Raw genomic sequence first — 55,262 nt, forward strand, 5'->3', positions numbered from 1 at the left:
GCTGGAAAGATCCGTTGGATCAGTCGCGCAGCAGATCGTTCAGGCTGGTCTTGGCGCGGGTTTGCGCGTCCACCTTCTTCACGATCACGGCGCAGTACAGGCTGTACTTGCCATCCTTGGACGGCAGGTTGCCGGCCACCACGACCGAACCGGCCGGCACGCGGCCGTAGTGGATCTCGCCCGTTTCACGGTCGTAGATCTTGGTCGACTGGCCCAGGTACACGCCCATCGAGATCACCGAGTTTTCTTCGACGATCACGCCTTCCACGACTTCCGAACGGGCGCCGATGAAGCAGTTGTCTTCGATGATCACCGGGTTGGCCTGCAGCGGCTCCAGCACGCCGCCGATGCCCACGCCACCCGACAGGTGAACGTTCTTGCCGATCTGTGCGCACGAACCGACGGTGGCCCAGGTATCGACCATCGTGCCTTCGTCCACATAGGCGCCGATATTCACGTACGACGGCATCAGCACGGCGTTCTTGGCGATGAACGAACCACGGCGGGCCACGGCCGGCGGCACCACGCGGAAGCCGGCCTTGGCGAAGTCGTCCTGGCTCCAGTTGGCGAACTTGGTCGGCACCTTGTCGTAGAACTGGGCAAAGCCGCCGGCGCTCATCGGCGTGTTGTCTTCCAGGCGGAACGACAGCAGCACGGCCTTCTTGACCCACTGGTTGACGATCCAGTCCTGGCCTTGCTTCTCGGCCACGCGCAGCGTGCCGGCGTCCAGTTGCGAGATCACATTGGCCACGGCTTCGCGGATATCGTTCGGCGCGGACTTCGGCGACAGGCTGGTGCGGTCTTCCCAGGCCTGGTCGATCAGGGCTTGCAGAGCTTGCGTCATGATGGTGTTCTCAGTGGTGATTTGTGTGAGAGAGGCGGCGCCGGTGGCAGGGGCCCCGGCGCCAGGGCATTCGATCGGTGAAGCAGGGTGAAGCGTCAGCGCCGGGTCTGTCAGCCCAGCGACTTGCAGAATTCGACAATCCGGCGCGCACCTTCCAGGCACTCGTCGGGCGTGGCTACCAGCGCCATGCGCACGCGGTTGGTGCCCGGATTCGCCCCGTGGGCATCGCGCGCCAGGTAGCTGCCCGGCAGCACGGCCACGTTCTGCTCGGCCAGCAGGCGCACGGCGAACTCGGTGTCGCTCAGACCCGTGCGCGACACATCGGCCCACAGGTAGAACGCCGCGTCGGGCAGCGCCACGTCCAGCACTTCGGCCAGCAGCGGCGTGACTTCGGCAAACTTGCGCACATAGGCCGCGCGGTTGTCGCGCACGTGCGCCTCGTCGCCCCATGCGGCCACGCTGGCCGCCTGCACGGCCGGGTTCAGCGCGGCGCCGTGGTAGGTGCGGTACAGCAGGAATTTCTTCAGGATTGCGGCGTCACCGGCCACGAAGCCGGAGCGCAGGCCCGGAACGTTCGAGCGCTTGGACAGGCTCGAGAACATCACCAGGCGCTCGAAGCCGCGGCCCAGCTTGTGGGCAGCCTCCAGCGCGCCCAGCGGCGGCGTGGCCTCGTCGAAATAGATCTCGGAATAGCACTCGTCCGAGGCGATCACGAATCCGTAGCGATCCGACAGCGCGAACAGCTGCTTCCAGTCGTTCAGCGACAGCACGGCGCCCGTGGGGTTGCCCGGAGAGCAGACATAGAGCAGCTGGACGTTCGGCCAGACATCGGCATCGATCTGGTCGAAGGCCGGGGCGAAGTTGCGCGCCGGGTCGCTGTTGGCGAAGACCGGGCGGGCACCGGCCAGCAGGGCCGCGCCTTCATAGATCTGGTAGAACGGGTTCGGGCACAGCACCAGCGGATTGGGCCGGCTGGCGTCGATCACGGTCTGGGCGAACGCAAACAGCGCCTCGCGCGACCCGCTGACCGGCAGCACCTCGGTTGCGGCATCGACCTTCGGCAGCTGGTAGCGGCGCTCCAGCCAGCCGGCAATGGTCTGGCGCAGCGCGTCGGTGCCGGCCGTGGCCGGATAAACGGCCAGTCCGGACAGCGATGCGGTCATCGCGTCCTTGATGAACTGCGGCGTCGGATGCTTGGGTTCGCCAATGCCAAAACTGATGGCCGGCTTGTCGGCCGGTTTCACATCGGCCACCAGCACGCGCAGTTTCTCGAAAGGGTAGGTCTGGAGCAGGTCGAGGCGCGGATTCACGGTGGCAGGCGGCGGGGCGGTTGAAACGCAGCAGTATATCGCGCCGGGCACATGACCGGAAAGCGAGGGGCGGGAACAGTTCCCCCCTCGATGGGCCAGGCAACCGTCACGCGGGGCAATTGCCCTCCGAATTCCGTGCTGTTTCAGACACGTCTCATTTCCATCGCTCGCCCGAGCAGCCAGACTGGGTGCTCCATCAATACTCTGGGCAATGTGGAAATGACGCCATGGAAGGGTGACTGGAGGCTGCAGGATCACGCGATGCGGATTTTCTGCGCGGTGTCGTGCAGCCTGTTGATTATCGTGGCCTATTCGGGTTACGAACGTGTCCTGGCCCTGCGGAGAAATTTCGATATTTTCTTGTATGCGGGCACGGTGGCAACGCTGGTGGGCTTGATTATCGCGGTCTGCGAAGTGCTCAACGGGCTCAGGGTTTCGAAGTCGATTCAGCATGAGGCCCGATCGGTGTTGTCGCAGGCAAATCGTGTAGACACCGCGGCAGGCATCGGTCACTGTGTTTCGGCGCTGAATGAAGTCATATCGTACGTCAACCAGAATGATTATCGATTTGCGTGGCGCTGTTTCGTCTTTTTCAGGAAGACGTACGTCAGGATATTTTCGAAGGCGGCTGGCGATGGAAATCCGGACGGACTGAACATACTGGGACAGATCGAGGAAGTATTTGCCTATGCGTTGAACCGCGGGGTGCCTGGTCACCTGTCGAGGGTGCAGAAGAATGAACTGCTCAAGAAATTACTGCAAGTAAAGCAGGAAGTCGAGGCGAGCAATCCGGGTGGAGGGAAAATCGATGTTGCCCTGTAGTGTTTCGAATATGCTGATTCGTTTGCGCGAGAAAACCGAAAGCGGTGATATGACTTGGGATTTCGATGAAATGGAATCTGCAGTGCAGGCGGAACTGCCGAAATTCGAAATCCAGTTGCGGTACAACTACAGCCTGACAGAGCACGTTCCCGAATTCAGGGTCGTATTCACCAGGAAGTTGACGGGCAAGGATTATTATTTCTGGACCGACGAGCGATGCGGGGATTACCAGGTGGTGCGCCGCCTTTATGATTGCGCATTGGCGTCGGAGCTGGAAGCCGATTTCGACGTGGATTGATCCAGTCGCATCCCGGCTGGCTGGCCGGGAGAGCCGACCCGGCCCGCCCGCACCGCCTGTCCGTTCAATACAGCATCACCCGCGACACCATGGCGACGATGGGCCGGCGCACCAGGTCTTCGAGCCGTGCGTGCAGGTGCAGGGGGCGCAGCAGCATCTTGACCGTCATCTCGATCGGCAGGTGGCGCCGGACCACGGCGCTGCAGCGCGAATTTAGGGCGCGGACGTCGCGATCCGGCACGTCTTCGCGGTTCTGCTCGATGCGCAGCACGTTCCGCAGGGCGATTTCGGCGTCCTCGTTCTTGATTTCCAGCAACCGGCGCGCAAGGGCGGCCAGCACCTTGACCCGGCCAAGACGCTCGCGGCCGCTCAAGTCGTTGAAGTAACGGAAAAAGTGCTTGTAGTGGCGGACTTCGTCATTGGCGATGCGGCGCGTCAGGTTGCGCAGCACGGGCTCGTCGCTGGCCTGTTCCAGTGCCCGGTAGTAGGTGGCGGTGCCGGTTTCCACCACGCAGCGCGCGGCCATTTCCAGGGCCTGGGTGCGCTCGAAATTGTCGACCGAGCAGGTCTTGCTGTATTCGTCGAAGAACCGCTGGTAGCCACGCTCCCAGTCGAATTCGGGCCAGACATGCTCGACATAGCGGCGTAGCGCCAGTCCGTGCTGCAGTTCCTCGGATTCCCAGTGCTGCGACAGCCATTCGGCCGCGTCGGGCACGTCGGCATAGTACTGGGCCAGGTTGCCGGCGTAGGTGTCGGACCCGCTCTCGATAAACGAGGCGCCGGTCAGCAGATAAAAGAGTGTGCGGTCGTCGCGTACCCGTGCGACGTCGATGGCGTCGTAGTCGATGTCGGACACGGACCACGGCAGGTCACCCGGCATCTCGGCCGGTGGTGTAGGGGTCATGCTCAGTCCTCCAAACTGCTGCGCTGCAGGCAATCAAGCTTCAGACTGGCCGCGGGCGCCATGCGATAACACCTGGGCACGGCGGAGCGGCGGGCGCGGCGCATTGGGGAGGGGCCCCGGGATCACGCCGGCATCTCCAGAGACTAGCACTAACCCTGAGAAGTTTCCGGCGGATTTGCCGGCGTGACGTTTTCATGAAACAACGCCAAGGCCTAGAAAGTGCTTGCAGCAACGCCTGCAAGCCACGGAAATAAAAAGCTTTTTCAGGTCGGGTCGTGACCGCTTCGTGATGGGTGCAACGGTGGCGAAATCGGCCGGTCAATGGATTGGCGATGGTATGATTAGCGCCAATCTATCGGGCACCGGGGGCAGTTTGCGGCGCAGGCGTCACGCCTTGCCGTGTGCTCCGGCGTGGGCCCGGCGTTTCCAATTTCGTATCGCCCAAACCACACGACAACCGTGCGACTGTCCTCGATCAAACTGGCGGGCTTCAAGTCCTTCGTCGATCCCACCAATTTTCAAGTGCCGGGCCAGCTGGTCGGCATCGTAGGTCCCAACGGCTGCGGTAAGTCCAACATCATCGACGCGGTGCGCTGGGTGCTTGGTGAATCACGCGCGTCGGAACTGCGTGGCGAATCCATGCAGGATGTGATCTTCAACGGCTCCACCGCGCGCAAGCAGGCGGGCCGGGCCAGCGTGGAACTGGTGTTCGACAATGCCGAGGGCCGCGCCGCCGGCCAGTGGAGCCAGTACGCCGAAGTGGCGGTCAAGCGCGTGCTGACCCGCGACGGCACGTCTTCCTACTACATCAACAACCAGCCGGTGCGCCGCAAGGACATCCAGGACATCTTCCTGGGCACCGGCCTGGGGCCGCGTGCCTACGCCATCATCGGGCAGGGCATGATCTCGCGGATCATCGAGGCCAAGCCCGACGACATGCGGATTTTCCTGGAGGAAGCCGCAGGCGTATCGAAGTACAAGGAACGCCGCCGCGAGACCGAGAACCGGCTGGGCGACACGCGCGAAAACCTGACCCGCGTGGAAGATATCCTGCGCGAACTGGGCAACAACCTCGAAAAGCTGGAAGGCCAGGCCGAGGTGGCGCAACGCTTCCGCCAACTGCAGTCCGAAGGCGAGGAAAAGCAGCACCTGTTGTGGCTGCTGCGCAAGCGCGAAGCCCTGGCCGAGCAGGAACGCCATGCGCGCGCCATCGACCAGGCACAGATCGACCTCGAAGCCCAGACCGCGCAATTGCGCCATGTCGAGGCGGAGCTCGAAACGATGCGCGCCGCGCACTATGCCGCGTCCGATGGCATGCACGTCGCGCAGGGCGCGCTGTACGAGGCCAATGCCGAAGTCAGCAAGCTCGAAGCCGAGATCCGCTATGTGGTGGAGTCGCGCAACCGCCTGCAGGCGCAGATCGCGGCGCTGACCGCCCAGCGCGAGCAGTGGCAGGGCAAGGCCGACCAGGCCAATGACGATATCGCGCAGGCCGAGGAAGACCTGGCGTTGTCCGAAGCCCGCACGATCGAGGCCCAGGACGCCGTGGCGCAGAAGAGCGATGAACTGCCGACCCTGGAAGCCCAGTGGCGCGACGCCCAGCAGAAACTCAACGACCAGCGCAGCGGCATCATGCAGGCCGAACAGGCGCTGAAGCTCGAAGCCGCCCACCAGCGCAATGCCAACCAGATGCTGCAGCAGCTGGAGCAGCGCAAGGAACGCCTGAAGGGCGAGGAGCAAGGGCTCGATCGTCCCGACGAAGTGCGGCTCGAAGCGCTGCGCATGGACCTGGCCGAGCAGGAAGCGACGCTCGAGGAGGCCCAGGCGTCGCTGATGGATGCCGAGGAATCGGTGCCGCGCCTGGACACCGAGCGCCGTGCGGCGCAGGAGCGCGTGCAGAGCGAGACGGCCGCGATTGCATCGCTGGACGCCCGCCTGACGGCGCTGCGCCAGCTGCAGGAAAGCGTGCAGACCGACGGCAAGGTCCAGCCGTGGCTGGAACGTCATGGCCTGGCTGAACTGCCGCGCCTGTGGAAGAAGGTCCATATCGAGCCGGGCTGGGAAAACGCGCTCGAATCGGTGCTGCGCGAGAAGCTCGCCGCACTGGAAGTGTCGAACCTGGACTGGGTGAAGGGTTTCCTGTCCGACGCCCCGCCGTCCAAGCTTGCCTTCTATGCGCCGCCGCCGGCCGCGCGCCCGGTGGAAGCCCCGGCGGGCCTGCGTCCGCTGATGGCCCTGGTGCAGATCACCGAGCCCGGCATTCGTGCCGTGATGCAGGACTGGCTGGCCGACATCTACACGGCCACCGACATGTCGCAGGCGTTGTCGGCACGCAGCACGCTGCCCGAAGGCGCCCAGTTCGTGGTGGCCGAAGGGCATCTGGTGGGCCGCAACGCGATCCAGATCTACGCCGCCGATTCCGAGCAGGCCGGCATGCTGGCCCGCGAGCAGGAGATCGAGAACCTGCAGAAGCAGTCGCGCGCGCAGATGCTGCTGTCCGACGAGGCCAGGTCCAATGCCGTGCGCGCCGAGACGGCATACACGCATGCCAGCACGACGCTTATCGAGGCGCGTGCGCGCGCCGAACAGGCCACGCGCCGCGTGCATGCGCTGCAAATGGACGTGCTGAAGCTGTCGCAGGCCATGGAGCGCTTTTCGGCGCGTAGCAACCAGATCCGCGAGGAACTGGGCGAAATCGACGCGCAGATCGACGAGCAGCGCGCCATCCGCGCCGAATCCGAGGCCAGCTTCGAGCAGCATGACACCAGCCTGGCGGAACTGCAGGCATCGCACGAAGACCAGCAGATGGCTTTCGATGCGCTGGATACCCGGCTGACCAACGCGCGCCAGCAGCTGCGCGACATGGAGCGTGGCGCCCAGGAAGCGGTGTTTGCCGAACGCAACCTGGCTGGGCGCATCGACGAACTGCGCCGCAATATCCAGATGGCCGCCGACCAGAGCGAACGCGTGGCGGAATCGCTGGAAAACGCCCGCGCCGAACTGGAAACGATCAACGAGCAGACTGCCAACACCGGCCTGCAGGAAGCGCTGGAAGTGCGCGCCGAAAAGGAGCAGAAGCTGTCCGCCGCGCGCATCGAGCTGGACGCGCTGTCGGCCCAGCTGCGCCAGTTCGACGAGCAGCGCCTGGCCGCCGAGCGCAGCCTGCAGCCGCTGCGCGACCGCATCACCGAATGCCAGCTCAAGGAACAGGCCGCCCGCCTGAACCAGGAGCAGTTCTCCGAGCAGCTGACCACGGCCGAGGTTGACGAAGCCGCGCTGGCCGAGAAGCTGACCGGCGACATGAAGCCGTCGTACCTGCAGGGCGAAGTCACGCGCCTGAACAATTCCATCAACGCGCTGGGCCCCGTCAACATGGCCGCGCTGGACGAACTGGCCGCCGCGCGCGAACGCAAGACGTTCCTCGATGCGCAGTCGGCCGACCTGACCGATGCCATCAATACGCTCGAAGACGCGATCAACAAGATCGACCAGGAGACCCGGGCGCTGCTGCAAGGCACGTTCGACCAGGTCAACCATCACTTCGGCGAGCTGTTCCCGGCGCTGTTCGGCGGTGGGCAGGCCAGGCTGATCATGACCGGCGAGGAAATCCTCGATGCCGGCGTGCAGGTGATGGCGCAGCCGCCAGGCAAGAAGAACTCGACGATTCACCTGCTGTCCGGTGGCGAAAAGGCGCTGACGGCCATTGCGCTGGTGTTCGCGATGTTCCAGCTGAACCCGGCACCGTTCTGCCTGCTGGACGAGGTGGACGCGCCGCTGGACGATGCCAACACCGAGCGCTACGCCAACATGGTGGCGCGTATGTCTGACAAGACGCAGTTCGTATTTATTTCTCACAACAAGATTGCGATGGAGATGGCCCACCAACTGATTGGCGTGACGATGCAGGAGCAGGGTGTCTCGCGGATCGTGGCGGTGGACATGGATGCAGCCGTATCGATGGCGGAGGCCGCTTAAGATGGAACTGCAGAACGCACTGATCATCGCGGGTGTTGTATTGCTGTTGCTGCTGGTGGCCTATAACCGCTGGCAGATCCACAAGGCGCGCCGCGTGCGGCCGCTGATGCCCGAGGACGACCTGCCGCCGATGCGCGAGCCGGTGGTGGGCAAGACCACGCAGCCCGAAACCCAGGCCAGGCTCAAGGAAACGCCGCCCGAGCACGTAAGCCGGCGCGAGCCGACGCTGGGCGAGGCAGGCAAGGGCGTGAAGCCCGATGCCCACGCGGATGCCGCGAGCGACGTTGCCACGGCCACGGCCGCTGCGCACGCGGCCGCCAGTTCGGCCGACGCCGACGAGATCGTGGCCGACGAGGTGGCCGTGGCGGCCGCACCGGCGGCCGGGCATGCCGAAGCACGCGCCACCGCCGATGCCCATGCCGATGTGCTGGCTGACGCCGAGGTGGATGCCGATGACGCGGTCGCCGAACCGGTCGCCGAACCGGTCGCCAAGGCTGCCCCGGCCGCCCCGGTGGCCCCGGTGGCCGAACCGGTGCCGGACGGCCAGCCTGCCGCCGCCGTGATCGATCCGCTGATCGACTGCATCGTGCCGATGCACCTGGAGCGCAAGGCCTCCGGCGACCGCATCCTGCCGCTGACCGGCCGTCTGCGCCGCGCGGGCACGAAGCAGGTGCATATCGAAGGGCTGCGCGTCGAAGCCAATGCCTGGGAGCCGGTGACCGCCGGCCACCAGTACGAAGACCTGCAGGTGGCCGTGCAACTGGCGAATCGCAGCGGCCCGCTCAATGCGCTGGAGTTCTCCGAGTTCGTCAATGCCGTGGAGGCGCTGGCCGAGGCCCTGGATGCATCGGCCGACCTGCCCGACATGACGGAGACGGTTGCCAACGCCCGCGAACTGGACGGTTTCGCGGCTGGTGCCGATGTACAACTGGGCGTCAACGTGATTTCCGACGGCGCGCCGTGGTCGGCCGCCTATGTGCAGACCGTGGCGACGCAGGACGGCCTGGTGCTGTCGCGCGACGGCACGCGGTTTATCCGCTACGAACCGGGCGCCGATGGCGTGCAGAAGCCGCTGTTCACATTGCAGTTCGGCGACACGAACTTCCTGCGCGATGACCTGACGCTGAACGCGGGCCGCCAGATCACGCTGCTGCTGGATGTGCCGCAGGGGGCGCAGACGATCAAGCCGTTCAAGACGGTCTGCGAGTACGGCTACAGCCTGGCGCAGCGCATGGGCGCCCAGCTGGTGGACGACAATATGCGTCCGCTGACCGAAGCTTCGTTCGTGGCAATTTTCAACCAGCTCGAAAAGCTCTACGAAAAGCTGGAAGCGCGTGGCATGCCGGCCGGATCGCCGGTGGCGCAGCGCCTGTTCAGCGTATAACGACGGAGCCTCCATGACCGCCAAGCATTCAGGCGCGCGGGCTCCGGCCCCCGCGCCCGCCGGCCCTTTGCCGGCCAGTGCAACTCCCGCCGAACGCGTGCAGTGGCTGCGCGCCGAACTGGAACGCCACAGCTACCAGTATTACGTGCTCGATGCGCCGACCATTCCCGATGCGGAATATGACGCGCTGTTCAGCGAACTCCAGGCGCTGGAGACCGAACATCCCGATCTGCTGACCGACGATTCGCCGACGCAACGCGTGGGCGGGGCGCCGCTGGCCGCGTTCGATACGGTGCGCCACCGCGTGCCGATGCTGTCGCTTAACAACGGGTTCGAAGACGAGGATGTGGTCAATTTCGACCGTCGCTGCGCGCAGGGGCTGGGCAAGGCCGCGGTTGCGGCGCCCGCCGACGACCTGTTCAGCGCTGCCGAGGCGGCCGACAGCGCCGTCGAATACTCGTGCGAACTGAAGTTCGACGGTCTTGCCATGTCACTGCGCTACGAAAACGGCAAGCTGGTGCAGGCCGCCACGCGCGGCGATGGCGAGACCGGCGAAGACGTGACCGTCAACGTGCGCACGATCAAGGCCATTCCGCTGAAGCTGCGCGGCGCGGCCCCGGCCGTGCTGGAAGTGCGCGGCGAGGTGTTCATGTATCGCGCGGACTTCGACAAGCTCAACGAGCGCCAGGCCGAGGCCGGCGAGAAGACCTTCGTCAACCCGCGCAATGCCGCGGCCGGCAGCCTGCGTCAGCTTGATCCGCGGATCACGGCCAAGCGGCCGCTGTCGTTCTTTGCCTATGGCCTGGGCGAATTGCAGGGTGCCGACCGTCCGGCCACGCACAGCGTGATGCTGGACGGGTTTGCCACGCTGGGTCTGCCGGTCTGCGACGAGCGCCGCGTGGTCAAGGGCGCGCAGGGGCTGCTGTCGTTCTATCGCGATATCGGCGAGCGCCGCGACCAGTTGCCGTATGACATCGACGGCGTGGTCTACAAGGTCAACGCCATCCCCGAGCAGGAACAGCTGGGCTTTGTCTCGCGCGCCCCCCGCTTTGCGCTGGCGCACAAGTTCCCGGCCCAGGAGATGACCACCACGGTGGAGGACATCGAGGTGCAGGTGGGCCGTACCGGCGCCATCACGCCCGTGGCGCGGCTGGCGCCGGTGTTCGTTGGCGGCGTGACCGTGACCAACGCCACACTGCACAACGAGGATGAGATCCGCCGCAAGGATGTGCATATTGGCGATACGGTGATTGTTCGCCGTGCGGGCGACGTGATTCCCGAGGTGGTGGCCGTGGTGCTGGAGCGCCGGCCCGCAGACGCTCGCGCCTTTGTCATGCCGACTGCCTGCCCGGTGTGCGGATCGCATGTGGAGAAGCTCGAAGGCGAAGCCGTGGCTCGCTGCACGGGCGGCCTGATCTGCGCGGCACAGCGCAAGCAGGCGCTGATCCATTTTGCGCAACGCCGTGCGATGGATGTCGACGGCCTGGGCGACAAGATCGTCGAACAGCTAGTAGACATGGGCATCGTCCGCACGCCGGCCGATCTCTACAAGCTTGGCGTTGCCAAGCTGGCCGCGCTGGACCGCATGGCCGACAAGTCCGCCACGAACCTGGTGGCGTCGATCGACAAGTCGCGCGAGACCACGCTGAACCGGTTCATCTTTGCGCTGGGCATCCGCCATGTGGGCGAGGCCACGGCCAAGGACCTCGCCAAGCATTTTGGCAAGCTCGACAATCTGCTGGCGGCCGACGAGGCAGCGTTGCTGGAAGTCAACGACGTGGGCCCCGTGGTGGCGCAATCGATCGCCAATTTCCTGGCCGAGGCGCACAACGTCGAGGTGATCGAGCAGTTGCGTGCCGCAGGCGTACACTGGGTCGAATCGGAGCCGACGGCGCGGGCACCGCTGCCGCTGGCCGGCAAGACCATCGTGCTGACCGGCACCCTGCCGACGCTGTCGCGCGAGGACGCCAAGGAAAAGCTGGAAGCCGCGGGCGCCAAGGTGGCCGGCTCGGTATCGAAGAAGACCGACTACGTGGTGGCCGGCGCCGAAGCTGGCAGCAAGCTGGAAAAGGCGCAGGCGCTTGGCGTGCCGGTGCTGGACGAGGACGGCATGCTCAGGCTGCTGGCCGACGCCGGCGCCGAAGCCCCCGACAACGGAGAACCGCAATGATCCGCGACATTCTGAAGATGGGCGATGCCCGCTTGCTGCAGCAGGCGCGGCCGGTGATGGAATTCAACACGCCGGAACTGAGGCTGCTGGTCGACGACATGTTCGACACCATGGAGCATGCCAATGGCGCCGGCCTGGCCGCGCCGCAGATCGGCGTGGACCTGCAGGTGGTGATCTTCGGCTTCGATCGCAATCCGCGCTATCCCGATGCGCCGACGGTGCCCAAGACCGTGCTGATCAACCCGGTGCTGGAGCCACTGTCCGACGAGATGGAAGACGGGTGGGAAGGCTGCCTGTCGGTGCCCGGCCTGCGCGGCGTGGTGCCGCGCCACACCCGTCTGAAATACTCGGGCTTTGACATGCTCGGCAACCCGATCGAGCGCGTGGCCGACGGCTTCCACGCGCGGGTGGTGCAGCACGAGTGCGATCACCTGATCGGCGTGCTGTATCCAATGCGGATCAAGGACTTCACGCGCTTCGGCTTCACGGAAATCCTGTTCCCCGAACTGCCAGCCAACTACGACGACTGAGCGGGTGCCGGGCCGGACACGGCCCGGGCGCCTGGCTGGCGGCGTGTTATGCCGCGCCAGTCGCCAGCACCGGCTGGCCGTGGCGCGCGTGATAGATGGCTGCGGCCGCCACCAGCATCGTCATCAGGATCAACTCGGCCGCCAGGCTCGTCAGCGTGGCATCGAGGTAGTTGCCGCCGTGGTGAATCCGCTGGGCGAATACCGTGCCCAGCAGTGCCGATCCCAGCCCCAGCGAAGCCTGCTGGACGGTAGCCAGCGCCGCGCTGCCCGCCCCGGCGTGATCGGGCGGAATATCGGCCAGCCCGATACGGTAGAAACAGCCCACCACCAGGGCATTGCCAATGCCGATCAGCATGGTCGGCGCCGCCAGCGTGACAAGATCGGGATGCGGCCAGACATGGCGCAGCGTCCAGGCCAGCGCCGCCATGCCTGCCATCTGGATCAGGCAGCCCCCCAGCAGCACGCGCGTGCGGCCCCATAGACCCACCACACGCGGGCTCAGCAGCGATGCCACCGAGAACGCGACGCCCAGCGGAATGAAGGCATTGCCGGCCATTGTCGGCGTCATGCCGCCGCCGCCCTGCAGGGCCAGCGCCAGCACGAACATGAAGCCGCTCCAGCACGCGTAGAACAGGATTGCCACCACAAAGCCGAAGCGCACGCTTGGCAGCCGCACCAGCGAGGGCGGCAGCAGCGGATGCACGCCGCGCTGCTCCTGGCGCTTTTCAACCTGCCACAGCCACAGGGTCAGCGGGGCGGCAGCCGCCAGCGTCGCCAGCACGGGCCACGACCAGTGGAACATCGGACCCATCGCCACGGGCAGCAGGACGGAGAGGATCACCATCGCCAGCAGCGCCGTGCCGGGAATATCCACGCCTGCGGGGTTGTCGCGGCGCGTTTCCGGGATGACGCGCGGCGACAGCCACAGGATGACGGCGCACACCGGCAGATTGATCAGGAACGCATTGCGCCAGCCCAGGCCACCGATATCGGCATCCACCAGGAACCCACCCAGCACCTGCCCGATGATGAAGGCCACGCCGCCGACCGACGCGAAGAGCGCCAGCGCGCGGGAGTGCGCATGGCCGCGCAGCCCCACGTGGATGGTGGCAAGGATCTGCGGCACCAGCATTGCGGCTGCCGCGCCTTGCAGTAGCCGGGCACCGAGCAGCACCAGCATCGATCCGGCCACGCCGCACAGCAGCGACGCGATGCCGAACAACAGCACACCGGCATTGAAGACACGGCGGCGGCCGAAATTGTCGCCCAGCCGGCCGCCCATTGCCAGGCAGACGGCAAACGCCACGCCATAGACGGCCACCATCAGTTCCAGTTCGGCTGGCGTGGCGCCCAGCGAATGCTCGATGGGGTGCAGTGCCACGTTGACGATGGAGAAATCGATCTGCGGCAGCAACTGGCCGGCCAGCAGCACGTACAGGCCGGTGCGGCCCAGTGAGGGGGCGGAATTTGTGGTTGGGGTTGGGGAAGGAGATGCGGGGGCTTTCATGGGATGCTGACCTCGACAAGGCTTGAGGCTGGGAGTATGGTCACGCAATCAGACTGGTACAAGAGTCCAGTTAGACTGGTATAAACAGTGTCAGGCTACGCAGGAGTGATGCATCATGAACGCCCGTCAGGAACCGCGTGCGCTTTCGCGCCCGGGAACAAGTCTGGAACCGGACACCGACCCGCTGGAAGCTGGCAGCCACGCCAGTACCGGCCGGGAAACCGAACTGGGCGCCTTTCTGCGCGCCCGCCGCGAAAATCTGGACCCGGCGCGCATCGGGTTGTCGCGCGTGGGACGGCGTCGCACCCCGGGACTGCGGCGCGAAGAAGTAGCCGCCATGGCCGATATCGGCATTACCTGGTACACCAAGCTGGAGCAGGGCAGGCCGATCCGCGTCTCGCCGAAGGTGCTCAATGCGGTGGCTGCCGCGCTGCAGTGCTCGCCGACCGAGACCGAGCACCTGTTCACGCTGGCGGGCCTGCAGCGGCCGGCGGCCTTGGCTGGCACGTCGGTTTGCGAAACGGTGTCCGTGACCACCCAGCGCCTGCTTGACCAGCTCGACCCGATTCCGGCACTGGTACAGAACGCCCGCTTCGACATCGTGGCGCACAACGACGCATATTGCCGGCTGCTTGGCATGAATGTTCCGAGCCTGCCACCCGAAGACCGCAACTGCATCTACCTGGCGCTGACCCACCCCGGCTGGCGCAAGGCCGTGCCCGACTGGGAAGGCATGGTCTGCAACATGGTGGCGATGTATCGCGCGGCGATGGCCGAGCACGTCGACGATCCGCTGTGGGAGGCACAACTGGCGCGCTATATGGCAGTGTCCGACAAATTCCGGCAACTCTGGCAGCGATACCAGGTGCGCGGCATCCAGAATCACGCCAAACGATTCACGAATCCGGAAACGGGAGAATTTCAGCTGACGCAGACCAATTTCTGGACCGCGCCGCGCAATGGCGTGCGGCTGCTGGTGTATGTGCCGGCCGACGAGCAGGCCGAGGCGGCGTTGCGAATGCTGCCGCCGGTGCAGATGTGATGCGGTTTTCCCCTCTCCCGCCAGGCGGGAGAGGGCGCTGACTTCAATCCGACAACCGCCTCAGAACTTCTCGAACTGTCCCAGGAAGCGCCACTGGCCCGGTGGCAGGTCGCCCAGGGCGATGCGGCCCATGCGTACGCGCTTCAGGCCCACCACCTTCAGTCCCACCTGTTCGCACATCCGGCGGATCTGGCGCTTGCGGCCTTCGCGCAGCACAAAGCGCAGTTGCTCCTCGTTCTGCCAGCTCACCTTGGCGGGCTTCAGCGCCACGCCATCCAGCGACAGGCCAAAGCGCAGGCGCTCAAGCTGGTCTTCGGGGAAGACGGCGCTGATATTGCGGTCGACCACGCCTTGCGGCGATTCCCACTCCACGCGCACCAGGTATTCCTTTTCGACGGTCGAATCGTCGCCGATCAGCGCGCGGGCGATGCGGCCGTCCTGCGTCAGCACCAGCAGGCCCGTGGAGTCGATATCGAGCCGGCCCGCGGGGGCCAGGTTCTTGTGTTGCCACGGCGCGAAACGCTTGCGCGTGGGGTCTTCTTCCCACTGGTTCTCGGCCGTGAACAGCACGGCGGCGGGCTCGTAGCCATCTTCGGCCTGGCCCGAGACATAGCCAACCGGCTTGTTCAGCAGCACCGTCACGCGTTCGCCTTGCTCCGAGCGCGCTTCCTGGCGGATTTCGATTTCGGCGTCGGGGCGGATACGGGTGCCCAGCTCGGTCACGGGCTCGCCGTCGACCAGCACCCAGCCGCGCGGGATCCATTCATCGGCTTCGCGACGCGAGCACAGGCCCAGCTCGGACATGCGCTTGGACAGACGGACCAGGCCGTCTTCGCGCGGCTCGGCCGGAGCCTGCGGGGCAGGGCGCTCGGCACGTTCGATGCGTTCACCACGCTCGGCGCGCACCGGACGCGCGCGGTCGGACGTATCGCTGAAGCGGCGTGCCGGCGCATTGCCACGGCGCGGCGCGCTGTCATCGCGGCGCGGACGATCCGTGCGCTCGCCTTCGAAACGACGCGGACGCTCCGAGCGCTCGTCGTCGCCAAAGCGCCGCGGACGCTCGGCGCCTTCACCTTCAAAGCGACGCGGACGTTCGCTGCGTTCGCCTTCGAAACGGCGCGGGCGGTCAGCACCCTGACCTTCGAATCGGCGCGGACGATCGCCGCCCTGGCCTTCGAAGCGACGCGGACGATCCGAACCTTCGCCTTCGAAACGGCGCGGGCGATCAGAGCCCTGACCTTCGAATCGGCGGGGACGGTCGCCGCCCTGGCCTTCGAAGCGACGCGGGCGATCCGAGCCTTCGCCTTCGAAGCGACGCGGGCGATCAGTACCTTGGCCTTCGAAGCGACGCGGGCGATCAGTGCCTTGGCCTTCAAAACGGCGGGGGCGATCAGTGCCTTGGCCTTCGAAGCGACGCGGACGATCCGAGCCTTCGCCTTCGAAGCGTCGCGGGCGATCAGTACCTTGGCCTTCGAAGCGACGCGGACGATCCGAACCTTCGCCTTCAAAACGGCGCGGGCGATCAGTACCTTGGCTTTCGAAGCGGCGCGGACGGTCGCCGCCCTGGCCTTCGAAGCGACGCGGACGATCCGAGCCTTCGCCTTCGAAGCGTCGCGGGCGATCAGTACCTTGGCTTTCGAAGCGGCGCGGACGGTCGCCGCCCTGGCCTTCGAAGCGACGCGGGCGGTCCGAGCCTTCGCCTTCGAAGCGGCGAGGGCGATCAGTACCCTGGCCTTCGAAGCGGCGGGGACGGTCGCCGCCCTGGCCTTCGAAGCGACGCGGGCGTTCGCCGCGCTCGCCTTCGAAGCGACGCGGCCGGTCGGTGCCCTGGCCTTCGAAGCGGCGCGGACGCTCGCTGCGCTCGCCTTCGGCCGGTGCGGCCTTGCGCTTGTCCTTCTCGGCCGCGCGGTCCTTGGCCTGCTTGATGCCGGTGACGACGTCCTGCACGCGCTTGCGGTTCAGGTCCGACACGCGCACCGGGCGGCTTGCCTTGCGCGGTGCGCCCGTCGTGGAGCTCTTGATGCCCAGCGTCTTGCGACCGGGTGTGTTGCTGTCTGTCATATCTTTCCAAGCGCTCGCGCGCCGGCCATCGGGGGATCAGATGGCCAGCGCGTCGAGCAAATCCTGTTCCACTTGAATCTGCAATCGGTTGTCGGCGGCCAGCGGCGAGCCGTCGACCAGGAACACGTCTTCCACGCGTTCGCCGAGCGTGTTGATGCGCGCCGAATGGACGGACACGCGATATTTGGCCAGTACGCGGGCCAGCGCGTAAAGCAGCCCGGTGCGGTCGTTGGCCGACACCGACAGCAGGTAGTACTGGCCGCGTTCGTCGGGACGCAAGTCCACGCGCGGCTTGATCGGGAAGCTGCGCGACTGGCGCGACAGCCGGCCCTGGGACGGTTCGGGCAGCGGGCATTCCAGCCGCACGCGTTCGGTCAGTTCATGCTCCACCAGCGCGAGGATGTCGCGGTAGTCACCATCCAGGCCGGGATCGGTAATCTGGAAGGTGTCCAGCGCATAGCCGTCGCGCGTGGTCTCGATCTTGGCGTCCTGGATCGAGAACGCCTTGCGCTCGAAGTAGCCGCAAATGCGCGCGAAGAGGTCGGGCTGGTCCTTCACGTACACCACCACCTGCAGCCCCTCGCCGGCGGGCGACACGCGCGCCTTGACCACGGGGTCGACGCTGTTCACCTTGTTGAACAGGTGTCGCGTCACCCAGGCGATGTCGCGCGCATCGTGCCGCATGAAGAACGACATGTCGAGCCGGCTCCAGAGCGGCTTTGCCAGCTCGGGATCGAATGCCTTCAGGCGCAGCTGCGCGATGGTGTCGTCGCGCTTCTGTGCCCATAGCGAATGCTGGTCGATATGGGCGCCGCCCAGCACGCGCAGCGTGATGCGGTACAGGTCTTCCAGCAGCTTGCCCTTCCAGGCGTTCCACACCTTGGGGCTGGTGCCGCGGATATCGGCCACGGTCAGCAGGTACAGCGCCGTCAGGTAACGCTCGTTGCCCACCACCTGGGCGAATGCCTTCACCACGTCGGGGTCGGTCAGGTCCTGCTTCTGCGCCACATGGCTCATCGTCAGGTGGTTTTCCACCAGCCACGCGATCAGGTCCGCGTCTTCACGCGAAATGCCATGCTGCTTGCAGAAGCGACGCGCGTCGACGGTGCCCAGCTTCGAATGGTCGCCGCCGCGGCCCTTGGCGATGTCGTGGAACAGCGCCGCCACCCACAGCACCCACGGCCGGTCGAAGCCGGCCATCAGCTGGCTGCAGAACGGGAATTCGTGCGTATGCTCGACGATGGCAAAGCGGCGCATGTTGCGCACCACCATCAGGATGTGCTGGTCCACGGTGTACACGTGGAACAGGTCGTGCTGCATCTGGCCCACGATGCGGCGGAAGTTGATCAGGTAGCGGCCCAGCACGCTGGTCTGGTTCATCAGCCGCAGCGCGTGCGTGATGCCCTGCGGCTCCTGCACGATGGCCAGGAACAGCTTGCGGTTGACCGGGTCGTTGCGCCAACTGGCATCCATCACCGTGCGCGCGTTGTACAGCCCGCGCAGCGTGCGCGGCGACAGCCCCTTCACGCCCGGGGTGCGCTCGTACAGCAGGAATGTTTCGAGGATCGCGTGCGGGTTCTGCTCGTACAGGTCGTCGCTGGTGATCTCCAGCATGCCCTGGCGCTCCACGAAGCGATCGTTGATCACGCGCGTGACCTTGGACTCGCTCGGGAACAGCATCGCCTCGATATTCAGCAGCAGCACGCTGTTCAGCTGCGTCACGGCCTTGGCCGCCCAGTAGTACCGGCGCATCAGTTGCTCGCTGGCGCGCTTGTTGGTCGTCTGGCGATAGCCGAACGACTCGGCCAGCGCGGTCTGCAGATCGAACACCAGCACGTCCTGGCGGCGGCCGGCCAGCAGGTGCAGGCGGGCACGGATGGTGCGCAGCAGGCGCTCGTTGCGGGCCAGTTCCTGCGACTCGCGCTCGGTCAGCAGTCCGCGTTCGAACAGTTGCTTCCAGCTGTCGCCCAGGCCCGCGGCCTTGGTCATCCACAGGATCACCTGCAGGTCGCGCAGGCCGCCGGGGCTTTCCTTGCAGTTCGGCTCCAGCGCGTAGGGTGTGTCCTGGTACTTGGCATGACGCTGGCGCAGTTCCAGCAGCTTGGCCTGGAAGAAGTCGGCCGCATCCATGTCGGCCTGGTAGCGCGTCTGCAGGGACTGCAGCAGCGTCCTGCTGCCCGTCAGCAGGCGCGCTTCGAGCAGCGACGTGCGGATGGTGATGTCGGCGGCCGATTCGCGGATACAGTCGTCCACGGTGCGCACCGACGAGCCGATCTCCAGCCCGAGGTCCCAGCACAAGCCGATAAAGCGTTCGAGCCTGGCTGCCGTGTCGCTATCGGGCTCGCCGGGCAGCAGCAACAGCACATCGACATCGGAATACGGGAACAGCTCGCCGCGGCCATACCCGCCAACGGCGACCAGCGCGGCGGACGCGGGCAGCTCCAGGCCGGTCCAGGCCTCGATCAGCGCGGCGTCGACGGCGCGGCGCAGCTTCGTTACCAGCGGCGTAACCTGGTTGTTGGCGTCGAATTCGGCAAACAGCGCCTGCTTGTCGGCCTTGAGCCTGTCGCGGATGCGCTGGCAGAGCAACAGTTCCGGCGTGGTGTCCATGGGCGGCGGTTCGAGGGTGGGCGTGGGCACGGCTGGAAGAAGAAAGGGCGCCTTGGTGGGCGCCCTGGCGTTCGGTGCGGGATCAGGCCGCCACGGTATCGGTGATGAACGCGGGCGGTACGGGCGAACCGGCCGACAGCGTCAGCACTTCGTAGCCGGTATCCGTCACCAGCACCGTGTGCTCCCACTGGGCCGACAGGCTGCGATCACGCGTCTTGACCGTCCAGTGGTCAGGCATCGTGCGGATATCGCGCTTGCCGGCGTTGATCATCGGCTCGACCGTGAAGATCATGCCCGACTTGATTTCCATGCCGGTGTTGGGGCGGCCGTAGTGCAGCACCTGCGGGTCCGAGTGGAACACCTTGCCGATGCCGTGGCCGCAGTATTCGCGCACCACGGTGTAGCCGGCGCCTTCGGCGTGCGTCTGGATGGCGTGGCCGATATCACCCAGGCGTGCACCATTGCGCACTTGCTGGATGCCCTTCCACATGCATTCGTAAGTAATCTGCGCCAGGCGCTTGGCCAGGATCGAGGCCTCGCCCACCACGAACATGCGGCTGGTATCGCCGTAGTAGCCTTCCTTGGTGATGACGGTGATGTCCAGGTTGACCACGTCGCCGCCCTTGAGCACCCGGTCGCCAGGGATGCCGTGGCAGATCACGTCGTTGACCGACGTGCAGATCGCGCCGGGGAAGGGCGGATAGCCCGGGGGCGCGTAGTTCAGCGGGGCCGGCACGGTGCCTTGCACATCACGCATGTAGGCGTGGCAAAGGCGGTCGAGTTCGCCCGTGGTGACGCCAACCTTGACGAAGGGAGTGATGTAGTCGAGGACTTCGGAGGCAAGGCGGCAAGCCACGCGCATTTGGGCGATGTCTTCGGCGGTATTGATATGGATGCTCATGCTGCTTCGCCTGAAATGTGATGGCCCAGTCACAGACCGCGCCTTTACTGTTCGCAAAGCGGGATTATCTCACCTTCGTGACGAGAAAGCAGGGAAATACAGGAGGAGACCGGCGTGGCGCGCGGCCCGGGGCGTTTCCGTGCCTTGCGAGGGGGGCTTGAGGGAAGGGGTGCTTTGTTGCTACAATCGCGGGCTGACTTGCTGACGGCCTGGAAACGGGGCGCTGCGGGTCGGAGATTATCGCTGCTTTTTGTAAATCGCTGGTCCGCCTATCCGGGGTGTTCCTTTTCAGGAATGTCGGGGCGGACTTCAGACCCAACCCTCTTGGAGTAATTCACATGTCCGTGACCATGCGCGAAATGCTGGAAGCCGGTTGCCACTTTGGCCACCAGACCCGCTTCTGGAACCCGAAGATGGCCCCCTTCATCTTCGGTCATCGCAACAAGATCCACATCATCAACCTCGAAAAGACCCTGCCGATGTTCCAGGACGCGCTGAAGTACGTGCGTCAGCTGGCAGCAAACCGCGGCACCGTGCTTTTCGTGGGTACCAAGCGTCAATCGCGCGAGATCCTGGCTGAGGAAGCCGGCCGCGCTGGCATGCCCTACGTCGACGCCCGCTGGCTCGGCGGCATGCTGACGAACTTCAAGACCGTCAAGATCTCGATCAAGCGCCTGAAGGACATGGAAGCCGCCAAGGAAGCCGGCGCGCTGGAAACCATGAGCAAGAAGGAAGCGCTGATGTTCGAGCGCGAGATGGAAAAGCTGGAAAAGTCCATCGGCGGCATCAAGGACATGGGCGGCGTTCCTGACGCCATCTTCGTGGTGGACGTCGGCTACCACAAGATCGCCGTGACCGAAGCCAACAAGCTGGGCATCCCCGTGATCGGCGTGGTCGACACGAACCACTCGCCGGAAGGCATCGACTACGTGATCCCGGGTAACGACGACTCGAGCAAGGCTGTTGCCCTGTACGTGCGCGGCGTGGCCGACGCCATCCTGGAAGGCCGCGCGAACGCGGTGCAGGAAGTGGTGGAAGCCGTGCGTGGCGACGACGAATTCGTCGAAGTCCAGGAAGGCTGATTGCCCGCTGGCGCCTGAGGCCGGGATACACCGGCCACCGGCGCCCGCCTTGCGGCAACCAAGAAAGGGGGCACTTCTGGCGCCCCCTTTTTGCAAACAGATTCAGTTGTCATCCGCCGTGGATATGATTCGCCGCGGATGAGGCCAACCAATCAAGGAGTGACAAATGGCGGCAATTACCGCAAGCATGGTTGCAGAACTGCGCGCGAAGACCGACGCGCCGATGATGGAATGCAAGAAGGCCCTGACGGAAGCCGACGGCGACCTGGACAAGGCTGAAGAACTGCTGCGCGTCAAGCTGGGCAACAAGGCCAGCAAGGCCGCGTCGCGCGTGACCGCCGAAGGCATCGTGGCCACGTACATCGACGGCACCACGGGCTCGCTGGTCGAACTGAACTGCGAAACCGACTTCGTGTCGAAGAACGACGACTTCCTGGGCTTTGCCGCCAAGGTTGCCGAACTGATCGCCAAGCAGGCTCCGGCCGACGTGGCAGCCCTGTCGGCCCTGGAAATGGACGGCTCGACGGTTGACGCCGTGCGCTCGGCCCTGATCGGCAAGATCGGCGAGAACATGACGATCCGCCGTTTCGTGCGCTACGCCAATGGTGGCAAGCTGGCTTCGTACCTGCACGGCACGCGTATCGGCGTGATGGTCGAGTTCGACGGTGACGAAACCGCCGCCAAGGACGTTGCCATGCACGTGGCCGCCATGAAGCCGGTGTCGCTGTCGTCGGAGCAAGTGCCCGCCGAGCTGATCGCCAAGGAGCGCAGCATCGCCGAGCAGAAGGCTGCCGAATCGGGCAAGCCGGCTGAAATCGCCGCCAAGATGGTGGAAGGTTCGGTCCAGAAGTACCTGAAGGAAGTGTCGCTGCTGAACCAGCCGTTCGTGAAGAACGACAAGCAGACCGTCGAGCAGATGCTGAAGGCCGTCAACACCAACGTGAAGGGTTTCACCCTGTACGTGGTGGGCGAAGGCATCGAGAAGAAGCAGGACGACTTCGCTGCTGAAGTGGCTGCCCAGGTGGCCGCCGCCCAGAAGGGCTGATGTCCGGGTGGCCGGACGGGTTTCCCTGGCGGGATGCCCGGTCTGCCACCGTATAATGCCGAGGGGCGCCGCAAGGTGCCCCTCTGCACAAGTACGGTTGCCATGCGCGCCGTGCCAGTCAGTTTTCGCAGTCACCTGCAATAAGCGCGCCTTTAGCGGGGTGATGCCGGCAGATGACGGCGAAAACCGGCTTTCCAGCTGTCAAGCAGTCCAAATTCATGCGCGGCCGGTGCGCAGTTGCGTTGTGCCGCCCGCGCCCATCCATCCGTTCAAACGAGCGACTAGAACCTGCCCGAGGGTGAACATGCCAGCCTACAAGCGCGTCCTTCTGAAACTGTCCGGTGAAGCCCTTATGGGCGACGATGCCTTCGGCATCAACCGGGCGACCATCGAAGGCATGGTCAATGACATTGCCGAAATCGTGAAGCTGGGCGTCCAGGTTGCGGTTGTCATCGGCGGCGGCAACATTTTCCGCGGCGTCGCCGGCGGTGCGGCCGGCATGGACCGTGCCACGGCCGACTACATGGGCATGCTGGCCACGATGATGAACGCGCTGGCCCTGCAGGACGCCATGCGCCACGCCAATATCGAAGGCCGCGTGCAATCGGCGCTGCGCATGGACCAGGTGGTGGAGCCCTACATCCGCCCCCGCGCCATCCGCCAGCTCGAGGAAGGCAAGGTCGTGATCTTTGCCGCCGGCACCGGCAATCCGTTCTTCACCACCGATACGGCCGCCGCGCTGCGCGGCTCGGAAATTGGCGCGGAAATCGTGCTGAAGGCCACCAAGGTGGACGGCGTCTACACGGCCGACCCCAAGAAGGATCCGAGCGCCACGCGCTATACGACGATTACGTTCGACGAAGCCATTTCCCGCAACCTGCAGGTCATGGACGCTACCGCGTTCGCGCTGTGCCGCGACCAGAAGCTGCCGATCAAGGTGTTCTCGATCGTCAAGCCGGGCGCCCTGAAGCGCGTGATCCTGGGTGAGGACGAAGGTACGCTAGTGCACGTTTAAGCAGTCCGGACCGCATCAAAATGCTGATTCGGTCTGGCCTGAGAGTAGAATGTTTCATTTTCGATCCCGCCCGGCGGGATCCTGTCTGGCTGTTTTCCGGAGGTAATCATGACCGTCGCCGACACTAAGAAGAGCGCCGAGCAGAAGATGCAGAAGTCGATCGAAGCCTTCAGGGCCGATCTGGCGAAAATTCGTACCGGCCGTGCGCACACTGGCCTGCTCGACCACGTTCAGGTGGATTACTACGGTTCGCCGGTGCCGATCAGCCAGGTGGCCAACGTTGGCCTGGGCGATGCCCGCACGATTACCGTGCAACCGTGGGAAAAGAAGATGGTGCAGGCCGTGGAAAAGGCAATCCGCGACGCCGACCTGGGCCTGAACCCCGCCACGATGGGCGACGTGATCCGCGTGCCGATGCCTCCGCTGACCGAAGAGCGCCGCAAGGAGCTGATCAAGGTGGTGAAGAGCGAGGCCGAGGGCGCCAAGGTGGCCGTGCGCAATCTGCGCCGCGACGCCAACGAGCAGTTCAAGAAGCTGGTCAAGGACAAGACCATCTCGGAAGACGACGAGCGCCGTGGCACGGACGATGTCCAGAAGCTGACGGACAAGTATGTTGGCGAGATCGACAAGCTCGTCGCCGAGAAAGAGAAGGAGATCTTGACGGTGTAAGGCCGTCCCGGCGGCCCGTCCGCCGGGGTTGTCCCAGCCCGTCCGCGAATCCATGCAGCATATCAGTTCGACGCTCGGCGTTCCCGATACCACCTATGTGCCACGACACGTTGCCATCATCATGGATGGGAACGGCCGCTGGGCGACAAAGCGTCACCTGCCGCGCGTGGCCGGCCACACGCGGGGTCTGGATACCGTGCGCGAAATCGTGCAGGCCTGCGCCGCACGCGGCGTGCAGTACCTGACCCTGTTCGCATTCAGTTCCGAGAACTGGCGCCGTCCTGCGGACGAAGTGTCGTTCCTGATGCGCCTGTTCATGACCGCCCTGCGTCGCGAGGTGGTGCGGATGCATGCCAACAACATCCGCCTGCGCGTGGTGGGCGATCTGGCGCGCTTCAGTCCGCGTATCCAGCAGATGATCAAGGACGCCGAGGCGCGTACGGCCGGCAACACGGGCCTGACCGTGACCATCGCCGCCAACTACGGCGGCCGGTGGGACCTGCTGCAGGCCATGCGCAAGATGCTGGCCCGCTCGCCCATGCTCGAGGGGGACTCGATCGACGAGTCGTTGCTGGCCCCGCACCTGGCCATGGCCTACGCGCCGGAGCCGGACCTCTTCATCCGGACTGGCGGCGAACAGCGCATCAGCAATTTCCTGCTTTGGCAGCTCGCCTATACCGAGCTGTATTTCACCGATACCTTCTGGCCCGACTTTGACGCCGCGGAACTCGACAAGGCGTTTGCGTCGTACCGCCAGCGAGAGCGCCGTTTTGGCCGGACCAGCGCCCAGGTCGTGGCGCCGGGCCTGTCGGGAACGGCCTGAGGCCGGCCGTACCTTCATACCAACGGGAACCGCAGCCGCATGCTTCTGACCCGCGTTATCACCGCCGTATGCCTGTTGCTGTTGATCCTGCCGATCCTGTTCCTGGCGCCGCCCACGGCGCTGGCGGGCCTGGTGGCGGTCATCGTGCTGCTGGGCGGTTGGGAATTCGGCCGCCTGATCGGCCTGCCACGTCCGTGGCCCTACGTCTATGCCGTGGCATGCCTGGTGGCGCTGCTTGCCTGGCACCTGGCACCATCCGGATTTGCCATCGACTGGCTGCTTGAGGCGTCGCTCGTTGCCTGGGGCGTGGCACTGGTGCTGCTGGCGCGCGGCGTACGCAAGGCGACCCCCGGATTTACCGTGCTGGGTGCCGTGCTCGGGCTGATCATGCTGCCGGCCTTTGGTCATGCGGTCATGGCGCTGCGTGTCGCAGGGGTTGGCGTGCTGCTGACCGCCGCCGTGCTGGTCTGGGCCGCCGATATTGGCGCCTATTTTGTTGGCAAGGCGATCGGCAAGCGCAAGCTCGCACCGGCCATCAGCCCGGGCAAGTCCTGGGAGGGTGCGATTGGCGGCTGGCTGCTGGCGATGATCGTGGCACTGGGCCTGGCGGCAAGCCACGCCTTCGCACCCACCTGGTACTCGCTGGTTGCCGACAAGGTCGGCCTGGGCGTGCTGGCCGTGCTGACGACGCTGCTGGTGGCAGCCAGCGTGGTCGGCGATCTGTTCGAGTCGCTGCTCAAGCGACAGGTCGGCATCAAGGACAGCAGCCGGCTGCTGCCCGGCCACGGCGGCGTTCTGGACCGCATCGACGCGCTGATCCCGGTATTCCCGCTGGCGGCGCTGCTGCTGTCCTGGGTCTGATCACAACTGAATTCGTCTGGTTATATGCAACGCATTACGATTCTGGGCGCCACGGGTTCCATCGGCGAAAGCACGTTGGACGTGGTGCGCCGTCATCCCGACCGCTACACGGTGCATGCGCTCAGCGCCCATCGCCAGGTGGACAAGCTGGCAGCGGCCTGCGCCGAGTTCCGCCCCGCGCGGGCGGTGGTGGGGTCGGCCGAGGCCGCGAGCGAGCTTGAGGGCAAGCTGCGTGCGGCAGGTGTGGCTACCGAAGTCGGCTACGGCCCGGAGGCGCTGGAATCGATCGCCGCGGATGCGCAAACCGATGCCGTGATGGCCGCCATCGTTGGCGCGGCCGGCCTGCGTTCGTCGCTGGCAGCGGCGCGTGCGGGCAAGCGCGTGCTGCTCGCCAACAAGGAATCACTGGTGATGTCGGGCAGCATCTTCATGGATGCGGTGCATCATCACGGCGCCACGCTGCTGCCGATCGACAGCGAACACAACGCGATTTTCCAGTGCCTGCCGACCAGCGACCCGCGTTATGGCGCGGGGGTGTCGAAGGTGCTGCTGACGGCGTCGGGCGGCCCATTCCGGACCCGCGACCCGTCGACGCTGCATGACATCACGCCGGATCAGGCCTGCGCGCACCCGAAGTGGGTGATGGGCCGCAAGATCTCGGTGGATTCGGCCACGATGATGAACAAGGGGCTTGAGGTCATCGAGGCGCACTGGCTGTTTGGCGCCCCGGCCGACAAGATCGAGGTACTGATTCACCCGCAAAGCATCGTGCATTCGATGGTGGCCTATGCCGACGGATCGGTGCTGGCGCAGTTGGGCAACCCCGACATGCGTACGCCGATCGCCTACGGCATGGCATACCCGGAGCGGATCGATTCGGGAGTGACGCCGCTGGACCTGACCGTGGCGGGCGGCCTCCATTTCGAGACGCCGGATCTTGGGCGCTTCCCGTGCCTGGGGCTGGCCTTCGATGCGCTGCGCGCCGGTGGTGTGGCGCCGGCCGTGCTCAATGCTGCAAACGAGATGGCGGTGGAGGCGTTCCTGGCCGGAAATATCCGGTTCACGGATATCGCCCGCGTCGTGGCCAGTGTGCTGGAGCAGCCGGCCGAAGGGGAAGCCGGATCGCTCGAAGGCGTGCTGGCTGCCGATGCCGCGGCTCGTGAGGCCGCCCAGGCACTGCTGAAACAACTGGCCGGCCGCTGATCGGCATTACGATCGCGGCGAGGCCCGGATCTGGAAAGAGGTGATTTGCCATGCAAACCGTTATCGCGTTCGTTGTCGCCCTCTGTATCCTGATCTTTGTTCACGAGATGGGGCATTACCTGGCCGCGCGTGCGTGCGGGGTCAAGGTCCTGCGATTTTCGATCGGCTTTGGCCGCCCGCTGGCCCGCTGGGTCAGCAAGGGGCGCGACCGCACCGAGTGGACGCTGGCGGCCATCCCGCTGGGTGGCTACGTCAAGATGCTGGACGAGCGGGAGCGCGACCCGGAGGCCGACCTGCCTATTGACCCGGCCGATCTTCCGCGCGCGTTCAACCGCCAGCCCGTGGGCAAGCGCTTTGTCATCGTTGCTGCCGGCCCGCTGGCCAATTTCGCGCTGGCTATCGCCCTTTATCTGGTGCTGTTCGCCGGCGGCATGCGCGAGCCCGTGCCCGTGCTGGCCGCGCCGGCAGCCAATACGGCGGCGGCGCAGGCCGGGGTGCGGGACGGCGACCGCGTGCTGTCGCTGACCGCGAACGGTCAGAGCGAACCTGTACGATCCTGGAACGACCTGCGCATGGCCGTGTTCGCGCAGGGTTTTGGCGATACGAGCGCGGTCATGCACGTTCGTGGTGCGGATGGCGCCGAGCGCGATATCCCGCTGGGGCGGCTCCCCGATACGGGCGGCAATCCTGATCAGGACCCGCTGGCGACGCTGGGTCTGGCGCTGAAGGGCGGTCCGGTCACCATTACCGAGATCGTTGCCGATTCCGCGGCGCAACGGGCAGGTCTGCGCGCTGGCGACAAGGTGGTGGCCTGGGAGGGCCAGCCGCTGACCCAGGCCGGCGAACTGATTCGTGGGGTCCGGGCGCGACCGGGCCAGGGCGTCACGCTGGGGATCGAGCGCGCAGGTCAGCGCCTGGACGTGGCCGTCAAGCTCGACGCCGCCCCGGGCGGCAAGGCTGGCGCAGAAGGCGCGCCGGCGCCGATGGTGGGCAAGCTGGGCGCCGCGCTGAACCAGGCCGTGCAGACCGAAACCGTCCGCTATCCGTTTACTCAGGCGCTGGCCCGCGCCGCGGACCAGGTCTGGAGCACCAGCACGCTGTCCCTGAAGCTGCTCGGGAAGATGCTCGTGGGCCAGGCGTCGCTGCAGAACCTGAGCGGCCCGCTGACGGTGGCCGACTATGCCGGACGGGCTGCCAACATGGGCTGGCAGCCGTTCGTGAGCTTCCTTGCGCTGGTCAGTGTCAGCCTCGGTGTACTGAATTTGTTACCTATTCCGGTGCTGGATGGGGGGCATTTGCTGTATTATTGCGTGGAATTTTTGACTGGCAGGCCTGTACCAGACCACTGGCAAGCGATGCTGCAGAAGGTCGGCATCGCATGCATCTTGCTCCTGACCTCACTCGCTTTGTTCAATGACGTCAGCCGACTGTTTCTTGCGCGCGGCTAGTTTCGCGCAGCCGGAAACGCCAGTCGGACGGGGGCGGTCGTATCTCGCGGGGATATTCCCCGTCGGGAAGGATCAGTCGTGCCGGTATTGTCAGGCGTAGCTGCAATCGGTGCTGGAGCCAACACCCTGCATGAAATCGATGAGGAAGAGGGGATCGACTTTGATCAGAAATAAGCGCATCTCGCTGGGCTTGCTGACGAGTGCCATTATTGCGGCATGGAGCCCGGCGGGCTGGGCCGCAGATCCGTTTGTGGTCAAGGATATTCGCGTTGAAGGCCTGCAGCGCGTGGAACCAGGTACCGTCTTTGGCTACCTGCCCGTGCGCGTCGGCGAAACCTTCACCGATGACAAGGGCGCCGACGCCATCCGTGCGCTCTACAATACCGGGTTTTTCAAGGACGTGCAGATCCGCGCCGAAGACGGCGTGCTGGTTGTACAGGTCGAGGAACGCCCGGCGATTTCCCAGCTTGAATTTGTCGGCATCAAGGAATTCGACAAGGACACGCTGCGCCGCTCGCTGCGGGCAGTGGGCGTGGCCGAAGCGCGCTATTACGACAAGGCGCTGATCGACAAGGCCGAGCAGGAACTGAAGCGCCAGTACGTGGCCCGTGGCTACTACGCTGCCGAAGTTCAAACCACCGTGACGCCGGTGGACCGCAACCGCGTGTCCGTGGTGTTCAACGTGGAAGAAGGCCCGGTCGCGAAAATCCGCCAGATCAATATCGTCGGCAACAAGGCTTTCAAGGAAGGCACGCTGCGCGATGAAATGCAGCTGTCCACGCCGAACTGGCTGTCGTGGTACACCAAGAACGATCTGTATTCCAAGCAGAAGCTCACGGCCGACCTGGAAGCGCTGCGCTCGTTCTACCTGAATCGCGGCTATCTGGAATTCCAGATCGAGTCGACCCAGGTATCGATCACGCCTGACAAGAAGGATATCTACCTGACGCTGAACATCGCCGAAGGCGAGCAGTTCAAGGTGTCGGATATCCACCTGGCCGGCGAACTGCTGGGCAAGCAGGAAGAAATGCAGAAGCTGCTGCAGCTGAAGAAGGGCGATATTTTCTCGTCCGAAAAGCTGACGGCCAGCACGAAGGCCATCACCGATCTGCTCGGTACGTACGGCTACGCATTCACGACGATCAACCCGCAACCGCAGATCGACAAGGAAAAGCGCGAAGTGGCGCTGACCCTGATGGTCGATCCGGGCCGTCGCGTCTACGTGCGCCGCGTGAACGTCGTGGGCAACAGCAAGACGCGCGACGAAGTGGTACGCCGCGAAATGCGCCAGATGGAAAGCTCGTGGTTCGACAGCGAGAAGCTCCAGCAGTCGCAGGCGCGTATCAACCGTACCGGCTACTTCACGGATACGAACATCACGACCGAGGACGTGCCCGGCGCGCCTGACCAGGTGGATGTGAACGTAAATGTGACGGAAAAGCCGACTGGTCAGATCAGCCTCGGTCTCGGTTTCTCGTCGACCGACAAACTCGTGCTGCAGGCCGGCCTGCGTCAGGACAACGTGTTCGGTTCCGGTACCAGTCTGGGCCTCGATGTGAACACGGCCAAGTCGTTCCGTACGATCGCGCTGACGCAGTACGATCCGTACTTCACGGTGGACGGCATCAGCCGCTCGACCGATATCTATTACCGTACGTCCCGCCCGCTGTACTACACGGGCGACCAGGACTACAAGATCGTGTCGGCCGGTGGCGGCTTCAAGTTCGGCGTGCCGTTCTCTGAGAACGACACAGTGTTCTTCGGTATCGGCTACGAGCGTACCCAGGTCTATACCTCGGTCAACACGCCGAGCCAGTACACGGCCTGGCTGCAGAAGATTGGCAAGGCCAGTGGCGATCCGATCAACAACTTCCCGTTCACGGTTGGCTGGGCTCGCGACCGCCGGGACAGTGCGCTGATCCCGACCAAGGGTCCGTACACCCAGGCCAACCTGGAAATCGGCGTGCCGGGCGGCGACACGCAGTACTATCGCGCCAGCTTCCAGCAGCAGTACTTCTATCCGATCTCGAAGGCCTTCACGCTGGCATTCAACGGTGAGGTGGCCTACGGCCACGGCTACGGCAATACGCCGTTCCCGGTGTTCAAGTACTTCTATGCCGGTGGTATCGGTTCGGTCCGCGGCTACCAGACCAGCACGCTGGGTCCGAAGGACCAGAACGGCAACCCGGTGGGCGGTGCCTCGAAGATGATCGGTAACGTGGAATTCGTATTCCCGCTGCCGGGCTCGGGTGTTGACCGTACGCTGCGTCTGTTCACGTTCTTCGACTTCGGTAACGTCTACCAGGAAGGCGCGCCGATCACCATCAGCGACCTGAAGTATTCGACCGGTTTCGGTATGTCGTGGCTGTCGCCGATCGGCCCGCTGAAGGTCAGCATGGGCTTCCCGCTGAAGAAGGACGAGAACGACAAGGTTCAGCGGTTCCAGTTCCAGATTGGTACCGCGTTCTGATCCCCAAAAGGATTTGTTTGATGAAACTCCACACTCCACTGATCAAATCCCTGAGCGCGGCCGCGCTGGCCGCTGCGGCCCTTTGCGCGGCGGCCCCGGCGATGGCTCAGGAGGCGCGCATTGCCGCGGTGAATTCGGAGCGTATCCTGCGTGACTCGCAGCCGGCGAAGGCCGCGCAGGTCAAGCTCGAGCAGGAATTCTCCAAGCGCGACCGCGAACTGCAGGACATGGCCCAGAAGATCAAGGCCATGGCTGACAAGCTCGACAAGGACACGGCCGTGCTGGCCGACGCCGACCGCCAGCGCCGCCAGCGCGAGGTGGCCGACCTCGATCGTGAATTCCAGCGCAAGCAGCGCGAGTTCCGCGAGGACCTGAATCAACGTCGTAACGAAGAACTGGCCCAGGTCCTGGAGCGCGCCAACCGCGTGATCCGTCAACTGGCCGAGCAGCGCAAGTACGACCTGATCGTGCAGGAAGCGGTCTACGTCAATCCGCGCATCGACATCACGGACGACGTGATGAAGGCGCTGAACGCCGGCTCGGGCAAGTAAGCGGCGGGCGCTCGCGCGCCGCTTTTCGCTTTTTATCAAGGAAGTACCGCCATGCAGACACCCACACTGGGTCAGCTCGCCACCGAGAACGGCGCGCAGGTTGTGGGTGATCCCGACCTGGCCGTGAGCGGTCTGGCGCCGCTTGACCAGGCCGGTCCCGGCGATCTGTCGTTTCTTTCCAATCCGCTCTACCTGACGCAGGCGTTGGCCTCCAAGGCTGGTGCCGTGATCGTGTCGCCGGCAGACCTGGAGCGCATTCGTGCTGACGGGCAGGCTGACGGCCGCAACTGGCTGGTGGCGCGCAATCCGTACGTCTGCTTTGCGCGCGTGGCACAGCGTTTCGATCGCGTCGCCAATGCCGATCCGCGCGTTGGCATTGACCCGCGAGCCACGGTGGCAGCCGATGCCGTCGTCCCGGCGTCGTGCTTTATCGGTCCGAACGTGGTGATTGAAGCCGGAGCGCATTTGGGCGAGCGGGTTCGTGTCCTCGCAAATGCCTTTATCGGCGCAGGCGCGCAGATCGGCGAAGATACCCTCATCTACGCCAATGTTTCTGTCTATCATCGTTGCGTGGTGGGCGCGCGCAACATCCTGCACAGCGGTGCCGTGATCGGTGCCGATGGCTTTGGATTTGCACCCGATATCGGCCCGGCCGGGGTCGAGTACGTCAAGATTCCCCAGGTGGGACGGGCGGTGCTGGGAAACGATGTGGAGATTGGCGCCAATACCTGCGTGGACCGTGGGGCGATGGCCGACACGGTGATCGAGGAAGGCTGCAAGATCGATAACCAGGTGCAGATCGCGCATAACGTCCATGTTGGCGCGCATACCGTGATTGCCGGCACGGCCGCGGTTTCGGGCAGTACGAAGATCGGAAGGTTCTGCGTGATTGGCGGCGCGGCCAATTTTTCCGGCCATTTGAATATCGCCGACCGGACCACAGTGTCCGGCGGTACCTCGATTACCAAATCGATTACAAAACCCGGTGGGCATTTCACCAGCGTGTTCCCGTTCACGTCGCATGGCGAGTGGGAACGCAACGCGGCCATCGTGCGCGGCCTGTCGAAGCTGCGCGAGCGAGTGGTGCAACTGGAACGCCGGCTGCGCGGCGCGTCCGCCGGGGTCAATAGCAAACAAGACGAAGAGAAATCATCATGACAGCCTCCGACATCGACATCCGCAAGATCCTGAAGCTGCTGCCGCATCGGTACCCGATCCTGCTGGTCGACCGCGTACTCGAGTTCGAACCGCAAAAGCGGATCAAGACCCTGAAGAACGTGACGATCAACGAGCCGTACTTCATGGGCCACTTCCCGGAACAACCGGTGATGCCGGGTGTCATGATTCTTGAAGCGCTGGCGCAATCGGCCGGCCTGCTGACCTTTGGCGCCGATATGGAGCGCAAGGAAGGCGCGCTGTACTACTTCGTCGGCATCGACGGCGCCCGCTTCAAGCGCGTGGTGTATCCCGGCGACCAGCTGCATCTGAACGTGACCGTGGAACGCTACATCCGCGGTATCTGGAAATTCAAGGCCAGCGCCACCGTTGACGGCGAGGTTGCCTGCGAAGCCGAGCTGATGTGCACGGTCAAGCAGGCCGAGGCCTGATTTTCCTGATACCGAGCAGAACTGAAAGCACAGGACAGTACGTATGACGCAAATCCATCCCACCGCACTGGTCGACCCGAAGGCTGAACTTGGCGCCGATGTGGAAGTCGGCCCGTTCTCGATCGTCGGTCCGAACGTGCGCATTGGCAGTGGCACACGGATCGGCTCGCATACCACGGTCGAGGGACATACCACGATCGGCGAAGGGAACCGCATCGGGCCTTATGCCTCGGTGGGCGGAGTGCCGCAGGACATGAAGTACGCCAACGAGCCGACCCGGCTCGAGATCGGCGACCGCAACACGATTCGCGAATTCACCACGATTCACACGGGTACCGTGCAGGATCGCGGCGTGACCAGCATCGGCAGCGATAACTGGATCATGGCGTACGTGCATATCGCGCACGATTGCAGCGTGGGGAACCACACGGTGTTTTCGAGCAATGCGCAGATTGCAGGCCACGTGGAAGTGGGCGACTGGGCGATTCTTGGTGGCATGAGCGGCGTGCATCAGTTCGTGCGCATTGGCGCGCATGCCATGCTGGGCGGTGCTTCGGCGCTGGTCCAGGATGTACCGCCGTTCGTGATCGCTGCCAGCGACAAGAGCGGTAACAAGGCCACGCCGCACGGTATCAATGTCGAGGGTCTGCGTCGCCGCGGCTTCGATGCGGCCCAGATCGCGACGCTGCGTCAGGCTTACAAGCTGCTGTACAAGTCCGACCTGAGCTTTGACGATGCTCGCAACGAGATTTCGGCCATGCTCGGCCAGTCGGACGCCACCACGGCGGCGCCGCTGAAGGCCTTCGTCGAATTCCTCGCCGCGACGCAACGCGGCATCGTGCGCTAGACGTCAGCCGGACATGGTCGAGGCAACCCTGCAGGCCGTGCTTCCCGCTGACGCGGAGGCTCATATAAACAAGCGTGGCACGATTGCCATGGTCGCCGGAGAGGCATCGGGCGATCTGCTGGCTTCGCTGTTGCTGGAGGGATTGCACGCACGGCTTGGCGAGTCGGTTGACTACGCCGGTATCGGCGGCCGCCGCATGATGGCGCAAGGGTTCGTCTCGCATTGGCCGATGGAAACCCTTTCCGTCAACGGCTATGTGGAAGTTCTGGGGTCTTTGCGCGAGATCCTGGCCACGCGGCGCGCCATCCGCGACAAGTTGCTTGCCCAACCGCCGCTGTGCTTCATTGGCGTCGATGCGCCCGATTTCAATTTCGGTCTCGAAATTCCTCTGCGGCGCGCTGGTATTCCCGTCGTGCATTTTGTCAGTCCGTCGATCTGGGCCTGGCGGGGCGGTCGCATTCGCACGATTGCCCGGGCGGTCGATCACATCCTTTGCCTGTTCCCGTTCGAGCCGGAGATTTACGCCAAGGCGGGTATCCCGGCCACATATGTAGGCCACCCGCTTGCCGATGTGATTCCGATGGTGCCCGATGTGGCAGGGGCTCGCGCGAAACTCGGGCTGCCGGAAGGCAAGCGTATCGTGGCAGTGCTGCCCGGCAGCCGACAGTCTGAGGTGCGTAATCTCGGCGCCACATTTTTCGAGGCCATGTCGCGCATGCATCGCATGGACGGCAATCTGGCATTTGTGTTGCCGGCCGCCTCGCCGGCGTTGCATGCGATTGTCGAGGGCCTGCACGCGCAGCATCCGGAAATCGATCTCACGATTGTGGATGGACAGTCACATTTGGCAATGGAGTCTGCCGACGTCATCCTGCTGGCCAGCGGTACGGCCACGCTGGAAGCCGCGCTGTACAAGAAGCCGATGGTGATCTCGTACAAGGTGCCCTGGCTGACCGCGCAAATCATGAAACGGCAGGGATATCTGCCGTACGTGGGACTGCCTAATATTCTGTCGGGGCGCTTCGTCGTGCCCGAGTTGCTGCAGGACGATGCTACGCCTGAGGCGCTGGCGCGTGAAACGCTGCTGCAACTCAACGATGAAGGGAATATTGCTTTCCTGCGCGAACATTTCACGACCATGCATGAAACGCTGAAGCGCGACACATCCAGGCTGGCAGCCGGTGTCGTGGCGGATCTTCTGCACACCCGGGGAGCCGTGTGATGCCGCGCGTCAAGGCTGTCAACGTCGGCCAGATGGGACTTGAGCTGACGCAAACGGTCGCCGTGGTCCAACGCCTTTGTGGCGTGGACGAGGCCGGGCGCGGCCCACTGGCCGGGCCCGTGTACGCCGCGGCTGTCGTGTTGAACCCGGATCGACAGATTCGGGGGCTCGCCGATTCGAAGATCCTGACCGCGGAAAAGCGCGAAGTCCTGTTCGAGCGGATTTGCGAACGTGCACTTGGCTGGCACATCGCCTATGCCACGGTCGAGGAAATCGATTCGATCAATATCCTCCATGCGTCGATGCTTGCCATGCAGCGCGCCGTCCAGGGGCTCGCCGCCGCGGGCGTGATTCCTGATCTGGTGCAGGTCGACGGCAATCGCTGCCCGCAAGTGGCCTATCCGGTGGAAGCGATCGTCAAGGGGGACGCCAAGGTGCGAGCCATTTCGGCCGCATCGATTCTGGCGAAGGTATCGCGTGACCGCAATCTCGTGGAGTTGCACGCGCAGTACCCCGAGTACGGCTTTGACTCGCATTTTGGCTATCCCACGCCGCAGCATTTTGCAGCGCTGGACCGGCACGGTCCCACACCGCATCATCGGCGGTCGTTCGCGCCAGTCCGTCTGGCCCTGGAACGCGTCAATGCCCTGACCCAGGCCCAGGAAACACCGCCTTTCTAAGACATCTCCTTGAAGCACGTCACTTCGCGCGATAACGCGCTGTTCAAGCACCTGAAGGCCCTGACGGGCTCCACGCACCAACGTCGCAAGGCCGGGCAATCGGTGCTGGACGGCGTACATCTCGCACAGGCCTACGTTGCCGCATTGGGTCAACCAGCCTCTTGTGTCGTAGGCGAGCGTCATTATGACCATGCCGAAGTGCGGCCGTTGCTTGACCAGGTCGAACCGGAGCGCGTCGTCGTGCTGGCTGACGCACTGTTCAGTCAGATCAGCAACGTGGCGAACGGTATCGACCTGCTGTTCGTGATCGACACGCCGGCCGGCCATCTGCCCGCGCAGATCGATACGGACTGCATCATCCTCGACGGTGTCCAGGATGCCGGCAACGTCGGGTCGATCCTTCGCAGTGCCGCGGCGGCGGGAATCCCCCATGCTTTCCTGACCACTGGATGTGCATTTGCCTGGTCGGTCAAGACGCTGCGAGCCGGTATGGGCGCAAATTTCCACCTCAATATCGTCGAGCACTGCACGCTCGAAATGCTCGCGTCCCGGCTCGCCGTGCCCCTGCTTGCGACGTCCTCGCATGCCGACGCCACCGTGTTCGATACCGACCTGCGCCAGCCGGTGGGCTGGGTGGTCGGCAACGAGGGGGCAGGCGTCAGCCCAGAGTGGATGGCACGCGTCTCGCGCAAGGTTGGCATTCCGCAGCCTGGTGGCCTGGAATCGCTGAACGTCGCCGCAGCCACCGCCGTCTGCCTGTTTGAAACCGTGCGTCAGCGGCGGGCGGGTTGAACGCATAGGCTGCTAGCGCGGGCGATTGCCCCGTGCCTGGCCGGATGCCGCGGTACCGGACGAAGCCTTTTGTTCGACCAGTGTCTGCAGCATACCCTTCAGCTGGTCGAACTTATTGTCGAATTTCGCCTCAAGCTTGTCGAAGCGATCGTCAACCCTGGCAAGACGGTCGTCAACCCTGGCAAGGCGCTCGTCAACCTTGCCAAAACGCTCGTCAACCTTGGCAAAACGCTCGTCCACCCTGGCGAAACCCTGGTCCACCTTTACCTCCAGCCTTTCGATACGGTGATCGATGCCATCGAAACGGCGGTCGATTCGCTCGAATCGACTGTCTGCGGCCTGGAACTGACGATTCATCACACCAAGCCGTTCATCCAGCATATTGAATCGGTAGTAGATGTTCTCGTTCGTCTTGTCGGTTCGGCGCGCGGAGTATTCGAGGATGGCGAATACGCCCCCGAGAGCGACGAAAACGGCGGTGAAGATGGTGGCGGCTATGCGCCAGTCATGGCGGGGCGCATGGCGCTGCGGTTGCGCGTGGTCTGGATCGGCGGGTTCGGGGAGACTGGAAAACCGGTCTGCTTTCATGGTGATGGGCATGGTTTGCGAAAGAAAACGTCGATGACGTCATCTTTCACCTCCAGCCATCACCCGCCAAGAAGACGATTCTCAAAAATCGCGCTCAATAGTTGTCGCGGTCGACCTTGATTTCCTGGAGGATCGTCGTCGCAATTTCCTCGATCGACTTGTGCGTGGACGACAGCCACTTGATGCCTTCGCGGCGCATCATCGCTTCCGCCTCGTTGACCTCGTAGCGGCAGTTCTCGACTGCCGCGTACTTGCTGCCCGGCCGGCGCTCGTTGCGGATTTCCGTCAGCCGCTGCGGATCGATCGACAACCCGAAAATCTTTGGCTTGAACGCGTAGAGCGCCGAGGGCAGGCGGCCACGCTCGAAGTCATCGGGGATCAGCGGATAGTTGGCCGCCTTGAGCCCATATTGCATCGCCAGGTACAGGCTGGTCGGCGTCTTGCCGCTACGCGACACGCCAACCAGGATCACATCGGCTTCCTCGAGGTTCTTGTGTGACTGCCCGTCATCATGCGCCAGCGAGAAGTTGATGGCCTCGATCCGGTTCTTGTAGGCCTCGGTATCGGCATTCTGGTGGAATCGGCCGATGGCGTGCGTGGACTTCAGTCCCAGCTCCTTCTCCAGCGGCTCGATAAATGTCTGGAACATGTCCAGGATCATGGCCTTGGCCCGGCGCATCGCCTTGTTGGACTCGGCGTTGACCAGCGTGGTGAAGACGATGGGCGGTACACCCTCGTTGTAGAACGCCTCGTTGATCTTGCTGACGGCTACATGTGCCTTTTCAGGCGTGTCGACGAACGGCATGCGCACCTTGCGAAAGCGCATCTCGAACTGGGCCAGGATCGAATGGCTGAACGTCTCGGCGGTGATGCCCGTGCCATCCGACACGATGAAAACCGTACGCACGGCAGGGCGATCAGCAGGAGCCGCCGCGGCCGCTGGCTGGGAGCCGGCCGGGGAGGAAGAGGGCTGGGAAGTCAGGGCCGGCGCAGATTGCGACGCGTCAGGCGCTTCGGGCAAGGACATGTCTGAACAGTTAATTTTGGAGCAGCCGCTGAGCGAAAGTGCGGTGCGGCACGGTAGAATAGCGGCGATCTTTTGGCTAAGCAATTCCGCCAATCCCGGTCGTGCAACGATTTGCAGCCGGATTGTCGACAATGTGCATCGCAGCATCGGAATCGTCCGATGCCACAGGGAATTGCTCAGCCAAGCGATCCGCCGGGGACAGAACGCCAACAACATGCCGGTCGGTGCAAAAGATTTCTTACTTTGTTTTGAGGCTTTTATGACCAACCAGGTAGATAACGGCGCCTACGTGCTGCCGTTCGAAGAACTGCGCATGCAGGACGTGGAGACCGTCGGCGGCAAGAACTCGTCGCTCGGCGAGATGATCTCGCAGCTGGCAGGTGCCGGTGTGCGCGTTCCCGGCGGTTTTGCCACCACCGCGCTGGCATTCCGCGACTTCCTCGAACATAACAACCTGACCGCCCGCATTTCCGAGCGCCTGAAGACGCTCGACGTCGACGACGTGAAGGCGCTGGCCGAGGCCGGCGGCGAGATTCGCAGCTGGGTGGCCATGGCGCCGTTCCAGCCGCGACTCGAAGCGGAAATCCGTGAACACTACGCTCGTGTGTCGGCCCGCGAAGGCGCAGAGGCATCGTTCGCCGTGCGTTCGTCGGCCACCGCCGAGGATCTGCCCGACGCATCGTTCGCAGGCCAGCAGGAGTCCTACCTCAACGTCAGCGGCATCGACGACGTGCTCGACAAGATCAAGCACGTGTTCGCGTCGCTGTACAACGACCGTGCCATTTCCTACCGCGTTCACAAGGGCTTTGCCCATGACGTGGTGGCACTGTCGGCCGGTGTGCAACGCATGGTCCGTTCGGATCTGGCAGCCTCGGGCGTGATGTTCACGATCGATACCGAGTCGGGTTTCCCGGACGTGGTGTTCATCACCTCGAGCTACGGCCTGGGCGAGACGGTCGTGCAGGGCGCCGTGAACCCGGACGAGTTCTACGTCTTCAAGCCGACGCTGCAGGCTGGCAAGTATCCCATCATCCGCCGCTCGATCGGCTCGAAGCTGATCAAGATGGAATTCACCAAGCCGGGCGAAGCCGGCCGCGTGAAGACCGTGGACGTGCCGCCCGAACTGCGCAACCGCTATTCGATCAGCGATGATGATGTGAACGAGCTGGCCCGCTACGCGATGATCATCGAGAAGCACTATGGCCGCCCGATGGATATCGAGTGGGGCAAGGACGGCAAGGACGGCAAGATCTATATCCTCCAGGCACGTCCGGAGACCGTGAAGAGCCAGTCGGCTGGCAAGGCCGAGCAGCGCTTCAAGCTGAAGGGCACCTCGGCAGTGCTGACCAGCGGCCGTGCCATCGGCCAGAAGATCGGCACCGGTCCGGTTCGCGTGATCAACGATCCGTCCGAGATGGAACGCGTGCAGCCGGGCGACGTCCTGGTGGCCGACATGACCGACCCGAACTGGGAGCCGGTGATGAAGCGTGCCGCGGCCATCGTCACGAACCGTGGCGGCCGTACGTGCCACGCCGCGATCATTGCGCGTGAACTGGGTGTGCCGGCAGTGGTCGGTTGCGGCGATGCCACCGACCTGCTGAAAGATGGCACGCTGGTGACGGTGTCGTGCGCCGAGGGCGACGAAGGCCGTATCTACGACGGTCTGCTCGAAACCGAAGTCACCGAGGTCACGCGCGGCGAAATGCCGGAGATCGAGACCAAGATCATGATGAACGTCGGCAATCCGCAACTGGCATTTGATTTTGCGCAGATTCCGAACCACGGCGTCGGCCTGGCCCGCCTGGAATTCATCATCAACAACAACATTGGCGTTCACCCGAAGGCGATTCTGGACTATCCGCAGGTCGATGCCGACCTGAAGAAGGCCGTGGAATCGGTGGCCCGTGGCCACGCGAGCCCGCGTGCGTTCTACGTGGACAAGCTGGCCGAAGGCATTGCCACGATCGGCGCCGCGTTCTATCCGAAGCCCGTGATCGTGCGCCTGTCCGACTTCAAGTCGAACGAGTACAAGAAGCTGATCGGCGGTTCGCGCTACGAGCCGGACGAAGAAAACCCGATGCTGGGTTTCCGTGGCGCTTCGCGCTACATCGCGGATGACTTCGCCGAGGCGTTCGAGATGGAATGCAAGGCCATGAAGCGCGTGCGCGACGAGATGGGCCTGACCAACGTCGAGATCATGGTGCCGTTCGTACGTACGCTGGGCCAGGCCGAGCGTGTGATCGGACTGCTGGCCAAGCATGGCCTGAAGCGCGGCGAAAACGGCCTGCGCATCATCATGATGTGCGAAGTGCCGTCGAACGCGATCCTGGCCGAGGAATTCCTGCAGTTCTTCGACGGTTTCTCGATCGGCTCGAACGACCTGACGCAGCTGACGCTGGGCCTGGACCGCGATTCGGGCATGGAACTGCTGGCCAAGGACTTCGACGAGCGCGATCCGGCCGTGCGATTCATGCTGCAGCGCGCCATCTCCACGGCGTTGCGCCTGGACAAGTACGTCGGTATTTGCGGCCAGGGCCCTTCGGACCATCCGGACTTTGCGGCATGGCTGGCCAAGGAAGGCATCAAGTCGATCTCGCTGAATCCTGATTCGGTGGTGGAAACCTGGCAGCAACTGGCTTCCTAAGGCATTTCGCGTCACAATAGCGACGTACCCGAACGAACGGCGCCCGGCCTGACTGGCTGGCGCGCCGTGTGGCACCGGCCCTGCGGTCAGGTGTTCCAACTGCCCCCGCAGACGCCGCAGGCGTTTGGCGGGGGTTTTGTTTTTTCGGGCTGGTGTTTGCTGGCTGGAAAGGAACGGGATGACGTCGTACTACTTTTGGTTTGCCGCATCCGTGGTGCTGGTGATCGCGGAGATGGCTACCGGCACGTTTTATCTGTTGATGGTCGCCTGCGGCGTGACCGCCGGGGGTATTGCGGCGCTGCTCGGTGCCGAGGTGCCCATGCAGACGGTCACGGCGGCGGTGGTCGCCATCGCGGCCATCGCAGGGCTGCGGCGTACGCGTTTCGGCAAGCTGCGTCGCAGCGATGCCGCATCCAATCCCGACGTGAACCTCGATATCGGACAGGAAGTCGAAGTGTCCGCCTGGGATGCGTTCCGGCGCGCCCGTGTGCCATATCGTGGCGCCGACTGGACGGTGGAGTTGGCGCCGGGCACCGATCCCGCGCCGGGTTGCTACAGGATTGTAGAGATCCGTGGCGCCACGCTCATCGTGTCGCCGCGCTAGCCCGGCGCCAACGTACCGCTGTTCTCCGCCTTGTAGTTTTCTCTTTGACGGGAGTCGTACATGCTTGCCTATCAGCTTGGTCTGTTTCCGCTGATTCTGCTTATCGCCGCCATCGTACTGATCGCGAAGTCCATCAAGATCGTGCCGCAGCAGCACGCCTGGGTGCTGGAGCGTCTGGGCCGCTACCATGCGACGCTGACGCCCGGGCTGTCGATTGTGGTGCCGTTTATCGACCGCGTCGCCTACAAGCACATTCTCAAGGAAATTCCGCTTGATGTGCCGAGCCAGGTTTGTATCACCAAGGACAACACGCAGTTGCAGGTCGACGGCGTGCTGTACTTCCAGGTGACCGACCCGATGAAGGCGTCGTACGGATCGAGCAATTTCGTGGTGGCGATCACGCAGCTATCGCAGACCACGCTGCGGTCGGTCATCGGCAAGCTGGAACTGGACAAGACGTTCGAGGAGCGCGAGTTCATCAATCACAGCGTGGTCAATGCGCTGGACGAAGCGGCGGCCAACTGGGGTGTGAAGGTCTTGCGCTACGAGATCAAGGACCTGACGCCTCCGAAGGAGATCCTGCACGCGATGCAGGCGCAGATTACGGCCGAGCGCGAGAAGCGCGCCCTGATCGCCGCATCCGAGGGCAAGCGTCAGGAACAGATCAACCTGGCGTCGGGCGCGCGGGAAGCGGCCATCCAGAAATCCGAGGGCGAAAAACAGGCGGCCATCAACCGGGCCCAGGGCGAGGCCGCCGCGATTCTGGCGGTTGCCGAGGCCAATGCCCAGGCGATCGAGAAGATCGGCCACGCCATTCGCGGCGAGGGCGGGGCAGAGGCGGTCAACCTGAAGGTGGCCGAGGAATATGTGGCGGCCTTCGGCAACCTGGCCAAACAGGGCAATACGCTGATCGTGCCGGGCAATCTGGGTGAAATGAGCACGATGATTGCCTCGGCGCTGCAGATCGTGAAGGGCCAGAAGGCCGAGAAGGTGCTTTGATCCCAGTGTGAGTCAGCGGAAACAGGAACGGAGGCCGAGGCCTCCGTTTCTTCATTCCTTTTCGCTTTTCATCAGTCGCGCTTTTTCGCGCTGCCAGTCGCGATTCTTTTCGGTCTCGCGCTTGTCGAACTGCTTCTTGCCCTTGCCCAGGCCGATTTCGCACTTGATGCGGCCGCGGGTGTAGTGCAGGTTCAGCGGCACCAGCGTATAGCCGCGCTGCTCGACCTTGCCGATCAGTTTCTTGATTTCGTCGGCCTTGAGCAGCAGCTTGCGGGTCCGCACCGGGTCGGGCGTGACGTGCGTGGAGGCGCTTTGCAGCGGGCTGATATGCGCGCCGATCAGGAACATCTCGGCATTGCGCACCACCACGTAACCTTCCTTGATCTGCACGCGGTTGGCGCGGATCGCCTTGACTTCCCAGCCTTCCAGCACGATCCCGGCCTCGTAGCGCTCTTCGATGAAGTAGTCGAAAAAGGCCTTCTTGTTGTCAGCGATCGTCATGCGGGAGGTGATTTCCTAAATATGGGCCGGAGCGGCCTGGCAGGGCGGCGCCGGTGAGGGTGCGCAGCAACATGGCTGCGGCCGAGCGCACCAGGGCGTGCCGTGTTCGCGGCTGTCGGCTAAAATCCTGATTTTAGCAAACCGCTCCGGCCCGGCCCAGCCCCGAGGCGCCCGCAATCCGTATACATGGCAGACGTCCATAAATCCGTCCTGCTCGGCTTTTCGGCCGAACAGATGTACGACCTGGTCACGCGCGTGGAGGACTATCCCAAGTTCCTGCCATGGTGTGGTGGCGTGGAGGTCTTCGAGCAGACCGACACGCTGCTCGATGCCAAGATCCACATCCACTTCAGCGGCATCAAGCAGTACTTTCATACGCGCAATACCCAGGAACGTCCGACACGTATCGATATGACGTTCGCTGACGGTCCTTTCAAGACCTTCAATGGGTCCTGGCGGTTCACGCCGCTGCGCGCCGATGCCTGCAAGATCGAATTTCACCTTCACTACGAGTTTTCGAGTGTCATTCTCGAAAAAATCATCGGTCCGGCGTTCAGCGTGATCGCCAATACCTTTGTCGATGCCTTTGTCAAACGGGCCGAGGTGGTCTATGCAAAGCAGGGCTGAGGCACCGGCAACCGTGCACGTTTCGGTCTGCTATGCATGCCCCGATGCTGTTTTCCTGAAGGAAATCGCCGTCCCGGCGGGCACGACCATCGTCGCTGCGATCCAGTCCAGCGGGCTGACAGATGCGCACCATGAAGTGGATCCCACGACGATGCGCGTGGGGATCTACGGCAAGCTCAAGACGCTGGATACCGTGGTGCGCGAAGGCGACCGGGTGGAGGTCTACCGGATCCTGACGGCCGATCCGAAGACTGCGCGGCGCAAGCGCGTGCAGAAAACCCGGTCATCCGGGATGCGCGAGGGCCAGAAATGGCTGCGTGGCGGAGGCGGGCAGGGCGCCTGACAGGCGGCGGCCAAACAGCGGCCACCCTGCCTTCGGGGGCATCAGCCTGTCAGCTGCTGCACTGCTGGTTGATCGAATCGTTGGTACGCGCCAGTTCGGCCGAGCGCTCGTCTTCGTTCAGGCGCACCGGGGCGCCGTCCGCACCCGACCGCGACACCCGGACGCCGGCGCTCAGGCCCGTGGCGTAATTCCGCAGTTGCTGGCACCTTTCGTCGCGCGCCAGTTGATCACGTTCCTTGGTGGCGGCTTCCAGATCGGCCTTGATCCGGGCGTCCCGGCGCTCGCGGAATGCCTCGTCGGCGTCCGCAGCCTTGTCGGGCCGGGTCTTGGCGCTGACCGCCTGCATGCGCGGACCACCGGCCGGGCCGGGCTTGGCGTCTGCCTTGGCGTTTTCCGTTTCCAGCGGGCGGTACGCGCCGGCCATGCGGCCCGGAGCGGCCAGGATGGCCCGATCCGGGATGGACGGCGGAGGCGGAACATCGCTATAGACCGTGCGGCCGTTGGCGTCCTTCCATTGCCACTGGGAAAAGGCGGTGCCGGGAATGGCCAGGCTGGCGGTAATCAGCAGGTACAGCGCGGACGATCGTTTCATGGCGAAGGCTTGAACGGGTCGAGCGGGTTGTGTGGGCATCAGACGCCAGTGGGGTTGACTTTCGAAGTGACCCACCCGGCATCGGCCGCTAGTCTACTGAGACTTGTCCGTCGCATGCAAGCGAACGGACCAGGCAACGCCGACCATCAGCAATACGATTGCGGCGATTTCCAGTGGCCTTGGCCAGCGGTGATCGAACACAAACCCGTATGCCAGCGCGAACAGCGTCTCGAAGACGATCATCTGACCGGACAGCGTCAACGGCAATCGGCGGCTCGAAATGTTCCAGAGATTGTTGCCAATAAGCGACGCTCCCAGCGCTACTGCGGCATTGACGGTCCAGTACCACTGCCAGTCCCGGGCGCTGCCCGAGGCCGTCAGCAGGTCGCCGAACACGAGCCAGCCGCCAATCGCCAGCACCAGCGACACCAGGCCGGTGGAAAGCCCATAGAGCGCCGACCACTCGTTGCCGCTGAAGTGCGGATGGCGCTGCAGGTAGCGCGCGTTGTCCACGGCGTAGAGCGTCCAGCAGACCAGCGCCCCGGCCGCACACAGCACGCCGGCAATCTTCTGCCACACGGAGCGGATGGCCGCATCCGCCACGGCCGCGCCATGCGCACCACCACCGCCACCGAAGAGGTCGACGTTGATGCACGCGATTCCGGCCGCCACCACCAGCAGCGGCAGTGCCAGACGGCGCAGCGGCACCGCGCCATGGTCGCGCCGGCCCATCAGCGTGACCGAGATCGGCAGGATGCCGATGATCAGCGACGTGGGGCCCACGCCGGCCAGTTGCACGCCGAACGCCAGCAGCACGTAATACAGCAGGTTGCCGGTAAAGGCCTGCCGCAGCAGCGCCACGCAGTCGGCCCGCGTGAGCTTGCGGGCGATGCGGCGCATCAGCGGCAGGGCGGCGATCAGGGCGACCACGCCGTATGCCAGGTATCGGCCTATCGCCAGTTCCCACGGGGAGAATGCCGGCAGCAGCTTGGGCGCGATAAATACCATCCCCCAGAACGCGCCCGCCAGCAGGCCGCACAGTACGCCGATGCCCATGGTCTCCAGATGCCTTGCTTGAAAAAGGTGGCCGAGAATAGCAAACGGCTTGCAACAACGCATCAGCAAATCCTGCATTCCTGTATAATCTGCTTTTGCGCCTAGAGGATTCGCTATGCGTCTTGTCCAGAAAGCACTCACATTCGATGACGTGCTGCTCGTCCCGGCCTATTCGGCCGTCCTGCCCCGGGATGTTTCCCTCCGCACCCGACTGACCCGTTCGATCGAACTCAACATTCCGCTGCTGTCCGCCGCCATGGATACGGTGACGGAAGCGCGCCTTGCCATTGCCATGGCACAGGCCGGCGGTATCGGTATCGTTCACAAGAACCTGAAGCCCGCCGACCAGGCCCGTGAAGTGGCGCGCGTGAAGCGCTACGAATCGGGTGTGCTGCGTGATCCGATCACCATTTCGCCGGACATGAAGGTTCGCGATGTGATCGCGCTGTCGCAGCAGCACGGCATTTCGGGTTTCCCGGTGCTCGAGGGCAAGACCGTAGTTGGCATCATCACGAACCGCGACCTGCGTTTCGAGGAAGAACTGGACGCACCCGTGCGTGCCAAGATGACCCCGCGCGAGAAGCTCGTGACGGTGGCCGAAGGCGCGCCGCTGGACGAAGCCAAGCGCCTGATGAACCGCCACCGCCTGGAGCGTGTGCTGGTGGTCAACGGTGCGTTCGAACTGCGCGGCCTGATCACCGTGAAGGATATCCAGAAGGCCGTGGACAACCCGCTGGCCAGCAAGGATGCGCACGGCCAGCTGCGCGTTGGCGCCGCAGTGGGCGTGGGCCCGGATAACGACGAACGCGTGGAACTGCTGGTCAAGGCCGGCGTGGACGTGATCGTGGTGGATACCGCGCATGGCCACAGCCAGGGCGTGCTGGACCGCGTGCGCTGGGTCAAGCAGAACTTCCCGCAAGTGCAGGTGGTGGGCGGCAATATCGCCACCGGCGCTGCCGCGCTGGCACTGGTCGAGCACGGCGCCGATGGCGTCAAGGTCGGTATCGGGCCCGGTTCGATCTGCACGACGCGTATCGTGGCAGGCGTGGGTGTGCCGCAGATCACCGCCGTGTCGAACGTGGCCGAAGCGCTCAAGGGCACGGGTGTGCCGCTGATCGCCGATGGCGGCGTCCGCTATTCGGGTGACGTGGCGAAAGCCCTGGCGGCTGGCGCCCACACCGTGATGATGGGCGGCATGTTCTCGGGTACCGAGGAAGCCCCGGGCGAGGTCTTCCTGTTCCAGGGCCGCTCGTTCAAGAGCTACCGCGGCATGGGTTCGGTTGGCGCGATGAAGGACGGCGCCGCTGACCGCTACTTCCAGGAAGACAACACGGCCAACGTCGACAAGCTGGTGCCGGAAGGCATCGAAGGCCGCGTGGCGTACAAGGGTCCCGTGCAGGCAATCATCCATCAGCTGACGGGCGGTATCCGCGCGTCGATGGGTTATTGCGGCGCCAGCTCGATTCCGCAGTGGCACGAATCGGCCGAGTTCGTGCAGATCACGGCAGCGGGCATGCGCGAATCGCACGTCCACGACGTGCAGATCACCAAGGAAGCGCCGAACTACCATATCGATTGATGTCGATCTGGCCTGCCCTGACGGGCACCACGGCCGCGCCGGTTCTGTCGAGGTTGACGGGGCCTGCGCGGCCGCGCCGCAATAAGGAGCACCCATGAAAGTATTGCTGCGAGCCGTGCTGTTCTTCGACGCGCTGCTCGACTTGCTGCTTGGCCTGCTGCTGCTGATGTCGCCGTTCACCACGCTGTACGCCGCGCTGCAACTGCCGGTGCCGGAGCCGGCCCTGTTCGGGCAGCTGCTTGGCGTGGCAACGCTCGGCATGTCGTGGCTGCTGTTCACGGCCACATTCAATGGACATATGACGGTGCCCGTGGCGCGCGTCGCCGGGTTGATCAACCTGGCCAGCGCAATACTGGTTGCCGCGTGGACGCTGTTCCTGGACATGCCCGTCCAGCCGGCCGGCAAAGTCTGGCTGCTGACGATGGCGGCCATGCTGCTGTTCTTCGCCATCGTGCAGATACCGGCCGCCAAGAAGGTGCGCCTGCGCGAACGGGCGCTGGCCGACCAGGCAAAGGCTGACCGCGATGCGCGTGCGGCCGGTGCCCGCCATCCGAACGACGTAACTGACGTAACAGACGTAGGTGACGTGACCGACGTTGCCGGGAGCGGCATGGGCCGCCCCGCGCGCCCGGCAACTTCCGCCGCGTCCCCCGCATCCCCCGAATACCGGCGCGAGCCGGTCATCACGCCGCCGCCCGGCTATGGCCCGGGCACCGAAGTCATGACCGAACCCGATCCGGACGCACTGCCCACTGCCAATCATGCACGACAAAATCCTCATTCTTGATTTCGGTTCGCAAGTCACGCAGCTGATCGCCCGCCGCGTTCGCGAGGCGCATGTCTATTGCGAAATCCACCCGAACGACGTTACCGACGAATTCGTCCGTGAATTCGCACCGAAGGGCGTGATCCTGTCCGGCAGCCACGCTAGCACCTACGAAGACCACCAGCTGCGTGCGCCGCAGGCCGTTTGGGACCTGGGCGTGCCGGTGCTGGGCATCTGCTACGGCATGCAGACCATGGCCGTGCAACTGGGCGGCAAGGTGGAATGGAGCGATTCGCGCGAGTTCGGCTACGCCGAAGTGCGCGCCCATGGCCACACGAACCTGCTCAAGGGTATCGAGGATTTCAGCACGCCGGAAGGTCACGGCATGCTGAAGGTCTGGATGAGCCACGGCGACAAGGTCACCGCGCTGCCCGACGGCTTCAAGCTGATGGCATCGACGCCGAGCTGCCCGATCGCCGGCATGGCCGACGAGGCGCGCGGCTACTACGGCGTGCAGTTCCATCCCGAAGTCACGCATACGTCGAAGGGCCGCGAGATGCTCGAGCGCTTCGTGCTGCAGATCTGCGGCACCAAGGCCGACTGGGTCATGCACGACCATATCGCCGAGGCCGTGGCAAAGATCCGCGAGCAGGTGGGCGATGAAGAGGTGATCCTGGGGCTGTCCGGTGGCGTCGATTCGTCGGTGGCCGCCGCGCTGATCCATCGCGCCATCGGTGACCAGCTGACCTGCGTGTTTGTCGACCACGGCCTGCTGCGCCTGGACGAAGGCAAGATGGTGATGGACATGTTCGCGGGCCGTCTGCACGCGAAGGTGGTCCACGTGGATGCTTCCGAGCAGTTCCTGGGCCATCTGGCCGGCGTGACCGACCCGGAGCAGAAGCGCAAGATCATCGGCCGCGAGTTCGTGGAAGTGTTCCAGGCCGAAGCGAAGAAGCTGAGCAACGCCAAGTGGCTGGCACAGGGCACGATCTACCCGGACGTGGTGGAATCGGGCGGGACCAAGACCAAGAAGGCGACCACCATCAAGAGCCACCACAACGTGGGCGGCCTGCCGGAGACGCTGGGCCTGAAGTTGCTGGAGCCGCTGCGCGACCTGTTCAAGGACGAAGTGCGCGAGCTGGGCGTGGCGCTGGGCCTGCCGCCGGAGATGGTCTACCGCCATCCGTTCCCGGGCCCCGGCCTGGGCGTGCGGATCCTGGGCGAAGTCAAGCGCGATTACGCGGATCTGCTGCGCCGCGCCGACGCGATCTTCATCGAGGAACTGCGCAAGACCATCGCCACGGAGCAGGACGCCGCCGCTGGCCTGTGCGAGCCGCACCAGGTGGGCAAGAGCTGGTACGACCTGACCAGCCAGGCCTTTGCCGTGTTCCTGCCGGTGAAGTCGGTGGGCGTGATGGGCGATGGCCGCACGTATGACTACGTGGTGGCGCTGCGCGCCGTGCAGACCACGGACTTCATGACCGCGCACTGGGCGCACCTGCCGTACGCGCTGCTGGGCCGCTGCTCGAACCGCATCATCAACGAGGTACGCGGGCTGAACCGCGTGGTGTATGACGTATCGGGCAAGCCGCCTGCAACGATCGAGTGGGAATAATCCGGGGATGCAGGCCATCCGGCGCGTAGCGCGGCCGGGTGCGCCGGTTCCTGTCTCCGGTCGGGCGGATACCTGCTGGTTTCCGCCCCGCTGACCTGCCTCACACCCCGCCTCACACCCCGCCTCACACCCCGCCTCACACCCCGCCTCACACCCCCTCACGCGGCTTCCAAACCGCCACGGCTCGCTTACATCGCAGCCGACCGCTCCTCGATCCGTGCGATCTCCAGACGATTTCCCCCCAGGGCCTTGGCCCGGTACAACGCGTGGTCCGCAGCGACTAGTGCGTCGCTGAGCACTGGTGTTTCGTTCTCGAACTGTGCCAGTCCGATGCTGACGGTAGCCGGGATGCTCATGCCCCCGCTCCGGCCGGCAATATTCTCGGCAAACTGTGCCGCCACGGTTTCGCCCAGCAGCCTGGCGCGGTGCGCCTCGGCGCCATATAGCAATGCTGCGAATTCCTCGCCACCAATGCGCGCGAGGAGGACGTCCGGCCCCATCACGCCGCGGGCGATCTCCGCAAACGATTTCAGTACCTCGTCGCCGGCCTGATGGCCGTAGCGGTCGTTGATGGCCTTGAACTGATCCAGGTCGAAGGCCAGTACAGCTATCGGCCTGCGCAGGTCTTCGGCAGCCAGAATGTGTTTGCCCTGTTCGAAAAACCAGCGGCGATTGCCGAGTCGGGTCAGGTAATCGGTTTGGGATTCCTTAAGCAACAAGGTGTGGCTGTCTTCGCGGATCAGCTTCAGGATCGTCATGGGCAGGATCACCGAGTACAAGACGCCTTCGTACATGGTGATCTTGCTGGCGATGGCCTGCATGGCAGGCCCGTACGCCGACACGAGCCAGGGCAGTGCAAAGCACCGCCCGGCATAAAGCAGGGCATGGATGCCCGCTACCGCCACGATAATGTGTCGCGCGAAGAACGGCTTCATTGCCTCACAGCGCAGCATTTCTCGCGCCGTCATGGCGCTGATGATGGCAATCGGCAACGCGCTGCCGTAGTTCCACATCGCGTCCATCCATCGTGTGCCTGAAACGGCCCATATCCCCGCCATGACAATCAGCACGATGCCGAAAGTGATGCGGTAGTGCCGCCCGTTCAATGCCGCAACGCCGTTGAGAATCAGCAGGTAGCCGCAAAGCATGACCAGGTTGGCGAGTGCGGAGCCAAGCACTCCTGGGGCGGCGCGCCGGAAGAGGACGGCCGTGCAGCCGATGGCGAGCGTGGTGAATCCCGCCGACAGAATGCGCAGGGCCTTGCTGTGCCGAGGGTTGGCCAGATGCTCCCAGAACATCATGCCCGCGCTGGCGAGCAGTGTTCCAATTGCCAGAAGATAAAGGGTAAGGAGATCGACGTACATCCAGATGTAAAGACGTTGCGCCGATGCTGGGCGCCGGCTGTCGAATTCTACGTTGGAATTACGGCAGGCCGTGGATGGTTCCGAAGGTCTCCGGACGGAGTTTCGACGTTTTCTGCGTTTGGGGCGTTCAGGATGCGGCGGCCCCTCAGCCCGGCAGATCGAGATCGCCGAACCGGTAGATCCGTCCGCCACGCATGACAAAGTCCACCTGGGCCGTGACGGCGATGTCTGCCAGAGGGTCGCCAGGCATCGCCACGATATCGGCCTGACGTCCTGCTTCCAGTGCCCCGATGTCCGTCCGCTGCAGCAACGCGGCTGCCACGCTGGTGCCAGCGCGCAGCGCCCGGGCTGGTGTCAGGCCGGCTGCCACCATGGCCTGGAATTCAAGAATGCCGCGCGAGAACGGGAACATGCCGCAGTCGGTGCCCAGTGCGATATTGGCGTGGCTGTCAGCCATGCGGCGCTGGGACCGCTCGATCTCGGGCAGATCGCGCGTGAACTTCCAGACCGCCTGCGACGGCAGTGTGTTGGCGGCCAGCATGGCCTTGTCTTCCAGCGTCATCTGCATGGTCGGCACCAGGAACGCGCCCGAGGCCTCGGCCATCGAAATGCCCTCATCGTCGATCAGATAGCAATGCTCCAGGCTGCGTGCGCCGGCGCGCAGGGCCTGCTTGCAGCCTTCGGCGGCGCCCGTATGTACCGAAACCGGAATGCCAAGCTGGTGGGCCGCCGCCGCCGCGGCCTCCATTTCTTCCTCGAACCACGTGACGCGTGCCGGGTCGTCGCCAAAGCTCATGTAGCCGCCGGTGTTCATGGTCTTGATCCAGTCGGCGCCATGCGCTGCCTGGCAACGCACCTGCTTGCGGATTTCCGCTGGCGAATCGGCCGTTTTCGACAGCCCCAGATGACAGCGGCAGGGCAGCGCGCCCTGCATGTCGGCATGGCCGCCCGATCCACTGATCATATGCGGCGCCACGAACAGGCGGGGCCCAGCCAGGCGCCCCGCGTTGATGGCGTTACGCAGTTCAAGGCCCGGCCAGTCATCGTCGAACGTGCCCAGGTCGCGCAGGGTGGTGAAGCCATGGCGCATGTATTCGCGGGCCAGGCTCAGGCCGGCCAGCGCCTTGCCGGCGCTGGACTGCAGGATCTGCTGCTTCAGGTTCATGCCGTCCAGAAACAGGTGGACATGCGTGTCGATAAACCCCGGTGCGACCGTGCGATGGGACAGGTCGATCACGCGGGCACCGCGCGGCCGCGCGACTGATGGGCCGATGGCGGCAATCGTGTCGTGTTCGATCAGGATTTCGGCGGGCCCCTGCAAGGTGTCGCCGAGGCCGTCGAACAGGTTGCCGCAAATGAGAACGATGGATGCAGACATGGAACTGGCCTCCTTGTTGAAGACACAAAATCCGAAGATGCAGCACTGAAGCTGCGACAGTGCCGGCCCATCACCGGGCAGGCTGGCCGGGTTTGGCGCGCGGGATGGTCGCCATGATCGAAATGGCCGCCACCACGACCATGCAAAGGTTGAATGTCAGTGCCAGGATGGCCGCCGAACGCACGGCGACCTGGTCTTGGGCACCCTGGAACTGGATCAGGCCTTCCAGCATCGACCCGCCTTCGGGGTGGGTGCGCACCGCAGTGAAGATGGCCGCCGAAATGGCCACGCCGAAGGCGCCGCCCAGCGACGACGCCATCTTGTAGATGCCGGCGCCCGCGCCCGCCTGGTCCTCGGGCAGGGCAGACAGCGCGGCATCGGTGGACGGGGTGGCATAGAACGCCAGGCCGATGCCCTGCAGCGCAAATCCGATCGTGGCGACGATCCGGTAGTCGGCGAGCGTCAGCTGTGTCATCGCCAGGCAGACCACCGACGCGGCCGTCAGCGCGCAACCCCACAGCATGGGCTTGCGGGCGCCAAAGCGCTGCAACAGCTTTTCGCCCACGCGGATAAACGCAATGATCGTGATGGCAAAGCCGATGGTCAGCACGCCGGCCTGCTGCGCACTCATCTTGCCGCCCAGTTGCGCCAGCTGCATGACCACGATCAAGGTGCCGGCCACACCGTTAAGCATGAAGTTCGAGATCGTCGCGCCGGTGTAGATGCGGCTGCGGAACAGCTTGAAGTCGATGAAGGGGTCTGCCGCGCGGCCTTCGTGGCGCAGGAAGATGAAGCCGAAAATGACCACGACGGCTGCCAGCAACAGCGTGTTGACGCTGGTCCAGCCAAACCGGGCACCCTGCGTGACCACCACCTGCAGCGCGATCATCGCGACCATGAATGTGAAGATGCCCTTGCGGTCCACCTTCGCGTCGCGCCGATCCTCGGCCCGGCTTTCCGGCGTGCCCCGGATCATCAACAGGCCGGCCACGGCCGCCACTACCGACAGGAAGAAAATGGCCCGCCAGCCGAACTGCGCCGAGACCATGCCGCCGAAAATGGCGCAGACGCCCGAGCCCCCCCACGAACCGATCGACCAGATGCTGATGGCACGCTGACGTGCCGCACCGGCCCAGTATGTCTTGATCAGCGCCAGGCTCGACGGCATGATGCACGCGGCCGACAGCCCCTGCAGCGCGCGACCGGCCAGCAGGCACGGTATCGCCAGTGCGCCCGCCGGGGCCAGCGCCACCAGCAGCGAGCCCGCGATGCTCAGGCAAAAGCCGAGTTGCAGGATGCGGTAGCGCCCCACGCGGTCGGCAATGCCGCCCATGAAGACGATGAAGATGCCGGAGAACAAGGCGGTGATGGCGACGGCGATGTTCATCGTGGTGGGCGACAGGCCAAGCGCGTCACCCATGTCCGGCGCAATGTTCAGCGTGGTCTGGGCAAACAGCCAGAACGTCAGTACGCCCAGGACGATGCCGAACAGCACCCGGTCATTGCCGGCGAAGTTTGGCGGTTGCGCGCGCCTGGATGCTGGCGATGGCCCGGCTTCGGGATTACCTGCGGTACTACCTGTGGCATGGTTCATGTCGTCGATCCCTTGATGGTCGTTGCGTAGTCAACGGTGCGAACCATCGTATTTCCGGGGGAATGCCGAGGCGTTGACGCGGATCATGGGTGCCGGCGCGGCATCGTAGTCCGCTGGAATTGGCGACATCCAGCCGAGGGGTTGATGCAGGCCAATGCAGGCAACACGCGTGGACTTGACGATGGCCGGTTCTCAACGTGGCGCCGCCCGATGACCCACTACGACTTCATTGCCGACATCGCCGACGCACGTGTGCGCGCTCGCACTATCGAGGGCCTGACGCGCTTGCGCCGGGCGCTGGCGGACGACATCCCGGCGCGCACGGCCACCGATACGCTGCTGCTGGCAACATGGAATATCCGCGAGTTCGACAGCGGCAAGTACGGCTATCGCTCGGACGAGTCCTATCTCTATATCGCCGAAGTGCTGAGCCGCTTCGACCTGATCGCCATCCAGGAGGTCAGGGATGGCCTGTACCCGCTGCAGCGGCTGCAGCGTATGCTCGGGCCGTGGTGGGGTTATCTGGTGACCGATGTCACACTGGGCAGGTCTGGCAATGCCGAGCGCATGGCCTACCTGTACGACCGCCGCAAGGTGCGCTTCACCGGGCTGGCTGCCGAACTGGTGCTGCCCAGGACGGGCAGGGCGGGGCCGGCGCCGGTACAGCTGGCGCGTTCGCCTTACCTGGCGGGGTTCCAGGCCGGATGGGCATACCTGACGCTTGCCACGGTCCACATCTATTACGGCACTGGCAAGCCCGACGACGCGCGCCGACTGGCGGAGATCACCGCCTTCAGCCAGACCATTGCCAGGGCGGCCGGCAAGTTGTCGGCCGCGCCGCAGCCGGCGCCCGGCGTGAAGGCCGATGCGGGCAACCTGATCCTGCTGGGCGACTTCAACATTTTCAACCGGCACGACGTGACGATGGAAGCGATCACGCGGGCGGGGTTTGTCGTGCCCGAGTCGCTGCAGACCGTGCCTGGATCGAATGTGGACAAGAACCGGCACTACGACCAGATCGCCTATCTGCGGCAACTGTCGCGCATGGCGCCCACTGGCCGTGCCGGCGTGTTTGACGTGTACGAGCACGTGTATCGGCTGGCCGATGCCGACGCTTATGCATCCGAACGCCAGACGCGGCCCGGGCGCAGCTTCAAGGACTGGCGCACCTATCGCATCAGCGACCACCTCCCGATGTGGATCGAGTTCGGTATCGACGATGCGGATGCATGGCTGGCGGGGCTCGGCGGCTAGCCCGAGCAGACCCGGCGGTTCCGGTCTATGCTCTCGCCTGCGACACCGGCAGGCGCCC

47 protein-coding genes and 1 pseudogene are annotated in these 55,262 nt (G+C 64.4%); 33 read left to right on the forward strand and 15 right to left on the reverse strand.

The window, feature by feature from the left end; translation table 11 throughout:
• Positions 1-19: 19 nt before the first annotated feature.
• A complete protein-coding gene (gene dapD, locus A9J21_RS10525) occupies positions 20-844 on the reverse strand; it encodes a 2,3,4,5-tetrahydropyridine-2,6-dicarboxylate N-succinyltransferase (protein WP_066735157.1) in 825 nt (274 codons plus the stop codon).
• A gap of 110 nt (positions 845-954) precedes the next feature.
• A complete protein-coding gene (gene dapC, locus A9J21_RS10530; protein ID WP_066735160.1) occupies positions 955-2,154 on the reverse strand; it encodes a succinyldiaminopimelate transaminase in 1,200 nt (399 codons plus the stop codon).
• A 219-nt stretch (positions 2,155-2,373) separates the two neighbouring features.
• Between dapC and A9J21_RS10535 the strand changes: the two genes are divergently transcribed.
• Positions 2,374-2,976 carry a hypothetical protein gene (locus A9J21_RS10535; protein WP_156545781.1) on the forward strand — a complete coding sequence of 201 codons (603 nt, stop codon included), beginning with the start codon at positions 2,374-2,376 and terminating at the stop codon, positions 2,974-2,976.
• A 10-nt stretch (positions 2,977-2,986) separates the two neighbouring features.
• Entirely contained in the window at positions 2,987-3,274 is a 288-nt protein-coding gene (locus A9J21_RS10540; RefSeq protein WP_066735167.1) for a hypothetical protein, read from the forward strand.
• Between the two features lie 64 nt (positions 3,275-3,338).
• Here A9J21_RS10540 and A9J21_RS10545 read toward each other — a convergent pair whose 3' ends face one another.
• Entirely contained in the window at positions 3,339-4,178 is an 840-nt protein-coding gene (locus A9J21_RS10545; protein WP_066735170.1) for a ferritin, read from the reverse strand.
• 459 nt (positions 4,179-4,637) lie between these two features.
• On the opposite strand from A9J21_RS10545, the gene smc reads away from it, so the two are divergent.
• Genes smc through def form a run of 4 tightly spaced genes read left to right on the forward strand, consistent with a single transcriptional unit; the run spans position 4,638 to position 12,237 of the window.
• Entirely contained in the window at positions 4,638-8,153 is a 3,516-nt protein-coding gene (gene smc, locus A9J21_RS10550) for a chromosome segregation protein SMC (RefSeq protein WP_066735173.1), read from the forward strand.
• A 1-nt stretch (position 8,154) separates the two neighbouring features.
• Positions 8,155-9,537: a cell division protein ZipA C-terminal FtsZ-binding domain-containing protein gene (locus A9J21_RS10555; RefSeq protein ID WP_066735175.1), complete on the forward strand. Its 1,383-nt coding sequence runs from the start codon at positions 8,155-8,157 to the stop codon at positions 9,535-9,537.
• 13 nt (positions 9,538-9,550) lie between these two features.
• Positions 9,551-11,707 (forward strand): NAD-dependent DNA ligase LigA, encoded by a 2,157-nt coding sequence (gene ligA / locus A9J21_RS10560; protein WP_066735179.1) that lies wholly within the window; start codon positions 9,551-9,553, stop codon positions 11,705-11,707.
• Positions 11,704-12,237: a peptide deformylase gene (gene def, locus A9J21_RS10565; RefSeq protein ID WP_066735182.1), complete on the forward strand. Its 534-nt coding sequence runs from the start codon at positions 11,704-11,706 to the stop codon at positions 12,235-12,237. Before ligA ends, def begins: the two co-directional genes overlap by 4 nt.
• Before the next feature lie 46 nt (positions 12,238-12,283).
• Here def and A9J21_RS10570 read toward each other — a convergent pair whose 3' ends face one another.
• Positions 12,284-13,744: an MFS transporter gene (locus A9J21_RS10570; protein WP_066735185.1), complete on the reverse strand. Its 1,461-nt coding sequence runs from the start codon at positions 13,742-13,744 to the stop codon at positions 12,284-12,286.
• A gap of 115 nt (positions 13,745-13,859) precedes the next feature.
• On the opposite strand from A9J21_RS10570, the gene A9J21_RS10575 reads away from it, so the two are divergent.
• The gene (locus A9J21_RS10575) at positions 13,860-14,786 is read left to right on the forward strand and encodes a helix-turn-helix transcriptional regulator (RefSeq protein WP_082926337.1); all 927 of its coding nucleotides are present in this window, start codon (positions 13,860-13,862) and stop codon (positions 14,784-14,786) included.
• A 60-nt stretch (positions 14,787-14,846) separates the two neighbouring features.
• Here the strand turns inward: A9J21_RS10575 and A9J21_RS32670 are convergent, their stop codons facing one another.
• Entirely contained in the window at positions 14,847-15,692 is an 846-nt protein-coding gene (locus tag A9J21_RS32670; protein WP_404851365.1) for a pseudouridine synthase, read from the reverse strand.
• 84 nt (positions 15,693-15,776) lie between these two features.
• Between A9J21_RS32670 and A9J21_RS32675 the strand changes: the two are divergent.
• Positions 15,777-16,370 (forward strand): annotated as a pseudogene (locus A9J21_RS32675) (leucine-rich repeat protein); the annotation flags it as partial.
• A gap of 513 nt (positions 16,371-16,883) precedes the next feature.
• Here A9J21_RS32675 and A9J21_RS10585 read toward each other — a convergent pair.
• Both A9J21_RS10585 and map read right to left on the reverse strand, forming a co-directional pair.
• Positions 16,884-19,457, reverse strand: coding sequence for a [protein-PII] uridylyltransferase (locus A9J21_RS10585; protein WP_066735203.1), 2,574 nt, complete (start codon positions 19,455-19,457; stop codon positions 16,884-16,886).
• 82 nt (positions 19,458-19,539) lie between these two features.
• Positions 19,540-20,358 (reverse strand): type I methionyl aminopeptidase, encoded by an 819-nt coding sequence (gene map / locus A9J21_RS10590; protein WP_066735206.1) that lies wholly within the window; start codon positions 20,356-20,358, stop codon positions 19,540-19,542.
• Positions 20,359-20,696: 338 nt separating this feature from the next.
• Here map and rpsB point away from each other — a divergent pair, with 338 nt between their 5' ends.
• From rpsB to A9J21_RS10670, 16 genes are all read left to right on the forward strand, one after another.
• Positions 20,697-21,440 carry a 30S ribosomal protein S2 gene (gene rpsB / locus A9J21_RS10595; protein WP_066735210.1) on the forward strand — a complete coding sequence of 248 codons (744 nt, stop codon included), beginning with the start codon at positions 20,697-20,699 and terminating at the stop codon, positions 21,438-21,440.
• A gap of 166 nt (positions 21,441-21,606) precedes the next feature.
• On the forward strand, positions 21,607-22,485 hold the full coding sequence (tsf, locus tag A9J21_RS10600; protein ID WP_066735213.1) for a translation elongation factor Ts: 879 nt from the start codon (positions 21,607-21,609) through the stop codon (positions 22,483-22,485).
• A gap of 304 nt (positions 22,486-22,789) precedes the next feature.
• Positions 22,790-23,500 carry a UMP kinase gene (gene pyrH, locus A9J21_RS10605; protein ID WP_066735314.1) on the forward strand — a complete coding sequence of 237 codons (711 nt, stop codon included), beginning with the start codon at positions 22,790-22,792 and terminating at the stop codon, positions 23,498-23,500.
• Between the two features lie 108 nt (positions 23,501-23,608).
• Complete coding sequence (gene frr / locus A9J21_RS10610; RefSeq protein ID WP_066735216.1) at positions 23,609-24,169, forward strand: ribosome recycling factor; 561 nt, start codon at positions 23,609-23,611, stop codon at positions 24,167-24,169.
• A gap of 52 nt (positions 24,170-24,221) precedes the next feature.
• Positions 24,222-24,992, forward strand: coding sequence for an isoprenyl transferase (locus A9J21_RS10615; protein WP_066735219.1), 771 nt, complete (start codon positions 24,222-24,224; stop codon positions 24,990-24,992).
• A 39-nt stretch (positions 24,993-25,031) separates the two neighbouring features.
• On the forward strand, positions 25,032-25,853 hold the full coding sequence (locus A9J21_RS10620; RefSeq protein WP_066735222.1) for a phosphatidate cytidylyltransferase: 822 nt from the start codon (positions 25,032-25,034) through the stop codon (positions 25,851-25,853).
• Positions 25,854-25,877: 24 nt separating this feature from the next.
• Complete coding sequence (gene ispC, locus A9J21_RS10625) at positions 25,878-27,056, forward strand: 1-deoxy-D-xylulose-5-phosphate reductoisomerase (RefSeq protein ID WP_066735230.1); 1,179 nt, start codon at positions 25,878-25,880, stop codon at positions 27,054-27,056.
• A gap of 50 nt (positions 27,057-27,106) precedes the next feature.
• A complete protein-coding gene (gene rseP, locus A9J21_RS10630; protein WP_066735233.1) occupies positions 27,107-28,504 on the forward strand; it encodes an RIP metalloprotease RseP in 1,398 nt (465 codons plus the stop codon).
• Between the two features lie 139 nt (positions 28,505-28,643).
• On the forward strand, positions 28,644-30,974 hold the full coding sequence (bamA, locus tag A9J21_RS10635) for an outer membrane protein assembly factor BamA (RefSeq protein WP_404851366.1): 2,331 nt from the start codon (positions 28,644-28,646) through the stop codon (positions 30,972-30,974).
• Positions 30,975-30,994: 20 nt separating this feature from the next.
• Positions 30,995-31,525 carry an OmpH family outer membrane protein gene (locus A9J21_RS10640; protein WP_066735238.1) on the forward strand — a complete coding sequence of 177 codons (531 nt, stop codon included), beginning with the start codon at positions 30,995-30,997 and terminating at the stop codon, positions 31,523-31,525.
• A 51-nt stretch (positions 31,526-31,576) separates the two neighbouring features.
• The gene (lpxD, locus tag A9J21_RS10645; RefSeq protein ID WP_066735241.1) at positions 31,577-32,683 is read left to right on the forward strand and encodes a UDP-3-O-(3-hydroxymyristoyl)glucosamine N-acyltransferase; all 1,107 of its coding nucleotides are present in this window, start codon (positions 31,577-31,579) and stop codon (positions 32,681-32,683) included.
• Positions 32,680-33,132, forward strand: a complete 453-nt coding sequence (gene fabZ, locus A9J21_RS10650; RefSeq protein ID WP_061958372.1) for a 3-hydroxyacyl-ACP dehydratase FabZ — start codon at positions 32,680-32,682, stop codon at positions 33,130-33,132. Before lpxD ends, fabZ begins: the two co-directional genes overlap by 4 nt.
• 43 nt (positions 33,133-33,175) lie before the next feature.
• Entirely contained in the window at positions 33,176-33,979 is an 804-nt protein-coding gene (gene lpxA / locus A9J21_RS10655; protein ID WP_066735244.1) for an acyl-ACP--UDP-N-acetylglucosamine O-acyltransferase, read from the forward strand.
• A gap of 13 nt (positions 33,980-33,992) precedes the next feature.
• Positions 33,993-35,201 carry a lipid-A-disaccharide synthase gene (gene lpxB / locus A9J21_RS10660; protein WP_066735247.1) on the forward strand — a complete coding sequence of 403 codons (1,209 nt, stop codon included), beginning with the start codon at positions 33,993-33,995 and terminating at the stop codon, positions 35,199-35,201.
• Positions 35,201-35,881, forward strand: a complete 681-nt coding sequence (gene rnhB, locus A9J21_RS10665) for a ribonuclease HII (RefSeq protein WP_066735250.1) — start codon at positions 35,201-35,203, stop codon at positions 35,879-35,881. Before lpxB ends, rnhB begins: the two co-directional genes overlap by 1 nt.
• Positions 35,882-35,890: 9 nt before the next feature.
• Positions 35,891-36,673 carry an RNA methyltransferase gene (locus A9J21_RS10670; RefSeq protein WP_066735253.1) on the forward strand — a complete coding sequence of 261 codons (783 nt, stop codon included), beginning with the start codon at positions 35,891-35,893 and terminating at the stop codon, positions 36,671-36,673.
• Positions 36,674-36,685: 12 nt separating this feature from the next.
• On the opposite strand, the gene A9J21_RS10675 is transcribed toward A9J21_RS10670, so the two are convergent.
• Both A9J21_RS10675 and A9J21_RS10680 read right to left on the reverse strand, forming a co-directional pair.
• Positions 36,686-37,273 carry a hypothetical protein gene (locus A9J21_RS10675; protein WP_066735255.1) on the reverse strand — a complete coding sequence of 196 codons (588 nt, stop codon included), beginning with the start codon at positions 37,271-37,273 and terminating at the stop codon, positions 36,686-36,688.
• Between the two features lie 82 nt (positions 37,274-37,355).
• Entirely contained in the window at positions 37,356-38,168 is an 813-nt protein-coding gene (locus A9J21_RS10680) for a pyruvate, water dikinase regulatory protein (RefSeq protein ID WP_066735263.1), read from the reverse strand.
• Between the two features lie 379 nt (positions 38,169-38,547).
• Between A9J21_RS10680 and ppsA the strand changes: the two genes are divergently transcribed.
• From ppsA to A9J21_RS10695, 3 genes are all read left to right on the forward strand, one after another.
• Complete coding sequence (ppsA, locus tag A9J21_RS10685; protein ID WP_066735273.1) at positions 38,548-40,932, forward strand: phosphoenolpyruvate synthase; 2,385 nt, start codon at positions 38,548-38,550, stop codon at positions 40,930-40,932.
• A gap of 178 nt (positions 40,933-41,110) precedes the next feature.
• Positions 41,111-41,536 carry an NfeD family protein gene (locus tag A9J21_RS10690; RefSeq protein ID WP_066735276.1) on the forward strand — a complete coding sequence of 142 codons (426 nt, stop codon included), beginning with the start codon at positions 41,111-41,113 and terminating at the stop codon, positions 41,534-41,536.
• A 60-nt stretch (positions 41,537-41,596) separates the two neighbouring features.
• Complete coding sequence (locus tag A9J21_RS10695) at positions 41,597-42,535, forward strand: SPFH domain-containing protein (RefSeq protein WP_066735279.1); 939 nt, start codon at positions 41,597-41,599, stop codon at positions 42,533-42,535.
• A 51-nt stretch (positions 42,536-42,586) separates the two neighbouring features.
• On the opposite strand, the gene smpB is transcribed toward A9J21_RS10695, so the two are convergent.
• On the reverse strand, positions 42,587-43,036 hold the full coding sequence (gene smpB / locus A9J21_RS10700; protein WP_066735282.1) for an SsrA-binding protein SmpB: 450 nt from the start codon (positions 43,034-43,036) through the stop codon (positions 42,587-42,589).
• Between the two features lie 186 nt (positions 43,037-43,222).
• Between smpB and A9J21_RS10705 the strand changes: the two genes are divergently transcribed.
• Entirely contained in the window at positions 43,223-43,663 is a 441-nt protein-coding gene (locus A9J21_RS10705; RefSeq protein ID WP_066735285.1) for a type II toxin-antitoxin system RatA family toxin, read from the forward strand.
• Positions 43,647-44,006 carry an RnfH family protein gene (locus tag A9J21_RS10710; protein ID WP_066735288.1) on the forward strand — a complete coding sequence of 120 codons (360 nt, stop codon included), beginning with the start codon at positions 43,647-43,649 and terminating at the stop codon, positions 44,004-44,006. The genes A9J21_RS10705 and A9J21_RS10710 overlap by 17 nt, the downstream gene beginning before the upstream one ends.
• Before the next feature lie 49 nt (positions 44,007-44,055).
• Here A9J21_RS10710 and A9J21_RS10715 read toward each other — a convergent pair whose 3' ends face one another.
• The gene (locus A9J21_RS10715; protein ID WP_066735291.1) at positions 44,056-44,598 is read right to left on the reverse strand and encodes a DUF4124 domain-containing protein; all 543 of its coding nucleotides are present in this window, start codon (positions 44,596-44,598) and stop codon (positions 44,056-44,058) included.
• A gap of 93 nt (positions 44,599-44,691) precedes the next feature.
• Positions 44,692-45,654: a DMT family transporter gene (locus A9J21_RS10720; protein WP_066735293.1), complete on the reverse strand. Its 963-nt coding sequence runs from the start codon at positions 45,652-45,654 to the stop codon at positions 44,692-44,694.
• Between the two features lie 115 nt (positions 45,655-45,769).
• Between A9J21_RS10720 and guaB the strand changes: the two genes are divergently transcribed.
• The 3 genes from guaB (at position 45,770) to guaA (ending at position 49,614) form a co-directional block, all read left to right on the forward strand.
• The gene (guaB, locus tag A9J21_RS10725; protein WP_066735295.1) at positions 45,770-47,233 is read left to right on the forward strand and encodes an IMP dehydrogenase; all 1,464 of its coding nucleotides are present in this window, start codon (positions 45,770-45,772) and stop codon (positions 47,231-47,233) included.
• A gap of 94 nt (positions 47,234-47,327) precedes the next feature.
• Positions 47,328-48,020, forward strand: coding sequence for a hypothetical protein (locus A9J21_RS10730; protein WP_066735300.1), 693 nt, complete (start codon positions 47,328-47,330; stop codon positions 48,018-48,020).
• The gene (guaA, locus tag A9J21_RS10735) at positions 47,995-49,614 is read left to right on the forward strand and encodes a glutamine-hydrolyzing GMP synthase (RefSeq protein WP_066735302.1); all 1,620 of its coding nucleotides are present in this window, start codon (positions 47,995-47,997) and stop codon (positions 49,612-49,614) included. The genes A9J21_RS10730 and guaA overlap by 26 nt, the downstream gene beginning before the upstream one ends.
• A 188-nt stretch (positions 49,615-49,802) precedes the next feature.
• Here guaA and A9J21_RS10740 read toward each other — a convergent pair whose 3' ends face one another.
• From A9J21_RS10740 to A9J21_RS10750, 3 genes are all read right to left on the reverse strand, one after another.
• On the reverse strand, positions 49,803-50,978 hold the full coding sequence (locus A9J21_RS10740) for a diguanylate cyclase (protein ID WP_066735305.1): 1,176 nt from the start codon (positions 50,976-50,978) through the stop codon (positions 49,803-49,805).
• A 145-nt stretch (positions 50,979-51,123) separates the two neighbouring features.
• Positions 51,124-52,356 (reverse strand): amidohydrolase family protein, encoded by a 1,233-nt coding sequence (locus tag A9J21_RS10745; protein WP_066735307.1) that lies wholly within the window; start codon positions 52,354-52,356, stop codon positions 51,124-51,126.
• 70 nt (positions 52,357-52,426) lie between these two features.
• The gene (locus A9J21_RS10750) at positions 52,427-53,950 is read right to left on the reverse strand and encodes an MFS transporter (RefSeq protein ID WP_082926338.1); all 1,524 of its coding nucleotides are present in this window, start codon (positions 53,948-53,950) and stop codon (positions 52,427-52,429) included.
• A 210-nt stretch (positions 53,951-54,160) separates the two neighbouring features.
• On the opposite strand from A9J21_RS10750, the gene A9J21_RS10755 reads away from it, so the two are divergent.
• Positions 54,161-55,204: an endonuclease/exonuclease/phosphatase family protein gene (locus A9J21_RS10755; protein ID WP_066735317.1), complete on the forward strand. Its 1,044-nt coding sequence runs from the start codon at positions 54,161-54,163 to the stop codon at positions 55,202-55,204.
• Positions 55,205-55,262: the final 58 nt, after the last annotated feature.

This window comes from Cupriavidus sp. D384, assembly GCF_001652915.1.
In the GTDB taxonomy this organism is placed as follows: Bacteria; Pseudomonadota; Gammaproteobacteria; order Burkholderiales; family Burkholderiaceae; genus Cupriavidus.

Coding starts and splice junctions, on each gene's coding strand:
- A9J21_RS10570 (WP_066735185.1), bottom strand. CDS start 13,744: ATGAAAGCCCCCGCATCTCCTTCCCCAACCCCAACCACAAATTCCGCC.
- ligA (WP_066735179.1), top strand. CDS start 9,551: ATGACCGCCAAGCATTCAGGCGCGCGGGCTCCGGCCCCCGCGCCCGCC.
- rnhB (WP_066735250.1), top strand. CDS start 35,201: ATGCCGCGCGTCAAGGCTGTCAACGTCGGCCAGATGGGACTTGAGCTG.
- A9J21_RS10750 (WP_082926338.1), bottom strand. CDS start 53,950: ATGAACCATGCCACAGGTAGTACCGCAGGTAATCCCGAAGCCGGGCCA.
- A9J21_RS10615 (WP_066735219.1), top strand. CDS start 24,222: ATGCAGCATATCAGTTCGACGCTCGGCGTTCCCGATACCACCTATGTG.
- A9J21_RS10730 (WP_066735300.1), top strand. CDS start 47,328: ATGAAAGTATTGCTGCGAGCCGTGCTGTTCTTCGACGCGCTGCTCGAC.
- rpsB (WP_066735210.1), top strand. CDS start 20,697: ATGTCCGTGACCATGCGCGAAATGCTGGAAGCCGGTTGCCACTTTGGC.
- lpxA (WP_066735244.1), top strand. CDS start 33,176: ATGACGCAAATCCATCCCACCGCACTGGTCGACCCGAAGGCTGAACTT.
- pyrH (WP_066735314.1), top strand. CDS start 22,790: ATGCCAGCCTACAAGCGCGTCCTTCTGAAACTGTCCGGTGAAGCCCTT.
- A9J21_RS10690 (WP_066735276.1), top strand. CDS start 41,111: ATGACGTCGTACTACTTTTGGTTTGCCGCATCCGTGGTGCTGGTGATC.
- A9J21_RS10740 (WP_066735305.1), bottom strand. CDS start 50,978: ATGTACGTCGATCTCCTTACCCTTTATCTTCTGGCAATTGGAACACTG.
- A9J21_RS10745 (WP_066735307.1), bottom strand. CDS start 52,356: ATGTCTGCATCCATCGTTCTCATTTGCGGCAACCTGTTCGACGGCCTC.
- rseP (WP_066735233.1), top strand. CDS start 27,107: ATGCAAACCGTTATCGCGTTCGTTGTCGCCCTCTGTATCCTGATCTTT.
- A9J21_RS10695 (WP_066735279.1), top strand. CDS start 41,597: ATGCTTGCCTATCAGCTTGGTCTGTTTCCGCTGATTCTGCTTATCGCC.
- A9J21_RS10535 (WP_156545781.1), top strand. CDS start 2,374: ATGACGCCATGGAAGGGTGACTGGAGGCTGCAGGATCACGCGATGCGG.
- fabZ (WP_061958372.1), top strand. CDS start 32,680: ATGACAGCCTCCGACATCGACATCCGCAAGATCCTGAAGCTGCTGCCG.
- ispC (WP_066735230.1), top strand. CDS start 25,878: ATGCAACGCATTACGATTCTGGGCGCCACGGGTTCCATCGGCGAAAGC.
- A9J21_RS10585 (WP_066735203.1), bottom strand. CDS start 19,457: ATGGACACCACGCCGGAACTGTTGCTCTGCCAGCGCATCCGCGACAGG.
- A9J21_RS10710 (WP_066735288.1), top strand. CDS start 43,647: ATGCAAAGCAGGGCTGAGGCACCGGCAACCGTGCACGTTTCGGTCTGC.
- lpxB (WP_066735247.1), top strand. CDS start 33,993: ATGGTCGAGGCAACCCTGCAGGCCGTGCTTCCCGCTGACGCGGAGGCT.
- guaB (WP_066735295.1), top strand. CDS start 45,770: ATGCGTCTTGTCCAGAAAGCACTCACATTCGATGACGTGCTGCTCGTC.
- A9J21_RS10620 (WP_066735222.1), top strand. CDS start 25,032: ATGCTTCTGACCCGCGTTATCACCGCCGTATGCCTGTTGCTGTTGATC.
- smpB (WP_066735282.1), bottom strand. CDS start 43,036: ATGACGATCGCTGACAACAAGAAGGCCTTTTTCGACTACTTCATCGAA.
- guaA (WP_066735302.1), top strand. CDS start 47,995: ATGCACGACAAAATCCTCATTCTTGATTTCGGTTCGCAAGTCACGCAG.
- A9J21_RS10675 (WP_066735255.1), bottom strand. CDS start 37,273: ATGCCCATCACCATGAAAGCAGACCGGTTTTCCAGTCTCCCCGAACCC.
- A9J21_RS10640 (WP_066735238.1), top strand. CDS start 30,995: ATGAAACTCCACACTCCACTGATCAAATCCCTGAGCGCGGCCGCGCTG.
- A9J21_RS10755 (WP_066735317.1), top strand. CDS start 54,161: ATGACCCACTACGACTTCATTGCCGACATCGCCGACGCACGTGTGCGC.
- ppsA (WP_066735273.1), top strand. CDS start 38,548: ATGACCAACCAGGTAGATAACGGCGCCTACGTGCTGCCGTTCGAAGAA.
- map (WP_066735206.1), bottom strand. CDS start 20,358: ATGAGCATCCATATCAATACCGCCGAAGACATCGCCCAAATGCGCGTG.
- A9J21_RS10705 (WP_066735285.1), top strand. CDS start 43,223: ATGGCAGACGTCCATAAATCCGTCCTGCTCGGCTTTTCGGCCGAACAG.
- def (WP_066735182.1), top strand. CDS start 11,704: ATGATCCGCGACATTCTGAAGATGGGCGATGCCCGCTTGCTGCAGCAG.
- A9J21_RS10720 (WP_066735293.1), bottom strand. CDS start 45,654: ATGGGCATCGGCGTACTGTGCGGCCTGCTGGCGGGCGCGTTCTGGGGG.
- A9J21_RS10575 (WP_082926337.1), top strand. CDS start 13,860: ATGAACGCCCGTCAGGAACCGCGTGCGCTTTCGCGCCCGGGAACAAGT.
- A9J21_RS10540 (WP_066735167.1), top strand. CDS start 2,987: ATGCTGATTCGTTTGCGCGAGAAAACCGAAAGCGGTGATATGACTTGG.
- frr (WP_066735216.1), top strand. CDS start 23,609: ATGACCGTCGCCGACACTAAGAAGAGCGCCGAGCAGAAGATGCAGAAG.
- A9J21_RS10545 (WP_066735170.1), bottom strand. CDS start 4,178: ATGACCCCTACACCACCGGCCGAGATGCCGGGTGACCTGCCGTGGTCC.
- A9J21_RS10555 (WP_066735175.1), top strand. CDS start 8,155: ATGGAACTGCAGAACGCACTGATCATCGCGGGTGTTGTATTGCTGTTG.
- tsf (WP_066735213.1), top strand. CDS start 21,607: ATGGCGGCAATTACCGCAAGCATGGTTGCAGAACTGCGCGCGAAGACC.
- lpxD (WP_066735241.1), top strand. CDS start 31,577: ATGCAGACACCCACACTGGGTCAGCTCGCCACCGAGAACGGCGCGCAG.
- A9J21_RS10715 (WP_066735291.1), bottom strand. CDS start 44,598: ATGAAACGATCGTCCGCGCTGTACCTGCTGATTACCGCCAGCCTGGCC.
- dapD (WP_066735157.1), bottom strand. CDS start 844: ATGACGCAAGCTCTGCAAGCCCTGATCGACCAGGCCTGGGAAGACCGC.
- bamA (WP_404851366.1), top strand. CDS start 28,644: ATGAGGAAGAGGGGATCGACTTTGATCAGAAATAAGCGCATCTCGCTG.